The organism is Streptomyces sp. NPDC049627 (genome assembly GCF_044465645.1).
Classification (GTDB): Bacteria; Actinomycetota; Actinomycetes; order Streptomycetales; family Streptomycetaceae; genus Streptomyces.
The window spans coordinates 517,420-573,530 of sequence record NZ_JBITLW010000004.1; the positions used below are offsets into that span (position 1 = coordinate 517,420).

Here is a 56,111-nt window from a genome sequence, read left to right on the forward strand (position 1 = left end):
CGGTCCAACGTCGCCGCCGAACTGGAGATGAACTCCTTGCGCGGCGCCACGTCGTTCCCCATCAGCAGATCGAAGACCCGCTCGGCCGCCTCCAGATCGGTGAGGCTGATCCGGCGCAGCGTGCGGTGGCGCGGGTCCATCGTCGTCTCGGCCAGCTGGTCGGCGTCCATCTCACCGAGGCCCTTGTACCGCTGGATGGAGTCCTTGTACCGGATGCCCTTGCTCTCGAACTCCATGAGCTTGTCGCGCAGCTCACGGTCCGAGTACGTGTACACGTACTTGTCCTGTCCCTTCTTGGGCTGGACGAGTTCGATCCGGTGCAGCGGAGGCACCGCGGCGAACACCCGTCCCGCCTCGATCATCGGCCGCATGTAGCGCTGGAACAGCGTCAGCAGCAGGGTGCGGATGTGGGAGCCGTCCACATCGGCGTCGGTCATCATGATGATCTTGCCGTAGCGGGCCGCGTCGATGTCGAAGGTCCGGCCGGATCCCGCCCCTATGACCTGGATGATCGCGCCGCACTCGGCGTTCTTGAGCATGTCGGTCACGGACGACTTCTGGACGTTGAGGATCTTGCCGCGGATCGGCAGCAGTGCCTGGAACTCGGAGTTCCGGGCGAGCTTGGCGGTGCCGAGCGCGGAGTCTCCCTCGACGATGAACAGCTCGCTGCGGTCGACGTCGTCGCTGCGGCAGTCGGCGAGCTTGGCGGGCAGCGACGAGGACTCCAGAGCCGTCTTCCGACGCTGCGCGTCCTTGTGCTGGCGGGCCGCGATACGCGTACGGGCGGCGGCGACCGCCTTCTCCATGACCACGCGGGCCTGGGCCGCCGCATCCCGCTTGGTGGACGTCAGGAACGCCTTGAGCTCCTTGGAGATCACGGTGTTCACGATGCGACGGGCCGCCGAGGTACCGAGGACCTCCTTGGTCTGGCCCTCGAACTGCGGCTCGGCGAGGCGCACGGTGACGACCGCGGTGAGGCCTTCCAGGGCGTCGTCCTTGACGATGTCGTCCTCGGCGACGCGCAGCAGCTTCTTGGCGCGCAGCACCTCGTTCATCGTGCTGGTCACCGCCGTCTCGAAGCCGGCGACATGGGTGCCGCCCTTGGGGGTGGCGATGATGTTCACGAACGACTTCAGGGTCGTGTCGTATCCCGTCCCCCAGCGCAGCGCCACGTCGACGTCGAGCTCTCGGGTGACCTGGGTGGGGGTCATCTGCCCGTGCTCGTCCAGGACCGGGACGGTCTCCCTGAAGGTGCCCTGTCCGGAGAAACGGAGGACGTCGCAGACCGGCTTGTCGGTGGCCAGGTACTCGCAGAACTCGCTGATGCCGCCGTCGAAGCGGAAGGACTCCTCGCCCTTGCTGCCGCCCTCGCCGAGGCCGAACTCGTCACGCACGACGATGGTCAGGCCGGGCACCAGGAACGCGGTCTGGCGGGCGCGCTGGTGCAGCGTCTCCAGGGAGAGCTTGGCGTCCTTGAGGAAGATCTGGCGGTCGGCCCAGTAGCGCACGCGCGTGCCGGTGCGGGTCTTGGGGATCTTCTTGGCCTTGCGCAGGCCGCTCTTGGCGTCGAACTTGGCGTTCGGACCGTCGGCGGCGAAAGCGCCGGGAACGCCGCGCCGGAAGCTGATGGCGTGCGTGTGGCCGGCCCGGTCCACCTCGACGTCCAGGCGCGCGGACAGGGCGTTCACCACGGAGGCGCCCACGCCGTGCAGACCGCCGGAGGCGGCGTACGAGCCACCGCCGAACTTGCCGCCGGCGTGCAGCTTGGTCATGACGACCTCGACGCCGGACAGGCCGGTCTTGGGCTCGACGTCGACCGGGATGCCCCGGCCGTTGTCCCGGACCTCCACGGAGCCGTCGTCCTGGAGGATCACCTCGATGTGGTCGCAGTAGCCACCGAGGGCTTCGTCGACGGAGTTGTCGATGATCTCCCACAGGCAGTGCATCAGACCGCGGCTGTCGGTCGAGCCGATGTACATGCCCGGGCGCTTGCGCACGGCCTCCAGGCCCTCAAGGACGAGGAGGTGCCGCGCGGTGTAGTTGGAACCGTCCCGGTCTGCTCCTGCCAGCAGCGCTGTGGACGGCACGGACGTCTCGGCGGTCACGCGGTTCGCTCCTCGCTGAATTTCAGGTGGCGCCCTGATGGGTAAGGGCGCGGCTTCGGTCGCCGTCAAGAGGGTACCGAGGCCTGGTAGAGCCGTTGTAACGCCACCCTCGTGCGAAACACAGACTAGTCCAGGCTCGCATGCTTGTTCGATCCCTCGATGGGGTGAAGTACATATCACGTTCCCTTCCAGGCATGAACCATTTAGGCTCCGGGCACGTCCTCATGAACAAACCGGCAATCCAGCCGGGAGGACCTGACCTTGACCGACAGCGCGAAACCGTAAGCAAGCCAGAGACGCACTACGGCACATTCGCCGCCAAGCCGGCAGCAGCCAGCCCCCTCGGAAAAATTTCACTGAGGGTGAAGCCACGAGCGGGAACGTTTTGGGGCTGGTTGGATGTTGACCCTGGTACGACAGCTCGTCGAGCTAGAGAAGAGGCGACGTGACTACTGTTCTGACCCCCGCGAGCCCGCTGACGGCCGCTGACCGCTGCGACCGCTGCGGCGCACAGGCGTACGTGCGCGTCGTCCTGCTCAGCGGCGGAGAACTGCTCTTCTGCGCCCACCACGGTCGCAAGTTCGAGCCGGAACTCAAGAAGATCGCCGCTGAGATACAGGACGAGACGGAGCGGCTGACGGCCGTTCCCGCGACAGCGTCCGAAGAAGAGCGCTGAACCTCGCATCCACGACGAGCCAGCTCCGGCACAGGCCGGTTGACGGGCGGCCGCCCCTGAGAGCAGGGGCGGCCGCCCGCGCTCATACCATGCGAGCCCTCAGGCCCTGTCGGCCGCTCGCGTGCGCGTCGCGCTCCACCGCAAGGCCCGCACGACCTCGGACACCCGTGTGTAGACGCCGGGACTGCCCGCGCGACCGCAGCCGGTGCCCCAGGACACCAGCCCGATCAGCTTCCCCTGAGCGACCAACGGCCCTCCGCTGTCCCCCTGACAAGCGTCCCGGCCTCCCTGCACCTCTCCTGCGCAGACCATGCTGTCGGCCAGGTACCGGCCGTCACCGCCGCCCGGATACGCCTTCCGGCACAGGGCGTCGGGCAGGACATGCACGCGCGCTGCCCGCAGACCGCGCGCATAGTCACCCGCGCCTGTGATGTCTCCCCAGCCGTAGACCAGGGCCGTCGTTCCCGGCACATAGGCGGGATCGCCGGCGCCTGCCATCCCGATCACCGAGCTCGCCGGAAGGGGCTCGGCGAGAGTGAGGACGGCGTAGTCCCCCGCGTTGGTGGCACTGTCGTAGGCCGGGTTCACCCAGGTGCGGCGGACGCGGATCTCCTGGCCCCGGTTCGACAACAAGTCCGTACGGCCGGTGATGACACTGAAATCGTTCAGCTGGTCCGGCGCGACCCCGAGGACCTCCTCGCTCACGCAGTGGGCCGCGGTGAGCACGGTGGACCGGCCGACCGCCACACCGACACAGAACTGACCGGCCCGCGTACCTCCGAACCGGTTACGACTGGACAGCGCCACGGTCCAGGGACTCTCGGACACATCGACCGGAAAGCCGCCGACGACGACACTGTCGGCGGCCGCGGGAGCAGGGGACGCCAACGGTATGGCGACCGCCGCGGCGGCAAGGGCCAGCGGCCCGGCGAGCGCCCGGGGCAAGAGACGACGCATGCACGCTCCTCACACTGGGGTGGTCGTGGAACACCCAGAGTGATTCAGCAGACGGCGCCCCGCACCCGCGCGACAGCGGGAAGGCCCGGTCCCCACTCGGGAGACCGGGCCTTCGGCGTCCTAGGGAGGACGACTAGTCGAGGTAGTCGCGCAGCACCTGGGACCGCGACGGGTGGCGCAGCTTCGACATCGTCTTGGACTCGATCTGGCGGATGCGCTCACGCGTGACGCCGTACACCTTGCCGATCTCGTCGAGGGTCTTCGGCTGACCGTCGGTGAGACCGAAGCGCATCGAGACGACGCCCGCCTCGCGCTCGGACAGGGTGTCGAGGACCGAGTGCAGCTGCTCCTGCAGAAGCGTGAAGCTGACCGCGTCGGCCGGGACGACGGCTTCGGAGTCCTCGATGAGGTCACCGAACTCGCTGTCGCCGTCCTCACCCAGCGGGGTGTGCAGCGAGATGGGTTCGCGGCCGTACTTCTGGACCTCGATGACCTTCTCCGGGGTCATATCGAGTTCCTTGGCCAGCTCCTCCGGGGTGGGCTCGCGGCCCAGGTCCTGGAGCATCTGGCGCTGCACGCGCGCGAGCTTGTTGATGACCTCGACCATGTGCACCGGGATACGGATGGTGCGGGCCTGGTCGGCCATGGCGCGGGTGATCGCCTGACGGATCCACCAGGTGGCGTACGTGGAGAACTTGTAGCCCTTGGTGTAGTCGAACTTCTCGACCGCGCGGATCAGACCGAGGTTGCCCTCCTGGATGAGGTCCAGGAAGAGCATGCCGCGGCCGGTGTAGCGCTTGGCCAGGGAGACCACCAGACGGAGGTTGGCCTCCAGCAGGTGGTTCTTGGCGCGGCGGCCGTCCTCGGCGATGATCTCCAGCTCGCGCTTGAGCTTGGGGGCGAGCTTGTCGGCGTTGGACAGCTTGTCCTCGGCGAACAGACCGGCCTCGATGCGCTTGGCGAGCTCGACCTCCTGCTCGGCGTTGAGCAGGGGGACCTTGCCGATCTGCTTGAGGTAGTCCTTGACCGGGTCGGCGGTGGCACCGGCCGCGGCGACCTGCTGGGCGGGCGCGTCGTCCTCGTCCTCGTCGGAGAGCACGAAGCCGGCGTTCTCGGTGCCCTCGGGCTCCTCGCCGGGCTTGGCGTCCTCGAGAACCTCGTCCTCGAGCAGCTCGGCGTCGTCCTTCTTGGCGGTGGTCTTCTTGGCCGCCGTCTTCTTGGCGACGGTCTTCTTCGCGGCCGCCTTCTTGGCGGTCGTCTTCTTGGCAGCGGCCTTCTTGGCGGGGGCTTCGTCCTCGACGGCCGGGTCGGCGGCGGGTGCCGCCGGGGTGGCGGTGGCGGTGGCCTTCTTGGTGGTCACCGTCTTCGCCGCGACCGTCTTGGTGGCGGTGCGCTTGGCCGGACTCTTCGCTGCGACGCTCTTTCGGGTGCGCTTGGGCTCCGCGGCACTGACCATCAGCGTCACACCCTCTTCCTCGAGGATCTGGTTGAGGCTGCGCAGTACGTTCTTCCACTGAGTGGCCGGAATCTGGTCGGCTTCGAAGGCCCGACGCACATCGTCGCCGGCGATCTGCCCCTCAGCCTTTCCCCGCTCAATCAGAGCCATGACAGAGACGGACTCGGCGATCTCCGGCGGGAGCGTACGGGATGTGCTGGCCGACACGAACAACCTCTCGGAACGTTGGAAAACGGCTTCCGGCCCCGTCCACGGCGGACAGGAGCCGACCACCGGCCTGGGGATGGACCGACGGTGCGGGCGGGGGCCGGGAAGATGCACAGCGCCTTGAACGGCGTCCGTATTCCCTCCTCGGCTGTCACCTCTTAGGTCATCGCGCTGTTCCCCTGAGCGTTACGCCCAATCTGCGTGGTCCGAGTCACATCCCGTAACGAATCAAAAACGAGCAGATCCGGACAGAAGAGGTCGCCAACGACTGGCCCCTGCACTGTACGGCGATTCCGCTGCCTCGTCGCACCGTCGGACCCGCAGGATCGCGGTGGATCCTGCGGGTCCGACGGGAGAGGGTGCACAGGCCGGGCGATGCCCCAGGAGGGGGGAGGCGTCGTCCTCAGCCGCGCGACCCGGGTGCGTGGTCAGTGCTCGCGGGGAGCGGGCACCACGCGCTCGACCTCGGGATGGACGGTGAGCAGCTGACGCATGGCCGCCTCGGCGCCCGCGCCGTCGCCGGTGGCGAGGGCGTCGACGATCCTGCTGTGCTGCGCCAACGACGTCTCGTTCGGCCGGTCACAGCCGGTCACCGGGCCACCGGAGACCTGGAGGGCGGCCGAGACGATCCCCGACAGGTGCTCCAGCATGCGGTTGCCGGCGACCTGGATGAGCAGATTGTGGAACTCGGTGTCGGCGCGCGAGAAGGTGAGGACGTCGCCCTGCCCCATGGCGTGACCCATGATCTCGACCATGTCGGCGAGCCGCTGCTGGACGTCGTCGCGCCCGTGCCCGGCCGCGAGGCGGGCGGCGAGCGGCTCGATCGTCCAGCGCAGCTCGCTCAGCTCCCGGCGCTGGTCGTCGCGCTGCGGCCCGAACGCGCGCCACTCGATGATGTCCGGGTCGAGGAGGTTCCAGTCGCTGACGGGGCGCACGCGCGTGCCGACGTTCGGCCGGGCGCTGACCAGGCCCTTGGCCTCCAGGACGCGGAGCGACTCCCGGACGACGGTGCGGGAGACCTCGAACCGCTGGCCGATCTCCTCGGGCACGAGCGGACGGTCGGCCCCCAGGTCACCGGAGACGATCATCTGGCCGAGCTGCTGGACGAGTTGGCCGTGCAGCCCGCGTCCGCGGCTGCCCGCGGCGCGCCGGCCGACACGGCCCAGGTCCGGGTCCGCGCCCTCCCAGGCGGTGGATCCGACGCGGTCGGCGACGGGGGCCTCGGCGTAGGGGTAGCGGTCGAGATCGCCCGGGCCGGCGAGGCCGGAGTCTGCGGAACGGGCGGCGGTCATCATGGTGTGCGCAAGGGTACTCACGGATCCTTTGTCGGCGCCGTCCCCAACTCCCTTGAGGTCTTTGGTGAAAAGCACACGAAAGGGTGATCGCTCACCCCGTCGCAATTGACGCCTTATCGGAAAGAAATGGCCTTTCCCCGGGGAGTTGTGCGCAGGAGGGTTCCGGGAAGAGCACGGACGGTCGTCATCGGACCCTGCTGCGCACGGTCGTGAGGAGATAGGCGGCGAGCAGCGCGGCCAGCGACAACGTGAGTGCGCCGCCGACGGGTTGGGCGACCACGCGCGCGACGGCTGCCAGATAGCGCTCTCCCCCGAACGGCCACTGCGACAGGAGCACCTCCCGCAGCCGCAGCGGAAACCCGGCCGCGGTCCGCACCGAGGGCCCTTCCACGGCCTTCCGTACGAGCGGTACGAGGACGACGGGCACGGCGACCACCGCCGCGAGTCCGGCCGTGGTCGACCGGAAGAGCCCCGCGGCCAGTACGCCGGCCCAGGCGCAGCCGACCACCAGCCCCGTCCAACTCGCGCTCAGCCAGAGCCAGTCGGCGGGAACCTCCGTGAGCTCCCGTCCGTAGACGAGATAGAGCACTTCGATGTCACAGCCGACGGTGAGGACGGCCAGCGCCAGCGCGGTGGCGGAGGCGACGAGCAGTTTCGCGGCCAGCAGCCCCAGCCGGCGGGGGACGGTGCCGCGATCCGCGGCCAGGGCGGGGTGGCGGAACTCGTCGCCGAAAGCGATCGCACCGAGCAGCCCGGCTCCGAGCGCCGCCGGCGGCAGCGGGAGCTCCCGCGGCCACGCGACCAGCAGACGGTGATGCGGAGTGTGCCCGATCCGGGCGAGCAGTACGGCGGTGAGGGCGGACACCAGGAGCACCGCGGCGGCGGTGAGGAACCCGGTGCCGACACCGGCGGCGCGACGGAGTTCGTAGCGCAGGGGGCGGAGGGGGCTGGGGACGGGGCGGACAGAGATGGGAGGCGGGAGATCGGGGAGGGCGTCGGCAGAGGGGGTCGGCACGCGTGGGCCGTCGGCTTGCGAGGAGGGCCCGTCCTCCTCGGTGGGCGCGTCGGCCGGTCCGGGCTCACTCGTGCGCGCCTGAGGCGTGGACGGCTTGCCGCCCGGCGTCGGCGGCGCATCCGGCAGCGCCCTGAGGCCGTGGGCGGTGTCCACCCCTCTGCCCGGCGCGGGCACGAGCGCCGCCGACTCCGTGGCCCCGCGCCCGTGCTCACGAGCCGTGATCGCTCCACCGACCGGCGCCGGCTGCGCCTCGCCGGCTTGCGGCTGTGCCACGAGGTTCGAGACGTCGGTCGCGGCGCCCGGCCCCATGTCCCCGATCTCGTCGGCGAGTTGGTGTACGAGGATGCCGTGGCGGTAGGCGGTCTCTCCGACGGCGGCGCAGCTACTGCCGTACACGGAGAGGCGGTTGCCGCCCTCGCGCACGACCTCCACGGATCGCTGAGCGGTGCGCGCCTCCTTGGCGAGCAGGGCGGCAAGGCGGGAGGCGTGGGGGCTGCGGACGGCGACGCGGGGGCGCAGCCGGGTGCGGGAGAAGTCGGCGGCCTCCTGGTCGGCGACGATTCTGCCCCGCTCCAGGGTGACGACCCGGTCGGCGGTGCGTGCGGCTTCCTTGGGGTCGGCCGTGGTCAGCAGGACCGTGCCGCCCTGGTCCGCGTGCGCGCGCAGCATGCCGTACAGCCAACGGCTCTCGCGGGTCGAGAGCCCGTCCGCGGGATCGTCGAGGACGAGGGTGTGCGGGTCGGCCAGCAGCGCGCAGGCCAGACCGAGGCGGCGGTCCAGGCCGCGCGAGAGGGTGCCCAGGCGTTCGTCGCGCAGGCTGACCAGGCCGACCACTTCCAGGACTTCGTCGGCGCGCCGTGCCGGGACGCCCGCGGCGGCACAGAGCATGCGCAGATGGCCGCGGACGGTGCGGGCGGGGTGCCCGGGGACCTCGCCCAGGAGCACGCCGACCTCGCGTGACGGATGGGCGATGCGGTGCAGGGGGCGGCCTCTGAAGTAGGTGATGCCACGGCCGCGTTGGAGTTCGAGCATGAGTCTGAGCGCCGTCGTCTTGCCCGCTCCCGACGCCCCGAGCAGCGCGGTGACACGGCCCGCGCACGCCTCGAAGGAGACGTCGTCGACGGCGGGAGGAAGCTGCTTGCGAGGGTCGCTGGTCAGTCCGATGGCCTGGATCACCCACAGCAAGATAGCGCGTTATGTCCGTTTTTCCGGGCAGCGCAAGGCCTTCTGCCCGTGCGGCAGTCGGCCGGACCGGATCGCTGTTCCCCTCCGCTCGCCCTGGGTTCCTGTCGTCACCGAGCCCGGATCGACCGCGCACCGGCCGAGCCAGGCCTCCCGTAACGGCTCTTCCGTCAGACTTCGGGGCGCAGCATCGGAGGGTTGAGCAGCGTGGCTCCACCGGCCCGGAAGAGCTGGGCGGGGCGCCCGCCCTGGCGCGTGGTGGTGCCGCCTGTGGGGACGAGAAAGCCCGGCGTGCCCGTCACCTTGCGGTGGAAGTTGCGGGGGTCCAGCGCCACGCCCCACACCGCCTCGTAGACACGGCGCAGCTCACCGACGGTGAACTCGGTGGGGCAGAACGCCGTGGCCAGCGACGAGTACTCGATCTTGGAACGGGCACGCTCGACGCCGTCGGCCAGGATCTGCGCGTGATCGAAGGCGAGTGGCGCCACCGGCTCTCCGTCACGGCCGTACCCGCCCTGCTGCAGCAGTTCGTCGACCGGTGCCCAGCGAGCGTTACTGGCGTCGCCGCCCGCGCGAGGGGCGGGCAGGTCGGGGGCCAGCGCGAGGTGGGCGACGCTGACGACGCGCATCCGCGGATCCCGCTTGGGGTCGCCGTATGTCGCGAGCTGCTCCAGGTGGGCGCCGTTGTCCTGCGCCGGGGCGGACGGGTCGTGCGCGCGCAGCCCGGTCTCCTCGGCCAACTCGCGCGCCGCGGCCTGCGCCAGGTCCTCGTCAGCCCGTACGAACCCGCCGGGCAGGGCCCAGCGCCCCTGGAACGGCGGTTCGCCCCTGCGCACCGCCAGCGCGCACAGGGCATGGCGGCGCACGGTCAGCACGACCAGGTCCACGGTGACGGCAAAGGGCGGAAAGGCTGACGGGTCGTAGGGCATGCGGCGATCATAGTCGTCTGCCTGACGATAAACACTCCCTTCACCCACCTCGTCGACGGCTGATCCAATTCAGGCCGGAATGAGCCGCACCTTCCTCCCCCGCAGGTCGCGCCGTGTGACGTCGTACGAGGTCAGGCTCGCAGTTGGAGTCCGTCGGCCGCCTCCTCGACCATGGCGAGGCCCAGCCTGCTGACCCGTATGGAGAAGGGGGCACCGGCGACGCGCAGGCCCGTCAGGACGATCTCGCCGAGCGGTGCGCTGCGCATGGGGCGCACCGTGACCGTTCCCCCTGGGGCGTCAGGGCGGATGCCCGCGAGCGCGGTCAGCAGGAGCACCCCGGCTGCCGCCGACGTGGCCGCGGGGCGGCAGGCGGCGGGGTGCGGGAGAGGGGCACTGCCGTCGGTGCGCTGCTCCCCCGCATACATCTCGGGCAGCCGGTGGCCGAACGCCTCTGCGGCGGCCAGTACGCCCCGCAGCAGGGCGCCGGCCTCCTTCTCGTAGCCGGCTGCGGCCAGGCCCGCGACGGCCAGCGCGGTCGCGTGGACCCGCACGGCACCACTGCGGTGACCGAACGGGTTGTGTCCCGCCTCTTTCGCAGCCAGTCCGCGAAGGCCCCAGCCCGAGTCCATGGCCGGAGCACCGAGCAGCCGGGCGAGCTGTTCGGTCCGCACCTTGTCGAGCAGGCCGGGGGCCGGTTCTCCGCCGCCCAGCAGGCCGGTGTCGAGGAGATGGACGACGGCGGCGCCCAGATGGGGCACGAGACGTCCGTCCGGGGTCCGGGCAACGGCGGGCCGGCCGCCGCCCACGTCGTCGATCCAGAGGTCCGCTCGGAAGGCCGTCCGCAGCGCCCCGGCCCACTGCCGAAGCTCCGCCCCGCCGGGTCTGCCACAGGCGTCCAGGAGATCGGCGCCGAGCAGTGCCGCACGATGGGCATGGGCCTGGGTCTCGCAGCGGACGGGACCGCCGGGGTGCGGGTCGCGCAGGTACGTGCCGTCGCCCGCGGTGCTCCGCAGCCAGGTCAGGCAGCGCTCAGCCGCGGGGAGGAGCTCCTCGGTCTCCGGCTCGGGCAGCCCCCAACGCCGGGCCTCCGCGAGGAGTGCGGGGAAGAGCAGCGTGGCCTTGGTGCCGGTGCATCCCGGCGGCAGATGCGTGCCGGCGTCCCGTATCGGCCCGGGGATCATTCCGAACCGCGCTCCCCCGCATCGGAGTTGGGTGCGGGCGAGCGTGCGCAGCGTGCCAGCGGCGAGCCGGGTGCCCAGGGGCAGGGTCATCCGGGCCGCGGCGAGGGCGTCGGCCGGGGCCAGGCCGCAGCGCCAGGGGACACCGGCTGCCAGGTGCATGTCGGACGGGTGGTCGGGGTCGCGCAGCAGGAGGGCCTGGAGGTCCTCGATGCTCGTCCGCAGCAAGGCCTCCGCCCTTGGGTCGTCGCCGGTTGCCCGTGCCGGGGCCAGCGGGCTGGTCGCCGCGCGGCCCACCGCCCGCACCGGCCCAGCTCGGTCCGGACGCACCCGCAGCTCGATGCTCGCACTGCCGCCTGCGGGCAGCGCCAACTCCCAGCGCAGCAGCCCCGCTGAGGCCAGTGCATCAGTGGGTGGCGGGTCGGCCGTCACCGCCGAGTTCGCCCTGCCGGACGACCAGCGCAGGCCGGAGTCGTGGACAGTGGCGGGCAGTTCCGGTCCGGCCCTGCCGGACGCGATCGCACCGAGGTCGGCCAGGTCCGTACCCAGTGCGACCTCGACCGGTACACGCAGTGTGCGGACGGCCGCGCTGTGCAGCGTGATGCGCTCGGTGCCGTCCGCGTGACGGGTCCGCTCGACGACGACGTCCGGGTCGGGGCTCGCCTGCGGGGAGGCGCGCAGCGTCCCCACGAAGCGGGCACGGTCGGCTGCGGTCATCCGGGCCTGGACCGCCAGCGGTTCACGTCCGGCCACCCGGACCTGGCAACGCGACAGCAAGCGCCGGCCCGCGCGGTAGAACCCCTCGAGTCCCCGGCCGTTCAGCTGCCCCTGGTCCGTGGAGATGGCGAGGCCCGGGAGGGCGACGCAGATCATGGCGTCGTGGGTGGGAGGCAGGTCGGCGGACCACCGTGCGGTCGCCGGAGGCGGCGGCGTGGGGGCCGGTGGTGGGGTCGATGGCCGGGTCGGTGGTGGGATCGGTGAGGGGGCGGCTTGAGTAGGGGGGAGGCGCTGGGAGTGGTCGGTACCCGGCGGCGATGGCGGGCCTTCGCTCGCGGGCGGCGAGGGCGCGGAAGTCGGGCTCGCGGATGGCGAGGGCGCGGAAGTCGGGCTCGCGGATGGCGAGGGCGCGGAACTCGGGCTCGCGGATGGCGAGGGCGCGGAACTCGGGCTCGCGCTCTCACTCCGGCCGACCGGCCTCGTCCGCTGTGCCGACCCTGACGGCTGAACGGGGAGTTCGGCCCTTCCTTCCCACAGGCCGGGGCGACCGTCCTGGTCTGCCGTCGGCCACCGCACAGGAGGTGCTATCCGGTCCGGGCCTTGGTCTTTTGAAGCAGCCACGGGGCGGTCCTGGTCCCCCGAGGCCGGCTGGGACCAGCCGTGACTGGTGAGGGGAGAACTGCGAGCCGCATCGCTCGGAGCCCTGGGCTCGCCCGGCCCTGACCCGCCGCTGAGCAGAGGCATCCCGTCCTCCCATTTGATGGACGGCACCGGCCCACCCGCCGTCGTACGGTCGTCGGAGGCCGGAGAGGTCGGCGTCGGCTGTGGCATGGTGCGGCTTCCTCTGCGCTCAGTGGGCCTCGGGCGTGTGCGGTGTGGGCCGGGCGACCCGGGGTGCCGGGGGCGATGCGGCGGCACGGCCGGTCCAGCCGTTCCGCCACTCAGGTGAACGGGGAGGAACTTCTCCTGGTCACGCCTGGGACGGGGTGACGCCGGCGAGGGGTCACCGCGTTCGTCGTGCTCACCGGGTTCACCGGGTTCACCGGGCTCTCCGGGTTCACCGAGCAGGCTGAGGCCCTCCGTGGCGCCGATACGCAGGCATACGGTCGACCTCGGGCGTTCGCGGCGGCTCGTCTCCGGGAGTTGCTCGTGGCGATGCGATTCACGGGACGCCGCTCTCTGGTTGGCGCCCAGGCCTCGACCCGCAGATACCGTCGCGCCCGCGGTGGGGATGGCTGCGCTCCCCGCGACGACTGTCACCCTGCCTGCATGCGCCAGCGCGCTCCCCGCAACGGCCGTCACCGTGCTCGCATGGGTCAGCGCGCTCCGCCCCCAACGGCCGTCGCCGTGCTCGCATCCGCCGCCCCTCACTCCACGACAGCCGTCACTTCGACCGCATCCGACAGAGCTCGGCCCCCGGCGGCCATCACGTCGAGTACCGCGGTCGGAGAGCCACCTGCGAAAGCTCACGTCTCCCCGCCCTCACCGGTGTCCTCGGAACGCACACTGTCCGGTCGGGCCTCGCTCCGACGCGAGGTTCCTTTCTTCGAGGTGCGCGGAGCCGTGTTCTTCTGCGGCCGTGCAGCCGTGCTGCCCGGCCGCGAGGTACCGAGACGCACACCTGCCGACGTACGAGGGCGCGGGACGCGTGCAGCCCGCTCTCGGGCGGTGCCCCTCACAGAGCGAGAGAGGCTGCCGGCCGAACCCGCGGGCCGGCGCGACCGACGACGCTCGCCCTCGTCAGACGTCGGCGCGGGGTGGGCCGTCTCTCCGCTCCGCACCGCCTCGGCGCCCCGCACCACCTCGGTATCCTCCACCGGCACCTCACCGCTCTGCGGCGTGCCGAGCCGCGGGCCGGTGCGTCGCTCGCGGCCCGTACGTTCCGCGCGCAGGCAGCGGCGGATCGACTCGGGGTCCAGACCCTCGTTGCAGGCCTGGTGGAGGAGGCGGGCGAAGAGGTACTCGGAGTCGGCGCCGAGCGCCATGGCAAGGGCTTCTCGGGCCTCGAGTTCGTCGCCGGTGGACCAGGCGACCCAGCCGGCCAGGGTGAGCGGCGCCGCGGCGTGCTCGCAGTACGGTCCGACACAGCGGCGGGCCAGCGCTCGCCAGAGGCGGAGAGCGGGGCCGGCCTCGGGGCCCTCCATCCACTCGGCCGCGCGGTCACGGGTGGCGCGGTCCTGCAGGCCGAGAATGAGCCTCGCGGCTTCGTCATGCTCGAGGAGTGCGTCGTCGCGGAGGTCCGCGGTGAGCGTCCCGGACACGGGCGGGGCCGCGGCGAACCGGCTCCTGAGCCGCTCGGCCAGCTGCAGCGTCTCCTCCGCCACACCGGCCCGTGCCGCATCGTCGAGGATCCTGGGGACCAGCGCCATGCCGACGGTGTCGAGGGCGATCTCCTGCTCGAGCGCAGCGGCCGTCTCCCAGGGCAGCAGCCTGGCCCGCAGCTCGCGCAGGCTGCCGCGCACCTGAACTCCGGCGTACGTGGCCGCGGCGGCCAGCACCGATGTGCCGGGCAGGCCCATCGGCCGGCCCTCGGGCGGACAGCACTCCTCCTTGTCGCAGCAGTACGACCAAAAGCGACCGTCCGAGATGCACAGGGCCTCGATCACGGGGACGTCCAGGCTTCCGCACGCGACACGCATCTTCTGGGCCAGTGGCCGCAGCCGTTCCATGACCTGCCGGCCTGTCTCCCCCGGCAGCGGTTCCTGACAGAGGAATGCGACCATCTGCTCGGGCCGGGCTCCTCTGCGCTCACTGCCCCTCACCAGTCCATGGGCCAACTGCCTGGCGGCGGAGTCCCAGTCGTCCGCGCCGGCGGGAATGCCGAGGCGCGCACGGCCACCGAACCGGCCGCGGCCGTCCCTGTCGTGGAGCGCGACGAGCACGATGCTCTCCTCCGGGCGGTAACCGAGCAGATACGGCAGCGCGTCGGCCAGTTCGGCCGGGGTACGCAAGGTGACCTGGTGCTCGGCCAGGTGCCCGCCGTACGCGGGGCAGTCGGGTTGGTCCGCCGGTTGCGAGCGCCCTCGGTGTTCGCCCTGCACACCCGGCACGTTGCGCACCTCGTGCGCGTCGTTCGGGTCGGTCGGTCCAGGGGCGAGGTGCTGTTCGCTGCCCGTGGTGTCGTCGTTTTCCGGAGATCCAGTCGTTTCGCCGTGGTTCGTCATGTGGAGACGATCTCGCGGATCGCAAGGCTCCGGTTTGCCCTGTGGATAAGTCCGACCAGGGACACGACAACAGTGCGTAGGCGGGAGCAGATTCCCTTTCCAGGCCGACACCGCCGACTGGAGCGGCGCCCCGGGCTTCAGGCCCCAGACCACCGAACCCCCAGGCTCCCAGGCTCCCAAACCCCCAGGCAATCGATGCTGTCGACGCCCAGCGCGGGGCGCACCCGCGTTTTCGCGTGCTGCGCCCCGTCCAAGCCGCCGTTCACACCCCCGAACGGGAAAGATCAGGCAGCAGCAAGGACCAGCGGAAGAACCTGTTCGCTTCCTGCCCGGCGCAGCAGGCGGGCGGCGACTGCGAGTGTCCATCCCGAGTCGGTGTAGTCGTCCACGAGCAGGACGGGGCCGGGAGAGCGCGTCAGGGCGCCGGCCAGTTCCTCGGAAACGGTGAAGGCGTCGAACAGCCCCTTCAGGCGCTGGGCGGAGTTGCTGCGGCGTGCCGGGTGCGCGCCGCTCGGCCCGCCGTATGTCAGCGTGCCCAGGAAGGGGAGGCGGCCGATCGCCGCAATGCCCTCCGCGAGGGACCCGACCAGCTGCGGGCGGGTCGTGGACGGCATGGCCACGACGCCCACCGGTCGTGCAGAGGCATCCGGGACGTTGGGCGCCCAGCCGCCCGGGGAGCGGGCCCAGTCGGCGAGGACGGCCACCGCGGCCCGCAGGACGTCGTCGGGGACCGGCCCGTCGGGCGCGTTCTCCGCCAGCAGCGGGCGCAGCCGGTTGCCCCAGCCGATGTCCGAGAGCCGCCCCAGGGCGCGGCCGGTGGAGCACTGCTCCTTCACCGGGATGCGTCCCTTGAGGTCGACGCCCAGCGCAGGCATCCCCGTCGGCCACATGCGGCGCGGCTCGATCTCTACTCCCGGGCGGTCCAGTTCCTTCGCCGCCCCCGTCAATGCCTCCGTCGACACAGTGGAATCGACCCAGGTTCCCGCGCAGTTGTCGCAACGGCCGCACGGGGCTGCCCCTTCGTCGTCCAGCTGTCGGCGCAGGAACTCCATCCGGCACTGGGACGTACCGACGTAGTCGCGCATGGCCTGCTGCTCGGCGGCCCGCTGGCGAGCGACCCATGTGTACCGGTCGGCGTCGTAGACCCACTGCTCTCCCGTGGAGATCCACCCGCCCTTCACCCGTTTGACGGCTCCGTCCACATCGAGCACCTTGAGCATGGTCTCCAGACGGGTGCGCCGGAGGTCGACCACGGCTTCCAGGGCCGGCACGGACAGCGGCCGTCCGGCTCCGGCCAGGGCCGACAGCGTCTGGCGCACCTGTGGCTCGGGCGGGAAGGCCGTATCGGCGAAGTAGCGCCAGATGGCCTCGTCCTCCTTGCCCGGCAGCAGCAGCACATCGGCGTGCTCCACGCCTCGCCCGGCGCGCCCCACCTGCTGGTAGTAGGCAATCGGTGAGGACGGCGAGCCGAGGTGGACCACGAAGCCCAGGTCCGGCTTGTCGAAGCCCATGCCCAGCGCCGAGGTCGCGACCAGCGCCTTGACGCGGTTCTCCTGCAGGTCGGACTCGGCCTGCAGCCGGTCGGCGTTCTCGGTGCGCCCCGTGTACGAGGCCACCGGGAAGCCGCGCTGCCGCAGAAAGGCGGTGGCTTCCTCGGCCGCGGCCACTGTGAGCGTGTAGATGATCCCCGAACCCGGCAGGTCGTCCAGGTGCTCGGCGAGCCAGGCCAGGCGATGCGCGGCATCCGGCAGCTGGACCACGCCCAGCCGCAGACTCTCCCTGTCCAGCGGACCGCGCAGCACCAGGGCCTCGCCGCCACCGGTACCCAACTGCTCCGCCACGTCCGCGGTGACCCGCGCGTTGGCGGTCGCGGTGGTGGCGAGGACCGGCACACCGGCGGGCAGCTCGGCGAGCATCGCCCGCAGCCGCCGGTAGTCCGGGCGGAAGTCATGGCCCCAGTCGGAGATGCAGTGCGCCTCGTCGACCACCAGCAGACCGGTCGTGGCCGCGAGCTTGGGCAGCAGTTGCTCGCGGAAGTCCACGGAATTGAGACGTTCCGGACTGACGAGGAGAACATCGGTCTCGCCGCGCTCGACCTCCCCGTAAATGAGCTCCCATTCCTCCGGATTGGCCGAGTTGATCGTGCGGGCCCGGATTCCCGCCCGCTCCGCCGCCTCGACCTGGTTGCGCATCAGCGCCAGCAACGGCGAGACGATCACCGTGGGTCCGGAGCCACGCCGGCGCAGCAGAGCGGTGGCCACGAAGTACACCGCCGACTTTCCCCAGCCTGTGCGCTGCACGACCAGGGCGCGCCGACGCTCCTCCACGAGAGCCGCGACCGCCTGCCACTGGTCCTCCCGCAGGCGCGCCGATCCACCGGCGGCACCGACGAGCTCAGCGAGGATGGCATCGGCTTCAGCGCGCAGCTCCAGAACGTCCATGCCCCCATGCAACCCGACGGCACTGACAATCGGCCACTTCGCCCTGTGCACAGGGGGTGGCGCCGTGCGTCCCATATGTGCGAGGTTGAGGGTGCCCGGTGCAGGGCCCAGCCCTCACGTCGCGCCCCGCACCTCACACGCCAGAGGGCGTACGACCTGGTTGTGCAGGGTTGCCTTGCATCGCATGCTGACGCGCCGGGTAGGGATATAACCCACAGACCATCAGATATCGGGCGGCGGCCCCAATTGCTCGTTGCCGCATCCCGGTTCGGCAGGAAGAATTGAGGTCCGCTCCCCGCACGGCTCGCCCGATCCGGTAGGGCTCTGCTGCGGTGCGCGCTCCCCCGATTCCGACCCCGCCCGCAGTGTGGGCGCGTAGCCGAAGGGAGGACCGTGACCTTCGGATTCGCTCCGTCCTCCGCGGCATCCATGTCGACGTCAGCCGACCTGTCCGCCGCATCCGCCAACCCTGTGGCCCGCATGCTCGAACCTGCGGAGTGGGCTGCCGCGGGAATCCCGCTGCTGCGCAACCCTCGGGAGATCGTCAGCGGTCTGCACTCACGGCACCGCCCCGGGCCGGCCACCGCGATCGTGGCCGTCCTCGACCCGGACGAGCGGCTGCGGGCGAGCGCTTCCTTCACCCGCCGCCCAGCCCCGGCCGACGGCTGGATGTTCCGCAACGCGCTGCTCGCCCAGTTGCGCCGCGTCATTCCGCACGACCTGCGCCGCCGCACCCCGGTACGCACGGCGGTGCTGCTCTACTGCCGTGACGGCGACGCCCGTTGGACGGAGGAGGACGGCGCCTGGATGTGGGGCCTACGTGACGCCTGCACCCTGCACGGCCTGCGCTGCGGCGCGTACATCACGCTGACCCGTGACGGCTGGCAGGTCCTCGGCGAAGGCCGCGGCGGCCGGCGTCCCAGCGCCGACTCGGCGCCGGAGCCCTTCGCCACGTCCGAGGCACCGCTTCCGCCGCCGCGCACCGGCGGCGCGGCCTCGGAAGTCCTGCGGCGCGCGGCCGCTCGCTGAGAACACCGACTGCGGTCTCGGCGGACGACGGAAGGGTCGGCGCCGTACTGCGCATGCGATACGTCGCGCTACGACACCCCGACGTACGACCCCCAAGGCGGACGCGTGCCTGAAGGCCCGCGCCGACCCGTCCGTACGGCATGCAGCCGCATCCCGCACCGACGGAGCCCGCGCACGGCGAGCTCACACACGTCCCGCACGTCCACGCACACCGAAAGCGCCGCCTTGCGGACGACGACACCGCGTGCCTTGTCCCCCGGTTGTGCTGCCGAGCGCCCCCGGGCCCTGCCGGAACGGGCTCAGACGCCCGCGCCCAGCACCGAGTTGATCCGCTGCGCGTCACCGCACACGATCAGCAGGGCACTCGCCTGGCCGAGGGCAAGAGGCAGGGCAGTGGCGGCAGCCGTGTCGGGACCGCCGTTGACGGCGACCACGACCACGGGACGCGACGCGGCACGGCCTGCGGCGGAGGCGTCGGCATAGAAGACGTCGTCACCCGCGTCGTGCTGCGCCCAGTAGGAGGCTTCACCGAAGGACAGCTCGTGAGCGGCCCACGGGTGCTGTTCACCTGTGGTGATCACCAGCACGTCGCCGGGGGCGCGACCCGACTCCAGGAGCAGGTCGACGGCCTCCTCGGCAGCGTCGAGCGCACCCTCGGGCGAGGCCGGGATCAGCTGGATCTGCGGGGTCGCCGCGGCCTGGGCGGAGGCGGCAGGGGCAGCCGGGCCCGACGGTCCGGGCTTGGCCACGGCCACGTCACGCGGCGTACGTTGCACCGGCGGCGCGGGCCGTGGGGGCCCGGGCCGACCGGGACGCGACGGAGCCGCGGAGCGGGGGCCGGGTACGGGGCGGGGGGTCGGCGCGGTGCGGCCACTGGCCGTGGTGGCGCGGGGACCCTGGGCACTCTCGTGAATCTGAGGCTCCTCGGGAATGAGAGGCATGAACTGATGTTTATCAAACGCTGGTGCGGCTCGCGCGGGCGGGTGGCACACACGTGCGAGCGGAATCGTCAGAAATCGAAGCCGAGCTGCCCCTCGATCTCCGGAACGCTTCCTTCCACCCAGGTGCGGACCTTCTTGAGGTGCCGCCACTGGGGCAGCGCATCAAGATACGCCCACGACAACCGGTGGTACGGGGTGGGTCCCCGCTCCGCCAGTGCGGCCTTGTGCACGGGCGACGGATACCCGGCGTTGTCCGCAAAACCGAAGTCTGCATGGTCGATACCCAGTTCGGCCATCATTTTGTCGCGCTGAACCTTGGCGATCACCGAGGCCGCCGCGACCGCCACGCACGACTGATCACCCTTGATCACCGTACGGACCCTCCAGGGAGCCCCGAGATAGTCGTGCTTCCCGTCGAGGATCACCGCGTCGGGGCGGACCGGAAGGGCGTCGAGGGCGCGCCCCGCGGCGAGCCGCAGCGAGGCCGTCATCCCCAGGTCGTCGATCTCCTCCGGAGAGGCGTGCCCCAAGGCGTACGACGTGACCCACTTCCGCAGTTCCTCGTCGAGTGCGGTACGACGCTTGACGGTGAGCAGCTTCGAGTCGGTGAGGCCCTGTGGGGGCCGGCGCAGTCCGGTGATCGCCGCGCAGACGGTGACGGGACCTGCCCACGCACCGCGCCCCACCTCGTCGACACCGGCAATGATCTTCGCTCCGGTCGTGGCTCGGAGGGAGCGCTCGACGGTGTGAGTAGGCGGTTCGTACGGCATGGCGCCCTTAGCGTACGCCGCCCGGAACCGGCTTCGACACCCTGGTTCGCCCAAGCAGCCTCCAGCCCGGCGATGCGATCGCTCAACGATCCGCCGGGCGGAGCAGGGGAACCATCAACTGGTCGATCATCTCCTCGATGTCCCGATCACTCCATTCGCTGCCGCACATCTTTGATCGGTACATCATCATCGCCGGAATGGTGTCGAAGACATACCCATTGGACGCATCAGTCCGCACCTCCCCTCGCTCAATTCCCCGAGTAACGACCTCTCGGAGCAACCTGATCGTTGGCTCCACCACACCGTCGAAGATCACCCCATGAAAGCGTTCAGCCTGGAGGCTGTCGCATTCGTGAATCACCGAGCGAAGCGCGAAACCAGGGCGCGAGAACATCGCGTCCCGGGCCTGCCGACACAGCTCGAGCAGGTCCTCGCGCACACTCCCCAGATCGGGAGCCGCCTCGAAGCGCGGCAGTCCGGCCCGCAGCGCATCGGCGACGAGATCCTCCTTGGACGGCCAGCGCCGATAGACGGCGGCCTTGCCGGTCTGGGCGCCGGCGGCGACGCCCTCCATCGTGAGGCCGTTCCAGCCGACCGTACCGAGCTGCTCCAGCGCGGCATCGAGGATCGCGCGTTCGAGCACGGCGCCGCGCCGGCGGGGGGAGGCCGTCTGAGCGGGGGCGGCCGTCCAGCGCGAGGTAACCATCTGAGCGTCTCCAACGAACAGGGAAGCGGAATTCCGGGGACAGGGGATCGTCACGCGGCAACTACGGGGGAAACGCCGCGCGATGACAACTTCAGTGAACGCTTGCGTTCACTACCGAGGACTCACTACGGTTGACGCGACAGTGAACGCGAGCGTTCACTAAGGCACTTGTGGGGGACCCATAGTGACAACCTCTCAGTTGATCAAAAACCAGAAACCAGGTGCGGCCCGCCGGGAGGGGCATCCCGGCATTGCGCTCACCGTCATCGCGGCCTGCCAACTCATGGTGGTACTCGACGCGACGATTGTGAACATCGCACTCCCGCACATTCAAGACGCACTCAAGTTCAGCACCACCGACCTCACCTGGGTCGTCAGCGCCTACACGCTCACCTTCGGCGGCCTGCTGCTGCTCGGCGGCCGTGCCGGTGACATCCTGGGCCGCCGCCGGGTCTTCATGACCGGCATCCTGCTGTTCACCCTGGCCTCCCTGCTGGGCGGACTCGCCCAGGAACCCTGGCAGTTGCTGGCCGCACGCGTGCTCCAGGGCATGGGTGGCGCGATCGCGTCGCCCACCTCGCTGGCGCTCATCACGACCACGTTCCCCGAAGGCCCCGAACGCAACCGGGCGTTCGGCGTCTTCGCCGCCGTCTCCGCAGGCGGTGGCGCCATCGGTCTGCTCGCGGGCGGCATGCTCACCGAGTGGCTCGACTGGCGGTGGGTGCTCTTCGTCAACGTGCCGATCGGCATCCTGATCGCCGTGCTCGCGCCGCTGTACATCAGCGAGTCCGAACGGCACACCGGCCGCTTCGACATAGCGGGCGCACTGACCTCGACCACGGGCATGGCGTCCCTGGTCTACGGCTTCATCCGCGCGGCGGACGAGGGCTGGCGGGACAGTGTGACCATCGGGTCCTTCGGCGCCGCCGTGGTTCTGTTGCTGGCCTTCGCGTTCATCGAATCGCGAGCCAAGGAGCCCATCACCCCGCTCAGGATGTTCGCCGACCGCAACCGCTCGGGCACCTATGTGATCATGCTCAGCCTGGCCGCGGCGATGTTCGGCATGTTCTTCTACATCGTGCTGTTCGTGCAGAACGTGCTGCAGTACAGCCCGATCGAGGCCGGTCTCGCCTTCCTGCCGGTGACGGTCGTGATCGCGCTGGGCGCGGGCCTGTCGCAGCGTTTCCTGCCGGTGCTGGGTCCCAAGCCGTTCATGCTCGTGGGCTCGGCGCTCGTGGCGATCGGGCTCGCCTGGCAAACCCTCATCACCGCCGACAGCTCCTACGTCGGTGGGGTCCTCGGGCCGATGCTCATGTTCGGCTTCGGCATGGGTCTGAACTTCGTGACCCTGACCATCACTGCCGTCTCCGGCGTCTCGCAGCACGAGGCCGGTGCCGCGTCCGGTCTTCTCAACGCGACGCAACAGGTGGGCGGTTCGCTCGGCCTGTCCATCCTGACGACGGTGTTCGGCACGGCCAGCAAGGACGAGGCGGAGAAGCAGCTTCCGAAGTTCATGACGGAGGGATCGGCCGAGCAGAAGGCGGAGTTCGCCAAGACGCACCAGCTTCCCGGATCGTGGGGCCACGAAGTGCTCACACAGGGCATCTCGACGGGCTTCGTGTCGGCCGCCGCGATGGCCGTGCTCGCCCTGGCCACCGCGTGGTTGGTGATCCGGGTCCGCAAGAGCGACCTGGAAGCCCTTGCCGGAACGGCGGGTCCCATGGCCGGCTGACCCGGTCGGGCCCACCAAGGGCCGCGGATGGCCGGCTCGCGTTCGGGGGACCGACGGCGAGGACGACGAGCCGGCCATCCGCACCACCCTCACAGCGACCGACGTCGGACATGCGCCGGTGGCACAGGAAAGCCGAATCCCGCTCCACACGACAGCCGCCACGACGAACGGCGCGACCAGCACCGACATGATCCCCATGACCGCACCCCCTGCACCCCTCGTGTGTCACTGCAGGTGCGGCTCCCATGACCGCACACGCCAACTGTCACGACAACGGGCCGATGGTCACACAGAGTTCCCGATAGGCACGGAAAGTTATCGGCGATCACACCCGGGTGCGCATCCGGCAGCTCAGACGGCAGGCGAGGGGGTGCGGGAAGGTCGCCTACGCCGACGTCGGCACCCATTCAGGGAGTGCCTCGGTCTGCTCCGCCCACTCGGCCGGCGCCGACCCCGCCTTTCCGGAGCCGATCACGCCGCCCACGATGGCACACGTGGTGTCCACGTCTCCGCCGACCTGCGCGGTCGTCCAGAAGGCCCGCTCGTAGTCCCCGAGAGCCCGCGCCGCCGACCAGAGCGCGAAGGGCACGGTGTCGTGAGCCGTCGTACGCCGCCCGCAGCCGAGGACCGCCGCGACGGTGGCCGCGTCGCCGTAGTCGAGCATGTCCCGGGCGCGCCGCAGGCCCGCACCCACCGCGCTCTTCGGAACGAGAGCGATGACCTCGTCGAGGAGCGATTCAGGGCTGGGCGGACCGCCGGGAGCAGCGGCCAGCGCGGCGGCCGCGGCGACGGCCATGGCGCCGACGACTGCCTCACGGTGCTGATGCGTGGGATAGGCCGAGATCTCGGCCTGGTGCGTCGCCTGCTCCGGGTCGCCCGCGTACCAGGCACCGAGGGGCGCGATGCGCATCGCGGCGCCGTTGCCCCAGGACCCCTGTCCGTTGAAGAGCGCGGCCGAGAGCTCGCGCCAGTCACCGCCCTCCCGGATCAGGCGCAGCAGCCGGTTGACCGCAGGGCCGTAGCCCCGGTCGAAGTCGTGGTGCTCGGCAAAGGAGCGGGCCAGAGCATCCTGGTCGATGCGGTGGTGGACGGCCAGGACGGCGACCACGGAGCAGGCCATCTCGGTGTCGTCCGTCCACTGCCAGGGGCCGGGCGGCAGCCCTCGGCTCTTCAGCAGCGGGTAGTTCACCGGCACGAAGAACTGCGAGCCCAGCGCGTCCCCCACCGCGAGTCCGCGCAGGCTGGCGAGGGCGCGGTCCAGGCGCCCTTCAGGAGAGGAGTCAGCGGTCATCGCTCTGCCACTCTATCCGGTGATCCCGTACGGTTCCGGATCCCGCCAGCGTTCGAAAGGCCGGTCAAGCGTGTACTTGCCGTCGTCCCCGAGAACGAGCATCCGCATCTCCGCGTTCCCTGGATTCGACAGCGACTCGAACTCCGCGACCGTCCAGTGGAACCAGCGCATGCAGAACAGCCGCATGGCCAGACCGTGGGTCACGAGCAGTACGTTCGTCGGGTGGTCGGGGGCCTCGAAACTGCGGTAAAGGCTCTCCAGGAAGTTGCCGACCCTGTCGTACACGTCGGCACCGGACTCGCCCTGGGCGAAGCGGTAGAAGAAGTGCCCGTAGGCGTCCCGGTAGGCCTTCTGGAGTCGCACATCGTCGCGGTCCTGCCAGTTTCCCCAGTCCTGCTCGCGCAGCCGGGGCTCCTCGCGCACCCGTATGAGCTCGGGATCCAGGTGGAAGGCGCGGAGGGTCTCGTGCGTACGTCGGTAGGGCGAGACGTACACGCTGACACGCTCACGGCCGAACAGCTCACGCAGCCGTTTGCCCGTCTCCTCGGCCTGCCCCCAGCCGCGCTCGGTCAGCGCCAGCGCGTGATCGGGCTCACGCTCGTACACGGTGTCATCAACATTGCCCGTTGACTCGCCGTGCCGGACAAGGACGATGCGCCGTGGTCGTGCCATGCCAAAACCCTAGATCGAGTGACGGTCGATCGAAGACTCGTAAGGGCCCCGTACGGCGTACATCACACACTTCCTGCACCACAGGTCACATCAATCGACCCGTTTAACAGGTTGGGAATTCAAACGGTCCAGGTCGGTTCGAGCTCGACGATGTCACCCGTGAGGGCCGCGACGTCCGCCTCCGTCTGGGCTCGCAGCGCGAGTCGCTCCACGCGCTCGGTGCGGTATTTGCCATGCTCCGCTGCCGACCGCCACATCGACAGCACGAGGAACTCATGGCCCGGCGCCTCACCGAACAGTCCGCGGATCATGCCGGGTGAGCCGGCCATCGCGGGGTTCCAGACCTTCTCCTGCATGAGCGTGAAGTGCTCGGCGCGGTCCTCGTGGACACGGCAATGGGCCACCCTGACGAGGTCCGCGTCGGTGAAGCGCGGCTCGAAGCCGGTCTTCACATCGAAGCGGTAGTCGAAGAGTTTGACCTGCATGTCCTTGTAGGTGCCCGACTGGGCCGCCGCCAGCCTGTCGTGGGAGCGGGCCATGAAGGAGTCGTAGAAGGAACGGCTCTCCCAGAACGAGAAGAGGTGCACCACCCCCTGCCGCCCCCGACTCCAGCCGCCACCCTGCCCCCGAAATCCCGGCTCCCCCAGAAGCCCCGCCCATTTTCGCTGCCCCCGCTCGAAGCCGCGGCGGTCCACCACGGTGCAGCGAATCCACTTGACCAGCACCGCGCCATGGTAAGGCCACGGAGCGTGGCGCCGGTCACGCTCGACAGGAGAGCTCCCCGGCGCACGAACCGGCGTGCGTGGCAGGATGGACAACCGGCCTTTTCTGCCGGGCAGTTCAGGCTGAGGGCATACGCGGAACGGGGAAGGGGAAGCCTGATGAGCGCCATCAACAAGGGGATCCGGAAGACCGAGATCTCAGTCAAGTGGGACCCCAGTCCGGCTGGTCAACCTCCCACCGACCTGGACATAGTCGCCGCGACCTACCTGGCCGACGACCCGCACGGCGATCCCGCCTACGTGGTGCACTTCGACAGCCGCTCCCCCGACGGCACCATCTATCTCAACCGGGACAGCAAGGACGGCAAGGGCTTCGGCTGGGACGAGATCATGACCGTGGAGCTGGACCGGCTCGACAGCCGGTACGCGCGCGTGATGGTCGGAGTGGTGATCCAGCAACGCCCCGCGAAGCGCACCTTCGTCAGTGTCATCAATCCCGCTCTGCGCATACGCGAGGACTACACCGTCCTGGCCGAGGACGACTTCGGAGGCGTCCTGGGCTCGACGGCGGCGACGGTCGCGGAGTTCGTACGCCAGGAGTCGGGTACGTGGGACCTGCGTCCGGGCGTCCACGGTTTCGAGGACGATCCGGCTACGTTCACGGCGACCATGGGCAGGGCTCGCCAACCCTGAAGGACGCCGGCACGCACGCGTGGGACAGCGCGGGCTCCAGGCGCGCGGAACAACGCGGGCTCTGCGCAGGCGTGGGCAACCGCGAAGAGGGGCGCCGACATGTGATCGGCGCCCCTCCCGAGGGACTTTCCGTCAGGGCCACTCAGGGGCTACCCGACGGTCGGGGCCATGCCCCTGCCCGGCGTCAGCTGCAACCGCTCGTCGAACCGCAGCCCTCGCAGATGTAGCAGGAACCGGCCCGCTGCATCTTCGTACCGCAGGAGAAGCACAGCGGGGCGTCGGCCTGGATGCCCAGCTGCATCTCCACCAGCTCGGCGCTGGTGTGGGCCTGCTGCGGGGCGGGCTTGGCCGCTGAGGCCTCGGCCTTCGGGGTGGCGACGGCCTTCAGCTCCTGGGCGCGCGGCGCCGACTGGGCCAGGCCCTCGACGTCGACCTCGTCCTCGGCCGGCTCGTAGGAACCGGTCTCCAGGTGACGCTGACGCTCCTCGGCCGAGTGGATGCCGAGCGCGGAGCGCGTCTCGAAGGGCAGGAAGTCCAGCGCCAGGCGACGGAAGATGTAGTCGACGATCGACTGCGCCATCCGCACGTCCGGGTCGTCCGTCATACCGGCCGGCTCGAAGCGCATGTTGGTGAACTTCGAGACGTACGTCTCCAGCGGCACGCCGTACTGCAGGCCGACGGAGACGGCGATGGAGAAGGCGTCCATCATGCCCGCGAGAGTCGAGCCCTGCTTGGACATCTTCAGGAAGACCTCGCCGAGACCGTCGTCCGGGTAGGAGTTGGCGGTCATGTAGCCCTCGGCGCCGCCGACGGTGAAGGACGTCGTGATGCCGGGACGGCCCTTGGGGAGGCGCTTGCGGACCGGGCGGTACTCGACGACCTTCTCGACCGTTTCACGGATGGTGGCCTCGGCCTTCTCCGTGATCTCGGCCTTCTCCTTCTCCTTGGTCTTGGCGGAGAGCGGCTGACCGACCTTGCAGTTGTCGCGGTAGATGGCGAGCGCCTTGACGCCCATCTTCCAGGCCTCGAAGTAGATCTCCTCGACCTCCTCGACGGTCGCCGACTCCGGCATGTTGACCGTCTTGGACAGGGCGCCGGAGATCCACGGCTGGATCGCGGCCATCATGCGGACGTGGCCCATCGGGGAGATGGCGCGCTCGCCCATGGCGCAGTCGAACACCTCGTAGTGCTCGTGCTTGAGGCCTGGGGCGTCGATCACATTGCCGTGCTCGGCGATGTGGGCGACGATCGCCTCGATCTGCTCCTCCTGGTAGCCCAGGCGGCGCAGGGCCTGCGGGACGGTGCCGTTGACGATCTGCATCGAGCCGCCGCCGACGAGCTTCTTGAACTTGACCAGGGCGAGGTCGGGCTCCAGGCCGGTGGTGTCACAGGACATCGCCAGACCGATGGTGCCGGTCGGGGCGATGACGGACGCCTGGGAGTTACGGAAACCGTTCTTCTCACCGAGACGCAGCACGTCCTGCCAGGCCTCCGTGGCGGCGGCCCAGACCGGCGTGTCCAGGTCGTCCATGCGAACGGCCTGGGCGTTGGCGTCGGCGTGCTGCTTCATGACGCGCAGGTGCGGCTGCGCGTTGCGGGCGTAGCCGTCGTACGCACCGACGACCGCGGCGAGTTCGGCGGAGCGCTTGTACGACGTGCCGGTCATCAGGGAGGTGATGGCACCGGCGAGGGCACGGCCGCCGTCGGAGTCGTAGGCGTGGCCGGTCGCCATCAGCAGGGCGCCGAGGTTGGCGTAGCCGATGCCGAGCTGGCGGAACGCGCGCGTGTTCTCACCGATCTTCTGCGTCGGGAAGTCCGCGAAGCAGATGGAGATGTCCATCGCGGTGATGACGAGCTCGACGACCTTCGCGAAGCGCTCGACGTCGAAGGACTGGTTGCCCTTGCCGTCGTCCTTCAGGAACTTCATCAGGTTCAGCGAGGCGAGGTTGCAGGACGTGTTGTCCAGGTGCATGTACTCGCTGCAGGGGTTCGAGCCGTTGATACGGCCGGACTCCGGGCAGGTGTGCCAGTGGTTGATGGTGTCGTCGTACTGGATACCGGGGTCGGCACACGCCCAGGCGGCCTCGGCCATCTTGCGGAACAGGGCCTTGGCGTCGACCTCTTCGATGACCTCGCCGGTCATCCGCGCGCGGAGGCCGAACTTGCCGCCCTGCTCGACCGCCTTCATGAACTCGTCGTTCACACGGACCGAGTTGTTGGCGTTCTGGTACTGGACGGAGGTGATGTCCTCGCCACCGAGGTCCATGTCGAAGCCCGCGTCACGCAGCGCGCGGATCTTCTCCTCTTCCTTCACCTTGGTCTCGATGAAGTCCTCGATGTCCGGGTGGTCGACGTCGAGGATGACCATCTTGGCTGCACGGCGCGTGGCACCGCCCGACTTGATCGTTCCTGCGGAGGCGTCGGCGCCACGCATGAAGGAGACGGGACCGGAGGCGTTGCCGCCGGAGGACAGCAGCTCCTTGGAGGAGCGGATGCGGGAGAGGTTCAGGCCGGCGCCGGAGCCTCCCTTGAAGATCATGCCCTCTTCCTTGTACCAGTCGAGGATCGACTCCATGGAGTCGTCGACGGACAGGATGAAGCAGGCGGAGACCTGCTGGGGCTGCGGGGTACCGACGTTGAACCAGACAGGGCTGTTGAAGCTGAAGATCTGGTGCAGGAGGGCGTACGCCAGTTCGTGCTCGAAGATCTCGGCGTCAGCGGGCGAGGCGAAGTACTTGTAGTCCTCGCCGGCCTTCCGGTACGTCTTCACGATGCGGTCGATGAGCTGCTTCAGGCTCACCTCGCGCTGCGGGGTGCCGACGGCACCGCGGAAGTACTTGCTGGTGACGATGTTGACCGCGTTCACCGACCAGAAGTCGGGGAACTCGACGCCGCGCTGCTCGAAGTTGACCGAGCCGTCGCGCCAGTTGGTCATGACGACGTCACGACGCTCCCAGGCCACCTCGTCGTACGGGTGCACGCCAGGGGTGGTGTGGATGCGCTCGATACGCAGTCCCTTGGTCGCCTTGGTGCCCTTGGCGCGGGAACTCCGTGCCGGACCGCTCGCCGTCTCTGTCATGCCGCCTCCCTGTACGGGCTAAAACGCCCTGAAGTGCCCCGATGTTCCCCGTGGCACGTGTTCTGTCTGGTGCTGCGGGCACCCTCTGATCGCCACCCGCAGCAGGTCTTCTGTCGCCGCCTCAAGGCCGGCCCCGGACTCCGAGAACCGGAACCGGCCCGCCCTCAGTCGGCGGCGTTGGCGGGCACGGGGACTTGTACAGCCCCTCCGGACCCGCGATCGTCTTCCCGGCCCCCCGTGACTGCGCCTGCCTCGTCTTCGCGGTCGTCGTCGTCCGCGGCGGGGCGCCCGGTCGCCTCCCTCAGTTCCGCGATCGCGGCCTCGAAGTCCTCGAGCGAGTCGAACGCCCGATAGACGGAGGCGAATCGCAGATAGGCGACGAGGTCGAGCTCCTGCAACGGGCCGAGTATGGCCAGCCCCACGTCGTGGGTGGTCAGCTCGGCGCTTCCGGTGGCCCGCACTGCCTCTTCGACCCGCTGGCCGAGCTGCGCGAGCGCGTCCTCGGTGACAGGTCGTCCCTGGCATGCCTTTCGGACGCCGTTGATGACCTTGGTACGGCTGAACGGCTCGGTGACTCCGGACCGCTTGACCACCATCAGCGAGCACGTCTCCACGGTCGTGAAACGACGGGAGCAGTCAGGACACTGGCGGCGCCTGCGGATCGACGTGCCGTCGTCGGTCGTACGGCTGTCGACGACACGGCTGTCGGGGTGCCTGCAGAAGGGGCAGTGCATAACTCCAACCCTCCTCACAGCAGACTCAATAGCCTCGCTGGGCCTCACGGGCCCCTCGAAGCAGCCCCAAGCATAGGCGATCTCCCACCGTCCGAAGACCGGGGGGACCACAACTTCTGGGCTGCTGCCGCAATCCAACCACTAGATGTGGGGATTGGCTCATACATTCACGCCCTGCACGCGTGTCGCGTCCGCACGTGCGGGCGCCGTATGGCAGTGACGGCTCCCCGGCACATGCACGCACAGCCGTATCGCCGCAGCACATACGGAGATAGCGTGAGCGGCACACGGAGGCGACGTGCGACTCCCGCACAGATGGGGGTCAGTCCGCGGTTGATCCGATGCCGGATGGCAGACTGGGGCGACAACCCACGAGGTCGTATGCCGACGGTGAAGAGTACAACAATGCGCCCTTTTGCCCGCCGGACAGTGCGTTAGCCATACACCCAGACACATGATCGCGTCAGGCGATTCGCGATTTTTCACTCGAACGTGTGTTTGGCGCAACCTTTCGAAAGCAACTACCGTTGTGCAGCAGGGAGACCATCGAGAGGGGCCGACGTGACCACCACCGCAGACAGTGCCACCATCACTGCCCAGGACCGCTCCCAGGGCCGACTCGAGCCGGTGCATGCGATGAACGAAGCCATGAATCCCGAGGGACACAAGCGCTCCCTCCCGGGCCGACCTCCTGGCATCCGGGCGGACAGCTCGGGGCTCACGGACCGGCAGCGCCGCGTGATCGAGGTCATCCGGGACTCCGTGCAGCGACGTGGCTACCCGCCGTCGATGCGGGAGATCGGCCAGGCGGTCGGCCTGTCGAGCACGTCCTCGGTCGCACACCAGCTGATGGCACTGGAGCGCAAGGGCTTCCTGCGCCGCGACCCGCACCGGCCGCGCGCGTACGAGGTGCGCGGCTCCGACCAGGCCGCCTCGGTGCAGCCCACCGACACCGCCGGTAAGCCCGCGGCGTCGTACGTACCGCTGGTCGGCCGTATCGCCGCCGGTGGACCGATCCTCGCGGAGGAGTCGGTCGAGGACGTCTTCCCCCTCCCTCGACAGCTGGTCGGCGACGGCGAGCTGTTCGTACTGAAGGTCGTGGGTGACTCGATGATCGAGGCCGCGATCTGCGACGGCGACTGGGTCACGGTCCGCCGCCAGCCGGTCGCTGAGAACGGCGACATCGTGGCCGCGATGCTCGACGGCGAGGCCACGGTCAAGCGCTTCAAGCGCGAGGACGGGCACGTCTGGCTCCTTCCGCACAACTCGGCGTACGAGCCGATCCCCGGCGACGACGCGACCATCCTGGGCAAGGTGGTGGCAGTGCTGCGCCGCGTGTGACGGCCGCAGCGGGCGAGCTCGAAGGCGTCGCCCCCTGACCGGGCCCCGGGACCCCTGCGCCGGTTCCGGGGCCCTGTGCTGTGTGGACCCCGGTTGTGCTCTGCGGTCCCTGGCTGCCCCGGTGCCGCGCGGAACCCGGTCATCAGCGGATTCGGACGGGGGGCTTGCCGCAGGCGGGCTTATCGCAGGCAGGCCTATCGCAGGCACTTCGACAGGCCAACCCTTGTCACTCCTACGCCCGGTCCGCCTCGGCCTGCTTCGCCGCCGCATCGATCGCCGCGAGCGACTTTCGGACCTGATTACGGTCCGTCGTGTACCAGAAGTCGGGCAGTGAGGCCTTCAGATAGCTCCCGTACCGGGCCGTGGCCAGTCGCTGGTCCAGTACGGCGACCACGCCGCGGTCCCCCGACGCCCGTACGAGGCGGCCCGCGCCCTGGGCCATCAGCAGTGCGGCATGGGTGGCGGCGACCGCCATGAAGCCGTTGCCGCCGGCGTCCTCCACCGCCTTCTGGCGGGCGCTCATCAGCGGGTCGTCCGGGCGCGGGAACGGGATCTTGTCCATGACGACCAGCTGGCAACTGGGGCCGGGGACGTCGACGCCCTGCCAGAGGGACAGCGTGCCGAAGAGACAGGTCTTCGGATCGGCCGCGAAGTTCTTGATCAGCTCGCCGAGTGTCTCCTCACCCTGCAGGAGGATCGGGAACTCGGGGATACGGGAGCGAAGCTCCTCTGCGGCCAGCTGAGCGGCCCGCATCGAGGAGAACAGGCCGAGCGTGCGACCGCCGGCGGCCTGGATCAGTTCGGTCAGCTCATCAAGCATGTCCGCGCGATCGCCGTCCCGTGCTGGGCGGGACAGGTGCTTGGCGACGTACAGGATGCCCTGCTTGCGGTACTCGAAGGGCGAGCCGACGTCCACGCCCTTCCACTGGGGGAGATCGTCGCCCTCCGTGCCCTCGGGGGCGAGGCCCAGGGACGCGCCGACGCCGTTGAAGTCGCCGCCCAGCTTCAAGGTCGCGGAGGTCAGGACGACCGAGCGGTCCGCGAAGAGCTTCTCCCTGAGGAGTCCCGACACGGACATCGGAGCCACGCGCAAGGACGCTCCGAAGCGGTCGTGACGCTCGTACCAGACGACGTCCCACTCGGAGCCGTTGGTGATCCGCTCCGCCACGTCGTGGACGGTCTCGACCGAGGCCAGCGCCTGCTTGCGGACCGCGTCCTCGTCCTGCACGGACTTGTCGCGAGTGGCGCCGATCGCCGAGATGACCGTGCGGCAGGCATCTCGCAGCGCCATGAGCGCGTAGGCGAGATCTTCGGGGATCTCCTCCAAGCGGCCCGGCAGGGCCAGCTCCATCAGCCGTTCGAAGCCCTCGGCGGCGGTCTGGAGCTGGTCGGCGGCCTTCTCGTTGACGAGCTTCGCGGCGCGGCGTACCGCGCGGTTGACCTGTCCGGGAGTGAGTTCGCCGGTGGCGACTCCGGTGACCCGGGAGACCAGTTCGTGCGCCTCGTCGACGATCAGGACCTCGTGCTGCGGGAGGACCGGGGCGCCCTCGATGGCGTCGATGGCGAGCAGCGCATGGTTGGTGACGACGACCTCGGAGAGCTTGGCACGCTCACGGGCCATCTCGGCGAAGCATTCGGCGCCGTAGGCGCACTTCGAGGCGCCGAGGCACTCCCTCGACGACACCGACACCTGGGCCCAGGCCCGGTCGGACACACCGGGCGTCAGGTTGTCGCGGTCGCCGGTCTCCGTCTCGTCCGCCCAGTCCCGCAGCCGCAGCAGGTCCTGCCCCAGCTTGCTGGTGGGTGCGGCCGCCTCGAACTGGTCGAAGAGGCCTTCCTCCTCGTCCTGGGGCACGCCCTCGTGCAGGCGGTGCAGACACAGGTAGTTCGACCGGCCCTTGAGCATCGCGAACTCGGGGCGACGGCGCAGCAGCGGGTGCAATGCCTCGACAGTGCGCGGCAGGTCCCGCTCCACGAGCTGGCGCTGCAGGGCCAGGGTGGCAGTCGCCACGACGACGCGCTCCCCGTGCGCGAGCGCGGGCACCAGATAGCCAAGCGACTTTCCGGTGCCGGTCCCGGCCTGGACCAGCAGATGGGAGCCGCCGTCGATCGCCTCCGCGACGGATTCGGCCATGGTCACCTGGCCGGGGCGCTCCGTACCGCCGACAGCAGTGACGGCAGCATGCAGGAGTTCGGGGAGTGAGGGCTTTGTCATAGCGCGACCACCCTACGGCCCGGCACTGACAAACGGGCGATCACGGTGGAGACGAGGGGCTGGATCAAGACCGGGGGTTCCTCGGGTGGGGATCGGTTCGGTTCGGGTGGGAGTGAGGTCGGTTCGATTGAGGTCAAAGGTGGTTCGAGTGGGATCGCGACCTGTTCGGAGGTATCCGCGACGGTTCGGGTCCGGCCAGGGCCGGGGTACGGATTCCGGGCGGAGCGCTTCGTGAGGTTGATCGGCTTGTCCTGGGCGGTGGCGGCTCGACTGTGAGTGGGGCGGGGTCTGAGCCCGTCGTGGTCAGCGCCCGCCGGTCAGCGACGGTTGCGGTCTGCGACGGTTGCGGTCTGCGTCCGTTGTGGTCTGCGTCCGTTGTGGTCTGCGTCCATTGTGGTGGTCGGTGAGCCCGACGCCGCTCGCCGCGCATCTCAGGGAATCGATCCGGTCATGGTCAAGATCGGCCCGGCCGGAAATCGGGGCGGCAGGAAGTCGAGTCGGCAGGCCCCGAAATCGGTTGGCCGGGAGTGGGAACCGGTTCGGCGCGAGCGGTGTACCAAAAGTGACGACGCTGCGACGTGGCGTCACATCAGATGACGCAGGCTCCGGTCTCTGACCATGAGGGCGGCCCGCTTGGCGGGAAGGTCGATCTCGGCGGAGAACCGGAAGCCTGCGGTCAGGAAAGCAGCGACAGAAGGGGTGTTACAGATGTCGGGTTCGGCGACGACGCGAGCACAGGCGGGCCGCATGGCAAGGATGAGGTCGGCGACGGCTCGGAGAAGGGTCCCACCAAGCCCTCGCCCACGGTCGCCGACGGCACCGATGAGGAGATGGACTCCGGTGTCATGGGGCCGAGCGGGGTAGTGCCGGGCCAGTGGATCGAGGTCGGCTCGGTAGATCTCCCAGTAGCTCATCGGCGTGCCGTCCAGCATGCCCAGGCAAGGAACGCTGCGCCCGTCGGCGGAGAGCTGGGACCACAGATGCTCCTCAACGGTGGTCTGAGATCCGGCGAGTCCCCAGAACGCCGCGACGGCAGGGTCGTTCATCCACCGGCTGATGAGCGGGAGGTCTCGTTCGACGCGTACGGGAACGAGGTGCAGCGCTCCTCCTGGCGTGCTGATGGGCCCCCAGTCGGCGACGTGGTCGAGTAGATCATCGGTGATCGGGAGGACGGAGGCGGGTGCGGCCGTGCCGGCACCGCGCGCGCTCCGCGCGCCGTCCGCACTGCTGCCCTCTGCGAAGAGCGCCACGAATTCGTCGGGCAGGCGCAGGTCCAGCGTGTCCTCACCGTCTGCGCTGTCTGTGCCTTTGCCGACGGCCCTGTGGATCGGGCGCTCACGGCTATCCGGGCTCATGGCGATGCCGATGTCCGTGACGGGGGCGGTAGCGGCATGGGCACTCGCGTCGGTGGGAGGCACAGTGACGCTCCTCTCAGGAGGGGGGGTGGGTCATGTTCCCCAGAGATGAAGGAAGTTGGTGAAAACCAGAGGCATCGGTCGCGGCGCAGGGAATCGGCGGCGTCGGTCGACGGTGGTCGAAGTGCGGCGGAAATCGGCAGGACAGAGGTGGTCAGCAATGCAGGGGGTTGGCGATGGTGACGTAGACGGACTGGGTGTCGACCGGGCCGACGAGTTCATCGAGGCCGTGCAGCCGGGTCAGCAGGTTGGCCTTGCAGCGCAGAACCGGTGAGTCGAGCAGGTGGGCAGGCAGTGATGTGCGCAGGCCGGCGGGACCGGAAGCGATATCGCCCAGGAAGCGGCGGAAAGCAGCGAGCAGCAGCTGTTCGTCGGCGAGACGCTGGGAGCCGAAGGCTCCGATGAGCCCCAGGACGTTGTTGATCGCGAGGTAGTAGGCGAAGCGCTCGTCGGCGACCTCGTCCGAGACGAAGGTGTCGCTGTGCTCACCGATGCCGGGCAGTCGGGCGTCGAGATCCGCGTGCCGGGACTCACGGAAGTAGTAGCCCTGGTTGTCGCGGTAACGGCCGCCGGAAGGCCAGCCGTCGTCGTCCAGGAGGAGCACCGTGTTCTGCTGGTGTGCCTCCAGGGCGATTCCGGCCTCGGAGTCCAGCCACAACACTGGTCGGACGACCTGTTGGAGGTAGCGAAGGAACCACTCGGCGGCCACGGCCCCGCGGGGACGGCCCGTCCTGGCGGCGAGATACATGATGACCTCGGCAAGACGGGACTGGAAGGGCTGCGTGTCCGGCCCTGGGCGACTCGCGGCGGTGTCGGTCTGTGCCAGAGGGCAGGGCGAGACGAGTCCGGCTACACAGGACACATCGTCGGAAGGCGTGAACGGGTTGTGCCGGATCATCACGTCGAGGCCGGCCAAGGGGCCACCGTCCGGCGCGTCGACGGCAAGCCAGGCCGGGTCGCGAACGATGTCGAACCCCGGGTGCACGGCTTGCCACTGTGCGGAGAGGCCGCTGCGCAGGAGCCGATGAACCTCGACGCCGCGGTGCAGTTCCTTGCGGAGGTTCTCACGCCGGGAGTTGGTGATGCGCAAACCGAGCGACAGCTTGAGCATGGCCGTGGCGTCGGATCTGTGGACGGTTCGGACGGAGGAGGTGGGATGCCACGGTGCGCCGTGGACGCCGAGGTCCCGGAGCAGCCCTGCGTCGAGCAGAGCCGCGATCTCGGGACGTTGCTGGGCCTCGCGCCATTGCCAGGGATGGAGAGGCAGGGCCGCGTAGCCGTCGGGCAACGGCAGCCGAGAGTCGGCCAGACGGGCCGTGAGCTGGGTCGCGGGCACGACACGACCGCGCTCGGTCCATGCCGAGTCGGTGACCAGGAGGGAGGGAGCGACCGCCAGCCAGTTCAAGGAGAAAGAACCGCGCAACTCGGGTGAGTACAGCCGTGCTTCGGACTCGGAGAGACCCTCGCGACTCTTCGGCGTCGGGTGGAGCGGGTGTCCGAGCATGAGTGCCTGCTCGGCCGTGAGAAAGAGGTCGGAGCCCTTGGCGGGCTTGCGCCGGCGTTCATTGATGAACGTGACGGTTCGTCGGACGGAATCGGCGACGCGTGCGACGAGGTCGGTGGCAGCGGAACCGGTGTCTGCTGCCCCGGACGTCTCCCTCGCGAGCAGTGCGGCAAGGGTGACGGCGTCGGTCGGTGGGGAGTGGTCCGGTGCGTCGGCCAGACGTGGCGGGCCGAAGCGGTGCCACCCCGTCGCGGACCAGTAGCGGACCGGGATCAGAAGGGCCGTTCCGGTGGCAGGCAAGGGGATGCGGAGGGTCCCGTTGTCGGGGGCTAGGACGTTGGTCTCGCGTACCCAGCAGCGGAGCAGGTTCTCCACGGCGGCGGCCTGGGCCGCAATGTGTGGGTCGGGATGCTCCAGGAGGTCGGCAGAGGCGCTGTGCACCCGCTCGGTGCGCGGAGGGGCTGCCTGCGCCGGCGCCCGTACCGGCACTGGCGCACCGGCACCTCCCCGCGCCGGCACGCGTTCCTGCGGCGCGCCGCGCTCCAGTGCCGGTGGGCTTGGCTGTGCGGGGGCGCCTACCCGTGGGGGCATCCGTGAGGCTGCGGGCGCGCCTGCCTGTGCTGGCGTACTTGCATCTGCGGGCGTACCTGCATGTGCCGGAGTACCTGCCAGTGCGGGCGTATCTACCTGGGCAGATGCCCCTGCCTGTGCGGATGTGGCCATCGGTGCTGGAGCGCACCCCTGCCCGCGAGGGGTCGGCGCGGTCGTTGATGCGGGCGTCTCTTGCTGGGGGCGGTGTGCGGCGTGTGCGGCGGAGGAGCCTCGCGCTGGGCTGTCGGCACGGCCGTCGGATGCAGGGGTGGTGATCAAGGTTGGTCCTCTTGAGGTGGTTCCGGCTCGTGCGGCGACGGGCGCCGCTGCGCGATGAGGGTGGGCGTGGGCTTGAGATGCCGGGTTCCGGGAGTACGGATGAAGGGGTTTGTCAGTTGGAGCGTGGTTCGGAGGAGAAGCGATGGGTCGCTGGGGAGTGAGGCGTGGCTCCGGAGGGGGTGGGTCGCCCGATGCCGACGGGAGCGCACCGAGCCGGGTGCGCGTCGGCACGCCCTCATCGCCTGCCGCGCTACCCCGCCCACTCGGCACGGTCGTCGTGCCGACGGCGCCGTGGGTCCGGCTGGTGCGTACGGTCATGACCGTTGTGGGCGCGGGACACTGCGTCCACGGCGTCGGCCAGCCGGTCCAGTACCGCGGCTGCCTGTTCGTCGCTGATGGTCAGGGGCGGCAGCAGCCGTACGACGCTGGAGTGGCGGCCGCCGATTTCGATGATCAGGCCGCGGCGCAGACACTCCTGCTGGATGGCGGCCGCAAGGTCGGGGGCGGCGGGTCGGGGGCGGCCATCTGGGCCCTGCGCTGCCGCCACCCCGGTGCTCCGGCCGGTGCCGGCGAAGCCCACGGAGGTGCCGCGCGCATGTCCGGCAGGATCGAGCCCCACCGCACCGCCCCTGCCGCCCGCAGCACGACCGCGATCAGCCGCAGCGCCCCCTTCGGCCTGGTGGGGAACGCCTCCGTTCCCATCATGAGCAGCCAAGTGGTCCAGTGCCTGCTCGTCTCCCGCCTGCTCAACGCCCGCCAGGGTCGCAAGGCGGCCTTCTCCCCGCCGGGCGTCGTTTCCCGGCTCCACCACCTCGATCCCGATCATCAGCCCCCTGCCGCGCACATCACCGATGCAGGCGAAGTCCTCTGCGAGTCGGCGCAGTTGGTTCAGCATGCGCGAGCCCAGTTCAGCGGCCCGCTCGGCGAGCCGGTTCTCGCGGACGTAGGCGAGTGTCGCCATACCGGCGGCCATGGCGAGCTGGTTGCCGCGGAATGTGCCGGCGTGAGCGCCGGGCTGCCACGCGTCGAGGTCGTCGCGGTAGACGATGACGGCCAGAGGAAGGCTGCCCCCGATGGCCTTGGACAGGACCATCACATCGGGAGTGACACCGCTGTGCTCCACCGCCCAGAAGGCACCGGTGCGCCCGACTCCGGTCTGAACCTCGTCGGCGATCAGTGGGATGGATCGGTCGGCCGTGATCTGCCGCATGCGCTGCATCCAGACGTCGGGGGCAGGGATCACTCCACCCTCTCCCTGGACGGGTTCGAGGATCATCCCGGCGGGACGCGGCACTCCGGATTTGGGGTCGTCCAGGACGGACTCGGTCCAGCGGGCGGCGAGTTCGGCGCCTCGTTCGCCGCCGACCCCGAAGGGGCAGCGGTAGTCCTGCGGGTAGGGCAGGCGTGCGACCCGTACGTCGTAAGCGCCTCCGGATGCTTCGAGCGCTCCGGCGGTCATCCCGTGGTAGGCGCCGCTGAAGGCGAGAATTCCGGTCCGTCCGGTCGCGGCCCGGACGAGTTTGAAGGCGGCCTCCACCGCGTCGGTGCCGGCCGGTCCGCAGAACTGCACACGCGCGTGGTCGGCGAGACCGGGCGGCAGGGTGTGGAACAGCTCGGTGATGAAGGCGTCCTTGACGGGGGTCGCCAGGTCGAGGACGTGCAGGGGAGCGCCCGAGTCGAGGACCTTGCGGATGGCTTCCAGGACGACGGGGTGATTGTGTCCGAGCGCCAGCGTTCCGGCGCCCGAGAGGCAGTCCAGGTAGCGGCGACCGTCCGCACCCTCGATGGTCAGCCCCCGTGCTCGTACCGGCACGATCGGCAGGGCACGGGCGTAGGTGCGAGCCGCCGACTCGCGCGCCGACTGCCGCCGCAGGATCCCCTCGTGCACGGCGCGCGCCCCCGCCGGCTCGGACGTGTCCCCCCGCAAAGATTCGGTCACGGCCATGGCTCCCTGTCCTCCCGCTGTCCAGGGGCGAGCAGGTCTCTCGCGTCCTCGCCCGACCCGACATACGAAGCCCCGCGAGCGTCCACTCGAAACTCCGGGGAACTGGGCACTGGGGACCACCCACGGGCAGCGGGCCCCCAACCGCTACCAACCCCCGACCGTGCACCGGGTTACGGGTTGCTTCAAGATCCTTGCCGTAGCGAAACCGTTGCCGTTCCGTGGGAACTCCCCCACAGCGACCGCATAGTGTGTGGTGCCGTTCCAACGCGCCGTGGCGACCCCGCGAAACCAGCAGGTGATCAGAGGGAGTTCACGGCCGCTGCGCCTAGTACTGCCACCCCAGGGGGAGTTAGACCATGCGATCGATACGGCCGTCGTTCACCGCTCGCCGAGAGAGGGGCGCGCGCCGCAGAACTTCCCCGCTGCCCGTGGTCGCGCTCGCCGCGGCACTGGCCTTCACCGTCACGGCCTGTGAGTCGGGCGATGCGGAGGCGGGCGGCGAGGCCACCGCGTCCGCGGCGGCCGGAGGTGAAGGCAAGATCACGATCCCGGACGACATCAAGGACAGGCTCAAAGAGCACGGGATCGACCTCGACAAGTGGAAGGACGGCGCCTGGAAGAAGTGGGACAAGGACGACTGGCTGCGTGAGGCCAAGGACTACATCAACCCGATCATCGAGGGGCTGTGGGACCCGGACCGCATGCGGGAAGCGGAGGACCCGGACCGCGGTGTCGACGACAGCGACCTCTCCGGTGACCAGGGTGTGACCGACCCGACGCCGGAGCCGGTGGACGCGCAGGCCGTGCCGCCTGCGTACCACGCCAACGCCCCCGAGGCGGGCAAGGTGTTCTTCGACTCCCCCGAAGGCACGATGGTCTGCTCGGCGACGGTCGTGCAGGACCCGGCCCACCCCGGCAAGTCCAACATGGTGTGGACCGCGGGCCACTGTGTGCACGCCGGCAAGAGCGGCGGCTGGTACCGCAACATCGCCTTCGTGCCCTCGTACAACAACGCGGGCATGGCCACGACGGAGTTGGAGGGCGCCACCCGGGAGAAGGTCGCTCCGTACGGCGTCTGGTGGGCCGACTGGGCGCAGACCTCGGACCAGTGGATCGCGAAGGGCGGCCCGACGGGCGGGGACGGCGCCTCGTACGACTTCGCCGTGCTGCATGTGAAGCCGGAGGCGGGGAGCAACGGCAAGTCCCTTGAGGAGACGGTGGGTTCGGCTCTTCCGGTGGACTTCAACGCCCCGGCCGTGCCCGACGTGGAGAGCATCAAGGCGATCGGTTACCCGGCCGCGGCGCCGTTCGACGGGCAGAAGCTGTACCAGTGCCAGGACAAGCCGGGTCGGCTGTCGCTCAACGCGTCGGACCCGACGATGTACCGCATCGGCTGCACCATGACCGGCGGTTCGTCCGGTGGTGGCTGGGTCGCGGCGGGCTCGGACGGCAAGCCGGCGCTCGTGTCCAACACCTCGATCGGGCCGGTGGAGTCGGGCTGGCTCGCAGGTCCGCGGCTGGGCAAGGAGGCCAAGGGCATCTTCGACTCGGTGAGTGAGAAGTTCGCCGGTCAGTGAAGTTCGCGGGACGCGGTCGGTGACGGCACGGTGGGCACCGGCGGCGGGGCGGTGGAGCGGTAGGAGAAACCTTCACCGCCTCACCGCCGTTCGCCCTCAACTCCACGGGCATAGTGGGGTGTCGCGCACCGGGCAGCAGGCCCGACAGCAGAGCACGTTCCAACGGGGGTTATCGCACGATGCGTTCCACACGTACGCCCGCAGCGCCACGGCGCGGGCGGCGCTCCGTCCTCACCGCCACCGGCCTCGTCGCCGCTCTGGCGCTGGCCGTGACCGCCTGTGGCGGCTCGGCGCAGGACGCGGCGAGCGACAAAGCCGCGGCGGCCGCATCCCGAGCCGCCGACACCGGCGACGGAAAGATCCACATCCCGGCCGACATCGCCGACAAGCTCAAGGAGCACGGCATCGATGTCGACAAGTGGACCGACGGCGGCTGGAAGAACTGGGACAAGGACAAGTGGCTCAGCGAGGCCAAGGACTTCGTCAACCCTGTGATCGAGGGCCTCTGGAAGCCCGAGCGGATGCAGTCCGCGAAGGAGGCCAACAAGACGATCACCACGCAGGACGCCTCGGCCGACCAGGGCGTCAGCGACCCTGAGCCGGCGCCGGTCGAGGCCACGGCCGAGAAGACGCCGTACCACGAGAACGCGGCCCCTGTCGGCAAGGTCTTCTTCGACTCCCCCGACGGCCCGGCCGTCTGCTCCGGCACGGTCGTCAGGGACGTCAACCACCCCGGCAAGTCCAACCTGGTCTGGACGGCCGGCCACTGCGTGCACGCCGGTGGCAAGGGCGGCTGGTACCGCAACATCGTCTTCGTGCCGGCCTACAACGATCTGAGCAAGTCCGAAGCGCAGTTGAGGAACGCCGGATCCGCGGAGATCGCTCCCTACGGCAACTGGTGGGCCGACTGGGTCTCGACGTCGAACGAGTGGATCAAGGGCGGCTCGGAGACGGGCGGCGCGGGTGCCGCGTACGACTACGCCGTCCTGCACGTCAAGCCGGAACAGGGCAGCAAGTCGCTGGAGGAGACGGTCGGCGCCGCACTCGCCGTGGACTTCTCGGCTCCGTCGGCGACCGAGGTCGCCACGATGGGCGCCTGGGGCTACCCGGCGGCACCGCCGTACAACGGCCTGCGGATGTTCAAGTGCCTCGACCGGCCGGGCCGCCTCGCGCTGAGCCCGACGCTGCCGACGATGTACCGCATCGGCTGCACGATGACCGGCGGTTCGTCCGGCGGCGGCTGGTTCCGGGTGGTGGACGGCGAGACGAGGCTGGTGTCGAACACGTCGATCGGCCCGCAGGACCACACCTGGCTCGCGGGCCCGCAGCTGGGGGCGAACGCCGAGGCGCTGTACGAGAACATGAGCCAGAGGTACGGCGGTCGGTGACCCGCGGGGACAGTCACGCCCGGACGCGCCCGTCTGAAGGCCCGCTCCCCTGCGGGCGCCTTCCAGGGGTCGTTGCAACACCGCGGTGAGTTGATCAAACCGCGAGCAGTGCGGACAGACGCTCGGCTGGTGTTCCAGCCGAGCGTCGTGCGGGGGCGGCTGCTGAGTTCGGTGGTGACAGCGTCGAGGTCTTGCAGGTGTGCCGGATCAAGTTGGCGGGGAATGGCGTCGGACAGCGAGGGCGAGCGGCACGACGACGGCGGTTGCACGGAGAGCGGTGGAACCCGGGCCGCCGCTGTTGCGCCGGTTGCGGCGGACGTAGCGCGGGGCGACTACCTCGGGCTGGGCTGGGCCCCGGCCGGCGCTCCTGGATGGACGTGCCCTCGGAGACGACAGCCACCCTGGACCTGCTGCCCCGCCTCCCTCGGCGTCGTAACGGCGAAGGCCGGGAGCTGCGCCGCGAAGTACTGGCCACCGGCGGATGGTGGACCTCTCCCGCAGCCGGTCGGCGTTGTGGATCCGCTCGCCCTCGTGCAGGTACCGGTAGACGCCGGAAGGCGGCACCGCCGGTCGAACCGTTGGTGCCGCCTTCTGTTGCGGTCGGCATTGCGCCTTTCGCGCGGTCGTCGGCCGGTCTTCGGGTTGATGCCGACGACCTGGCCTGCCTAGTCGCTGCTCAGGCCAGTCCATCGCATCCCCTGAACCGGGGTGTTGCGACGACCGCTAGAACGGAAGCGTGAGGGGGCGGGCCTTCCGCGATCTGCTCGGCCGGCCTGCGAGACCGGCTCCACGACACTCAGACCGTCGGCGCCGGAACATACGGCGCGAGATCCGCCGCCAGTTCCTCGTGCACCCGCACCTTGAGCAGCGTGCCCTCCGGGGTGTGCTCCTCGGAGATCACCTCGCCCTCGGTGTGGGCACGGGCGACCAGCTTGCCGTGCGTGTACGGCACGAGTGCCTCGATCTCGACCGACGGGCGCGGCAGCTCGTTGTCGATCAGCGCGAGCAGCTCGTCGATGCCCTGGCCGGTGCGGGCCGAGACCGCGATGGAGCGCTTCTCGATCCGCAGCAGCCGCTGCAGCATCAGCGGGTCGGCCGCGTCGGCCTTGTTGATCACGACGATCTCCGGTACGTCGGTGGCGCCGACGTCCCTGATCACCTCGCGCACGGCGGCCAACTGCTCGTCCGGGTTCGGGTGCGAACCGTCCACCACGTGCAGGATCAGGTCGGAATCACCGACCTCCTCCATCGTGGAGCGGAACGCCTCGACCAGGTGGTGCGGCAGGTGGCGTACGAAGCCGACGGTGTCCGCCAGCGTGTAGTGCCGCCCGCCCGGCGTCTCGGCCCGGCGCACGGTCGGGTCGAGGGTGGCGAACAGGGCGTTCTCGACCAGCACGCCCGCGCCCGTGAGGCGGTTGAGCAGGGAGGACTTGCCGGCGTTCGTGTAGCCGGCGATGGCCACCGACGGCACCTTGTTGCGCCGGCGCACCTGGCGCTGGATGTCGCGGCCGGTCTTCATCTCCGCGATCTCCCGGCGCATCTTCGCCATCTTCTCGCGGATCCGACGCCGGTCCGTCTCGATCTTGGTCTCACCGGGACCACGGGTGGCAAGCCCGCCGCCCTTGCCGCCGCCCATCTGCCGGGACAGCGACTGACCCCAGCCTCGCAGCCTCGGCAGCATGTACTGCATCTGCGCGAGCGCGACCTGCGCCTTGCCCTCTCGGGACTTGGCGTGCTGGGCGAAGATGTCGAGGATCAGGGCCGTACGGTCGATGACCTTGACCTTGACGACGTCTTCGAGGTGGATGAGCTGGCCCGGGCTGAGCTCACCGTCGCAGATGACGGTGTCGGCGCCGGTCTCCAGCACGATGTCCCGCAGCTCCTCGGCCTTGCCGGAGCCGATGTAGGTGGCCGCGTCCGGCTTGTCGCGGCGCTGGATCACGCCGTCGAGCACGAGCGCGCCCGCGGTCTCCGCGAGGGCGGCGAGCTCGGCCAGCGAGTTCTCCGCGTCCTGCACGGTCCCCGAGGTCCAGACACCGACGAGCACGACCCGCTCCAGGCGGAGCTGGCGGTACTCGACCTCGGTGACGTCCTCGAGCTCGGTGGAGAGGCCCGCGACGCGGCGCAGAGCCGCGCGGTCGGAGCGGTCGAACTGGTCGCCGTCCCGCTCTCCGTCGATCTCGTGGCTCCAGGCGACGTCCTCTTCCATCAGGGCATCGGCCCGAAGACCTTCGGGATAGCTGTGCGCCAAGCGCTGAGTGTCCTGGGAAAAGGAAGAAGAGGAGGTCATTGGGTCCTTACGTCGATGGGCAATCCGTTTGTGCCGACGGTGGCAGTGACACCGGCAGCTTCGGAAGGGGTTCGTGGCACCGGGGAACTGATCCGTCACTGCTCACAACGCACGAGTACCCCGGGAGATTCCCGTGTCCCGTGCCGTGCCGACCTGAAGATGGTCGCACGGCACGGGGCGTCTCGTCACCGCCTTATTTCGCGGTCCGCGCGGTCTTCGCGACCTTCCCGGTCTTCCCGGTCTTCCCAGTCTTCCCGGTCTTCCCGGTGGTCCCAACCTTCCCGGCATTGCCGGTCTTCCCAGCCGCCTTCTTCGGGTCCGCAGCCTTCCACTCCGGCTGACCTGGCATCGGCGGGGTCTTCTTGCCGTAGAGCCAGGCGTGCATGAACCCGTGGAGGTGGCGTCCGGAGACCTCCTCCGCGAGCGCGACGAAGTCCGCGGTCGAGGCGGCTCCGTGCTCGTGGCGGCTCACCCAGGCGCGTTCCAGGCGCTCGAAGGCCGGGCGGCCGATCTCCTGCCGGAGGGCGTACAGGACCAGGGCCGCGCCGTCGTAGACGCTGGGCCGGAAGATGCCGGTCTTCTTGCCGGGCTCCGGCGCCTTGGGGGCGGCGGGTGGTCCGCCGGCCGCACGCCAGCGGTCGGAGGCGGCGTACGCGGCCTTCATCCGTGCCTCCAGCGGCCTGCCCGCCTTCTCCGCCGCGTACAGGGCCTCGTACCAGGTGGCGTGCCCCTCGCTGAGCCACAGGTCGGACCAGCTGCGCGGGCTGACGCTGTCGCCGAACCACTGGTGCGCCAGCTCGTGCACCATGATCGACTCGATGTACCACTTGGGGAAGGCCGCCTCGGTGAAGAGTCCCGTCTCGAAGAGAGAGAGGGTCTGGGTCTCCAGCTCGAAGCCGGTCTCGGCGTCGGCCATGAGCAGGCCGTACGTCTCGAAGGGGTACAGGCCGACCTTGCTCTCCATCCAGGAGATCTGGCCGGGGGTCTTCTTCAGCCACGGTTCCAGCCGCTCACGCTGCCCGGTGGGCACGACGTCCCGTACGGGCAGTCCGTGCGGGCCGCTGCGGTGCAGCACGGCGGAGCGGCCGATGGACACCTGGGCGAGCTCGGTGGCCATGGGGTGGCCGGTGCGGTACGTCCATGTCGTCGCCTTGCCCGTACGGTCCACGCCGGTCCGCAGACCGTTGGCGACAGCCGTGTAGCCGTTGGGCGCGGTGACCCGGATGGTGAACAGCGCCTTGTCGGAGGGGTGGTCGTTGCACGGGAAGACGACGTGGGCGGCGTCGGCCTGGTTGGCCATGGCGAGGCCGTCGGTGGTCCGCACCCAGCCGCCCTCCCGGTCGGCTCCGTACTTGGGGTCGCTGGTGTGCCGCACGGTGACCTGCACCCAGCTGCCCTCGGGCAGCGGCTCCTCGGGCGTGATCACGAGGTCCTCGCCGGCACTCCTGAACGACGCCGGCTGCCCGTCGACCTCGACGGACTGGACCTTGCCGTGGGCGAAGTCCAGATTGAGGTGTTCCAGCTCCGCGGTCGTCCAGGCGTCGATCCTGGTGACGGCCTGGAGGGGCTTGCTGTTGGTGCCCGGATAGGTGAAGGAGAGGTCGTACGAGGCCACGTCGTAGCCGGGGTTGCCCAGGTACGGGTACAGGCGGTCGCCGACACCCAGGGGTGTGGCGGGGCCGCTCGCGGCGATGAGGCAGGTGGAGACGGCCAGGGCGAGCAGCGCGGGCGTCTTGAGGCGCCGGGTGGACCGGGGACGAGGACGAGGGGCGCCAGGGACTGGTCGCCGAGGCTCGGTGCGGGGGGTGAGCAGCATGCACCACCGCTATCAGCGCCCGCGTGCCGCGCGTCGACGACTCGCGACCGGCACACTCGAACGGGTGTGTAGCGGCGTTTCAGGGGTCGAGGAGCCAGAGAGTCGGAGGAATCGGAGAGACAGAGGAGCCGGAGGAGGCGAGCGTGGTGCGCGGCCCGCACGGGGCTCGCACCGGGACCCTCACGCCCCCGGCGTGTGCGGCTGCGCCCTCCTCACGTCGTACACGCCCGCCACGTTCCGCATGGCCCGCATCAGCCCCGGGAGCTGCGCCGCGTCCGGGAGCTCGACCGTGTAGGTGTGGCGGACTCGCTGCTGGGTCGGGGGCTCGACCGTCGCCGAGACGATTTCCGCGCCCTCCAGGGCCATCGCTTCGGTGAGGTCCGCCAGCAGGTGCGGGCGAACGAACGATTCGGCGACCAGCGTGACCCGGCACTCGGTGGTGTCCCCCCAGCGCACGCCGACCTCCGCACGCCCCGCGCTCTTCATCCGCGCCACCGCGGCGCACTCCACGCGGTGGACGGTCACCACTCCCCCGCGCACGGAGAACCCGGTGACCTCGTCCGGCGGTACGGGCGTACAGCAGCCGGCGAGGCGTACGGTCGCGCCGGGCGGGTCGACGAGGACGCTTGCGTTCGTGGAGCGACCGGCCGGCGCGGCGGCGGACCGGAATTCCGGCCCCTCGGCAGCCGGACGGACGGCCGGTTCCGCCGAGCCGGCCTCCAGGCTCGCCGATCCGTCCGCTGCGGCCGGGACAGGCGCCGGCCCGGGCTTCTCGCCCCCCTGGGTGTCGCCCTGCGGCGGATGGGCGGCCAGCCACCGCTGGATGGCGATCCGGGCGGCCGGCGTGTGGGCGTGCTCCAGCCACTCCCTGGACGGCTCCGAGGCCGGGTCCTGGCCCATGAGGAGCTGGACGGTGTCACCGTCCCGCAGGACGGTGCTGAGCGTCGCCAGGCGACCATTGACGCGGGCGCCGATGCACGCGTGCGCGTCCTCGCCGTACTGCGCGTACGCGGCGTCCACACAGGTCGCGCCCTCGGGCAGGCCCAGGGTGCCGCCGTCGGGCCGGAAGACGGTGATCTCGCGGTCCTGGGCGAGGTCCTCGCGCAGGGTGGACCAGAAGGTGTCCGGGTCGGGTGCGCCCTCCTGCCAGTCGAGGAGGCGGGACAGCCAGCCGGGACGTGTGGGGTCCGCGCGCTCGCCGTCGCTCGAAGCGGCCTGCTCCTCCGACGGAGGAGCGTAGGGATTGCCGAGCGCGACGACGCCGGCCTCGGCGACCTTGTGCATCTGGTGGGTGCGGATGAGTACTTCGGCGACCTGACCGTCCGCGCGGGCGACGGCGGTGTGCAGCGACTGGTAGAGGTTGAACTTGGGGACGGCGATGAAGTCCTTGAACTCCGAGACGACGGGCGTCATACAGGTGTGCAGTTCACCCAGGACGCCGTAACAGTCCGCGTCCTCGTTCACCAGCACCAGCAGCCGCCCGAAGTCGGCGCCGCGCAGCCGGCCGCGCTTGCGGGACACCCGGTGTACGGATACGAAGTGCCGCGGCCGGATGAGGACTTCGGCCTGGATGTCCGCCTCGCGCAGGACCTTGCGCATCTCGTCGGCCATCTCGGCGAGCGGGTCGTCCGTGCGGGAGGCATTGTCGACGATCAACTCGCGTGTGTGCTCGTACTCCTCGGGGTGCAGGATCGCAAAGACCAGGTCTTCCAGTTCGGTCTTGAGCGCCTGGACGCCGAGCCGTTCGGCGAGCGGGATGAGGACGTCGCGGGTCACCTTGGCGATGCGGGCCTGTTTCTCGGGGCGCATCACCCCGAGGGTGCGCATGTTGTGCAGGCGGTCGGCGAGTTTGATCGACATCACGCGGACGTCGTTGCCGGTGGCGACGAGCATCTTGCGGAACGTCTCGGGCTCGGCGGCTGCGCCGTAGTCGACCTTCTCCAGCTTCGTCACGCCGTCGACGAGGAAGCGGACCTCCTCGCCGAACTGGTCACGGACCTGATCGAGCGTCACCTCGGTGTCCTCGACGGTGTCGTGCAGCAGGGAGGCCGTCAAGGTGGTGGTCTCGGCGCCGAGTTCGGCGAGGATGAGCGTCACGGCGAGCGGGTGCGTGATGTACGGCTCGCCGCTCTTGCGCATCTGGCCGCGGTGCGAGGACTCGGCCAGCACATAGGCGCGGCGCAGCGGTTCGAGGTCCGCGTCGGGGTGGTGGGCGCGGTGGGCGTCGACGACATGGCTGATCGCGTCGGGCAGCCGGTCGCGGGCTGCCGGGCCGAGCAGCGCGGCCCGGCCGAGGCGGCGCAGATCGAGCCGGGCGCGGGCCTTCCTGCGGGGCACGGCAGGCGTCGCAGGGCCTGCTACCGGGCCTGGCGTCGCGGGGTTCGTGGCCTCCGCACTCATGGGCACCTCCGGCTGCGTGGACCGGCGGACGGGGTGCCCCATGGCGGACACGGCTCAGGGGATGGCGACTTCTCCCCCGTCCGGGCCGGTGCTTGATGCTATCGAGCCCATCACGTGCGGCTGACCGCCTCTCGCCGAGCGTGAAACGGATCACCCATTCGAGCGAGGGTTCAGAGGTTTACGGTTTCGCGCCATACAGCGAACCGGAGTTCGCGATTCCGAAGCGTGTCCGCGGAGCTCACGACCGACTCTCAGGCCATGAGCTCCGCAAAGCTCTGATGCCAAGTCACGGAACCGCTCAGCGACCGAGCGTTTCCAGCCACTCCGCGTCGATCTCACCCTCGGCCACGATCACCGCGGGGCCGGTCATCTCGATCTCGCCGTCGGGCCGCTCGGTGATCGCCAGGGTGCCGCCGGGCACGTCGACGGTGTACGTCGCGGGGGCACCGGTGACCGCCGGGTCGGCCCCGTCGCGCCGCGCGGCGGCCACGGCGACGGCACACGCGCCCGTGCCGCACGACCGGGTCTCGCCTGCCCCGCGCTCGTGCACGCGCAGCGCGACATGCCCAGGTCCCCGGTCGACCACGAACTCCACGTTGACCCCGTCCGGGTAGGCCGAGGCCGGGCTGAACGGCGGTGGGGAGCACAGGTCGCCGGCGTGCGCGAGATCGTCCACGAAGGCGACGGCATGGGGGTTGCCCATGTTGACGTTGCGCGCGGGCCAGCTGCGCTCGCCGACACTGACCGTGACGTCTCCCTCGGGGAGCCGCGCCCTGCCCATGCCGACCGTGACGTCGCCGTCCTTGGCGATGTGCACGGTCTTCACGCCCCCGCGCGTGGCGACGGTGAGGTCGCCCTCGGCGACGTGTCCGGCGCGCTGGAGGTAGCGCGCGAACACACGCACGCCGTTGCCGCACATCTCCGCGACGGAGCCGTCGCCGTTGCGGTAGTCCATGAACCACTCGGCCTCGGCCGCCATGTCCTGGGCCTCGGGGTGCGCCGCGGATCGCACCACATGGAGCAGTCCGTCACCGCCGATGCCCGCGCGACGGTCGCACAGGGCGGCGACGGCGGCGGGGGGCAGGTCGATGGCGTTCTCGGGGTCCGGCACGATCACGAAGTCGTTCTCCGTGCCGTGACCCTTGAGGAAGGCGATCCGCGTGCTCATTCCTCGATCGTACGGGGTCGCCAGGACAACCCCTGCGTGCGCGGTGCCGTACGGCGACCCACGCAGCACCAGGGCCACCGCGCGCGTGTGAGGTCAGCGCAGCCTTGCCACACGCCACACGGCGAGAACGACCACCACGGCCACCACGAGCACGTATCCGATCAGGACCCGCCAGTCCGGCCGCCGGCCGGAGCCCCGCTGCGGCAGTCCGGGCCAGGTGTAGCCCACCCGGCGGGCGGCCATCATGCCCCAGCCGGCCGCGCAGGAGCAGATCAGCAGGCCCAGCATGGCGATCACGGCCCCGCTGTCGCCGAAGTCGAAGGCCAGCGGGAACGCGAACATCAGGGAGCCGACCGCGGCCAGGGACACGATGGGTGCGAGCTGCCAGATGCGCAGGCGGCGCTGCGGGCGCAGCTCGACCTCGACCTCCGGGCCGCTCGCGTACATCTCCTCGGGCTCGGGACCGTCGTCGGTGACGCCGCCCTCGGCCTCGTCGAGCCCGCCGGGGATCGGACGGTCGCCGTCCTGCTCCCGTTCACCGCCGTCGGCGGTGACGTTCTCGGTGCCTTGTGCGGTGTCGCGAGGGCCGGCCTCCATCGCCACGCGCCCTCCCAACTCGGACTCCACTTGGTCGATCGAAGCTCGATGATGGCATGGCGCCGGAGGCCGGAACGGCGGCCGGAGCGTCCCGATGCCATCACGTGATCAGGCTGTAACCGGTCGTTCGACCAACGCCAATGCGAGCTGCGGAAGTTCTGTGAGATCCGCCGCAGCCCCACTGAGCCAGTGCACCCGTGGATCGCGCCTGAACCATGAATCCTGGCGGCGCGCGAAGCGCTTGGTGGCACGTACGGTCTCGGCCCGCGCCTCTTCGAGGGTGCACTCCCCGGCGAGCGCCGCGAGCACCTGCTGGTAGCCGAGCGCGCGTGAGGCCGTACGCCCCTCGCGCAATCCCTGCGCCTCCAGCGCGCGCACCTCGTCGACGAGTCCGGCGTCCCACATCCGGTCGACCCGGCGGGCGATGCGCTCGTCGAGCTCGGGGCGCGCCACGTCGACACCGATCTGCATCGTGTCGTAGACCGAGTCATGCCCGGGGAGGTTGGCGGTGAAGGGCTGCCCGGTGATCTCGATCACTTCGAGAGCCCGGACGATACGGCGCCCGTTGCTGGGCAGGATCGCCTGTGCGGCCTCGGGGTCGGCGGCGGCCAGGCGGGCGTGCAGCGCACCGGAGCCGCGCAGCGCGAGCTCCTCCTCCAGCCGGGCCCTGACCTCGGGGTCGGTGCCGGGGAACTCCAGGTTGTCCACGGCGCCACGGACGTACAGGCCGGAGCCGCCGACCAGGATCGGCCAGCGCCCCTCGGCGAGCAGTGCGTCGATCCGCTCCCGCGCGAGCCGCTGGTACTCGGCGACCGACGCCGTGACCGTCACGTCCCAGATGTCCAGCAGGTGGTGCGGGACGCCGGCGCGCTCCTCGGGCGTCAGCTTGGCGGTGCCGATGTCCATCCCTCGGTAGAGCTGCATGGAGTCGGCGTTGACGACCTCGCCGCCGAGCTGCCGGGCCAGGAAAACGCCCAGATCGGACTTTCCGGCCGCGGTGGGTCCGACGACGGCGATGACGCGGGGGGCGGGGGGTGCGCTGCTCACCGCCCCAGTCTCGCAAACCTCATGGGGTGGACTCGAACGAGTTACGTGACGGCACGCACGCGGGGTCGTTGCCAGTTGCGAGGTTCTCGCCGCCGGTTTCGCGGAGGCGGCGACCGGGCGGCGCAAACGGACGCACCGGACGACGCGGGATTTCGCCCGCACGAGTAACGTATGGAGTGGATATGGGCGTTTTTGCACGGCTTCTCCGGAGGTCGAAGGCTACGGAGGAGACGTCAACCGCCGCGGCGCAGGCCGACACACCAACGGCCGAACCCGCGGCGGACGAGGCTGTGGAGGCTAGGGAGCCGGCCGAGGCGAAGGCCGAGGAGACGGACGGGTCGGCGGCACAGCCGACGGCAGTGGAGTCCGCCGAGGCCGACGCCGACGACGGCGTCGAGATCCCAAAGCAGCAGTCCGCCGACGAGGTGGCCGACAGTGAGGCCGGCGAGGGCGCCCGCACGTAACTGCCCCGCGCGGGAAGGTGAACCATGCGTCTGATGGACAATTTGAAAGCCAAACTCGCCCCGGCAAAGGACAAGGTCTCCGACTTCGCGCATCGGCACAAGGTCTCCGACTTCGCGCAGCGGCACGAGGACAAGGTCCATCACGGCATCGACCGTGCCGCGAAGGTCGTCGACAAGGGGACCAAGGGCAAGTACAGCGACAAGATCCAGACGGGCACGGGCAAGGCCAAGGGGGCCATGGACCGACTCGCGCACAAGGGCGACGACACGGCGACCGGCAGGAGCACGCCACCGCCGGACGCGCCCCCGCCGACCGCCTGAACGGCATACTCGACGGACGGCCGCGGAGCCTGACGGCTCCCGGCCGTCCGTCGTTTCCGGCCGGGGTCGGCCGCCCTACGACCAGGTCGCGACCAGGTACCCCACGCCGTACGGCGCCGCGTCGTACAGCAAGCCGCCCGCCAGGCCCGCCGCATCGGCGGCGCCGGCGAGGACCTGCCAGGGCGCTCGGCCCGAGGCCTTCAGCTCGTGGGCGAGCTCGATGTCCAGCGTGCTGAGCGCCGCCACGTCCGCCTCGCCCAGCGCGCGCGCGACGGACGCGTCGAAGGGCGCCGCCCGCTCGTCGAGGTAGCCGGGGGCCTTGAGCGTGCGGCAGGCGCTGGCGTCGCCCATCACCAGCAGCGCCACCCGCTCGGCCCGGGCGGCGATGTCCCTTCCGATATCGGTACACCGCTCGGCCGGCAGCGGTTCCCCCACGGCGAGTCCCTCGATCGGGGCATCCGACCAGCCGGTCCGCTCCAGCAGCCACGCGGCCACGGCCAGCGAGGTCGGAAGGCGGCGTTCCGTCAGCACCGGGGCGTCCGTGCCGCCCTCGGCCCGGCCCAGTCGTACGTCGATGTCCACGCCGAAGCCGCGGAACGTGCCCCGCGCTCCTTGCGGATACGCCGCGTACCCGTCCTCCTCGCCGGGCCCCACCACCACGAGCAGGTCCGGCCGGGCGGCCGCGAGCACGCCGAGCGCGTCCGTGCAGGCGGCACGGGCGGCGTCCAGCTCGGGTGCGGCGCCCGCGGCGAGCTCGGGCACGAGGAGCGGCGGGCAGGGGCAGACTGCGGCGGCGACAAGCATGATCGGCAGCCTACTGCGACGCTCCCAGGTCACCCGGGATGCGTCTCCTGCCCGACAGGGCGGGCCGTCGTCGTGGTCCGGGCGGCCCGGTCAGTCGACGGCGCAGCCGCCGGTGACCACCGGCAGGGGCTCCGGCACCCCGATCTTCGGCAGGCCCAGCATCACGCCCGCGGGCTTCGCCGCCTTCTCGGCGTTGCGCTTCTCCCAGGCGTCGCCCGCGCGCGTGCGGCGCACGTCCAGCACCGGGCCCTCGGCGAGGAGGTGGTGCGGGGCGGCGTACGTGATCTCGACGGTCACCACGTCGCCGGGGCGGACCGCCTGCTCCGGCTTGGTGAAGTGGACCAGGCGGTTGTCGGGAGCCCGGCCGGACAGGCGGTGCGTGGTGCCGTCCTTGCGGCCCTCGCCCTCGGCCACCATCAGCTCCAGATTGCGGCCGACCTGCTTCTTGTTCTCCTCCCAGGAGATCTCCTCCTGGAGGGCGACGAGCCGCTCGTAGCGCGCCTGGACGACCTGCTTGGGGATCTGGTTGTCCATGGTGGCCGCCGGGGTGCCGGGGCGCTTGGAGTACTGGAAGGTGAACGCCTGCGCGAACCGGGCCTCGCGCACGACGTGCAGCGTCTGCTCGAAGTCCTCCTCGGTCTCGCCGGGGAAGCCCACGATGATGTCGGTGGTGATCGCGGCGTGCGGGATGGCGGCGCGGACCTTCTCGATGATCCCCAGGTAGCGGTCCTGGCGGTACGAACGGCGCATCGCCTTCAGGACCGTGTCCGAGCCGGACTGCAGCGGCATGTGCAGCTGCGGCATCACGTTCGGTGTCTCGGCCATGGCGGCGATGACGTCGTCGGTGAAGTCACGCGGGTGCGGGGAGGTGAAGCGGACGCGCTCGAGGCCCTCGATGGCGCCGCAGGCCCGCAGCAGCTTGCTGAACGCCTCACGGTCGCCGATGTCTGAGCCGTACGCGTTGACGTTCTGGCCGAGCAGCGTGATCTCGGAGACGCCCTCGGCCACCAGGGCCTCGACCTCGGCGAGGATGTCGCCGGGGCGGCGGTCCTTCTCCTTGCCGCGCAGGGCCGGGACGATGCAGAAGGTGCAGGTGTTGTTGCAGCCGACGGAGATCGACACCCAGGCCGCGTACGCGCTCTCGCGCCGCGTCGGCAGCGTGGAGGGGAACGCCTCCAGCGACTCGGCGATCTCGACCTGCGCCTCCTCCTGCACGCGCGCGCGTTCCAGCAGGACGGGCAGCTTGCCGATGTTGTGCGTGCCGAAGACGACGTCCACCCAGGGCGCCCTCTTCACGATCGTGTCGCGGTCCTTCTGCGCGAGGCAGCCGCCGACCGCGATCTGCATGCCGGGCCGCTTGGCCTTCATCGGGGCGAGGTGGCCCAGGTTGCCGTACAGCTTGTTGTCGGCGTTCTCACGGACCGCGCAGGTGTTGAAGACGACGACGTCCGCGTCGCCGTCCGAGCCCTCGGGCGCGCGCACGTAACCCGCCTCTTCGAGCAGCCCCGACAACCGCTCGGAGTCGTGGACGTTCATCTGGCACCCGTAGGTGCGCACTTCATACGTCTTCGAAGGGGGAACGTCCACTGCCGGGCTCCGGTCGCTGCTGCTGGTCATGGCTCAAGGGTAGGCGCTGACGGGAGAAGGCCGGCACGCGTCCCTTTTCTGCCTCCAGGCCGCAGCACTGTCAGGAATGTGAGGGATTCCACCCTTGTTTCTGCAATGAGAGTTACCTGAGCTTGGTCTTGTGACGGAATGCGTCAGGGCGTGTGAGGTGGTCAGCGATGGCCTGGATGTCAGCGCTCGTTTCAGCAGCCGGGCGGAGCGGGGGTCACGTCGGCCGGGCCGCCGCGTGCCTGTGGGGTCTCCTGCCGGGTGGACCGCCCCTGTTGCGGCGGCCGGCGGCGGGAACCGACGGGGCCTGCGGACGCGTGGTCGTCGGGCCGCGGGCGGCTTGGTTCGTGCAGGGGCAGGCCGCGGACCTCGGTCCCGTCACGGTGGCGTACGAGCGGCAGGGCGTCGGCGAACCCGTCGTCCTGCTGCACGGGCTCGGCTCTCACCGGCTGGTCTGGGATCCGGTCATGCCGCTGCTGACCGAGGAGCGCGAGATCATCGCGATGGACCTGCCGGGGTTCGGCCAGTCCCCGGACCTGGATCCCGGCGTCCCCCGTGACCTGGACACGGCCGTGCTGTGGCTGGGTTCGGTGTTCGCGGAGCTCGGCGCGGAGCGGCCGCACGTGGTGGGCCACTCGCTGGGCGGGCTGATCGCGCTGCGCCTGGGGCAGGCCGGGCTCGCACGGAGCGTGACCGCGCTGGCCCCGGCCGGTTTCTGGACCGGCATGGAGCGGCGCTACACCTACGCCGTGGTGAACGCGGCCAGACAAGGTGTACGGCTGCTGCCGTACCCGGCGTTGGAGGCGCTGGTGCGCACCGCGCCCGCCCGCGCCGTGCTGACCGGCACCCTGTACGGCCGGCCGGAGCTGTGCCCGCCGACGGCCGTGGCTGCGGCGCTGCGGACGCTACGGGACTCGGCGGGGTTCGAGGCCACCCTGGAAGCCGGGCGCGCACCAGGTCTGTTCACCGGCGACATCCCCGATGTGCCGGTGACGATCGCCTGGGGAACCCGCGACCGGCTTCTGCCGCCTCGCCAGGCGGACCGGGCCCTGGCAGCGATCCCGAACGCCCGCCTGGTGCAGCTGCCCGACTGCGGCCACATCCCGATGCTGGACGCACCCGAGCTGGTCGCCCACACGATCCTGCACGCCACCGGATCCGGTGAGCGGCGACAGGAAGGGCGCGGACGCGCCGACGCGCGATGAGGTCCGGGCGACAGCGCCCGCACGCACCAGACACGCGGAGGTCCGCGCGCTGTCCCACCATCGCCCTCCCCGCCCATGAAGCCGCCGGGGCCGCGTGTCCGGGGAGATCAACGCGTAGGCGCCTGCACGAGGGCGGGAGTGAGCGACGGGGTACTGACTGGCGGGGGCCGGCAAAGCCTAGATGCGGGGCCCGCATCTCCTGATGGACCGACGCCAAGGCTGTCCGCCCGAGGCCGACCGACGGAGTGCCAACGGCAGGGGCCGGCAAAGCCGAGACCCGGCACCCGCATGTTTCCGCTGGACCGACGCCAAGGCTGTCCGCCCAAGGCCGACCGACGGAGCGCCAACGGCAGGGGCCGGCAAAGCCGAGACCCGGCACCCGCATGTTTCCGCTGGACCGACGCCAAGGCTGTCCGCCCAAGGCCGACCGACGGAGCGC

39 protein-coding genes (1 of these 39 running past the window's edge) are annotated in these 56,111 nt (G+C 70.3%); 10 read left to right on the forward strand and 29 right to left on the reverse strand.

Translation table 11 applies throughout. From position 1 onward, the window contains the following. On the reverse strand, positions 1-2,105 hold the 5' portion of the coding sequence (locus ACIBU0_RS14075) for a type IIA DNA topoisomerase subunit B (protein WP_398816675.1). 19 nt of this gene lie to the left of the window's left edge; the window shows 2,105 of its 2,124 coding nt (coding positions 1-2,105); it begins with the start codon at positions 2,103-2,105; the stop codon falls past the left edge of the window. Between the two features lie 445 nt (positions 2,106-2,550). Here ACIBU0_RS14075 and ACIBU0_RS14080 point away from each other — a divergent pair, with 445 nt between their 5' ends. Then, on the forward strand, positions 2,551-2,781 hold the full coding sequence (locus ACIBU0_RS14080) for a hypothetical protein (protein ID WP_385064691.1): 231 nt from the start codon (positions 2,551-2,553) through the stop codon (positions 2,779-2,781). A gap of 99 nt (positions 2,782-2,880) precedes the next feature. On the opposite strand, the gene ACIBU0_RS14085 is transcribed toward ACIBU0_RS14080, so the two are convergent. From ACIBU0_RS14085 to ACIBU0_RS14120, 8 genes are all read right to left on the reverse strand, one after another. After that, the gene (locus ACIBU0_RS14085; RefSeq protein WP_398816678.1) at positions 2,881-3,738 is read right to left on the reverse strand and encodes a serine protease; all 858 of its coding nucleotides are present in this window, start codon (positions 3,736-3,738) and stop codon (positions 2,881-2,883) included. 133 nt (positions 3,739-3,871) lie between these two features. After that, a complete protein-coding gene (locus tag ACIBU0_RS14090; RefSeq protein ID WP_398816681.1) occupies positions 3,872-5,401 on the reverse strand; it encodes an RNA polymerase sigma factor in 1,530 nt (509 codons plus the stop codon). Positions 5,402-5,829: 428 nt separating this feature from the next. After that, positions 5,830-6,717 (reverse strand): FadR/GntR family transcriptional regulator, encoded by an 888-nt coding sequence (locus tag ACIBU0_RS14095; protein WP_398816684.1) that lies wholly within the window; start codon positions 6,715-6,717, stop codon positions 5,830-5,832. A gap of 163 nt (positions 6,718-6,880) precedes the next feature. Beyond that, complete coding sequence (locus ACIBU0_RS14100; RefSeq protein ID WP_398816687.1) at positions 6,881-8,887, reverse strand: ATP-binding cassette domain-containing protein; 2,007 nt, start codon at positions 8,885-8,887, stop codon at positions 6,881-6,883. 176 nt (positions 8,888-9,063) lie between these two features. Beyond that, a complete protein-coding gene (locus ACIBU0_RS14105) occupies positions 9,064-9,822 on the reverse strand; it encodes an NUDIX domain-containing protein (protein WP_398816690.1) in 759 nt (252 codons plus the stop codon). Between the two features lie 131 nt (positions 9,823-9,953). After that, positions 9,954-11,873 (reverse strand): glycogen debranching N-terminal domain-containing protein, encoded by a 1,920-nt coding sequence (locus ACIBU0_RS14110; protein WP_398816693.1) that lies wholly within the window; start codon positions 11,871-11,873, stop codon positions 9,954-9,956. A 1,310-nt stretch (positions 11,874-13,183) separates the two neighbouring features. Continuing rightward, positions 13,184-14,881, reverse strand: a complete 1,698-nt coding sequence (locus tag ACIBU0_RS14115) for a DUF4192 domain-containing protein (protein WP_398816696.1) — start codon at positions 14,879-14,881, stop codon at positions 13,184-13,186. Positions 14,882-15,165: 284 nt separating this feature from the next. Further along, positions 15,166-17,322, reverse strand: a complete 2,157-nt coding sequence (locus tag ACIBU0_RS14120; protein ID WP_398816699.1) for a RecQ family ATP-dependent DNA helicase — start codon at positions 17,320-17,322, stop codon at positions 15,166-15,168. A 393-nt stretch (positions 17,323-17,715) separates the two neighbouring features. Here ACIBU0_RS14120 and ACIBU0_RS14125 point away from each other — a divergent pair, with 393 nt between their 5' ends. After that, positions 17,716-18,351, forward strand: coding sequence for a hypothetical protein (locus ACIBU0_RS14125; protein WP_398816702.1), 636 nt, complete (start codon positions 17,716-17,718; stop codon positions 18,349-18,351). Between the two features lie 299 nt (positions 18,352-18,650). Here ACIBU0_RS14125 and ACIBU0_RS14130 read toward each other — a convergent pair whose 3' ends face one another. The 3 genes from ACIBU0_RS14130 to ACIBU0_RS14140 all read right to left on the reverse strand — a co-directional run bounded on the left by ACIBU0_RS14130 (position 18,651) and on the right by ACIBU0_RS14140 (position 20,768). Next, entirely contained in the window at positions 18,651-19,292 is a 642-nt protein-coding gene (locus ACIBU0_RS14130; protein ID WP_398816705.1) for a hypothetical protein, read from the reverse strand. Positions 19,293-19,360: 68 nt separating this feature from the next. Next, positions 19,361-20,062 (reverse strand): ribonuclease HII, encoded by a 702-nt coding sequence (locus ACIBU0_RS14135; RefSeq protein ID WP_398816708.1) that lies wholly within the window; start codon positions 20,060-20,062, stop codon positions 19,361-19,363. An 82-nt stretch (positions 20,063-20,144) separates the two neighbouring features. Continuing rightward, positions 20,145-20,768 carry a TetR/AcrR family transcriptional regulator gene (locus ACIBU0_RS14140; RefSeq protein WP_398816711.1) on the reverse strand — a complete coding sequence of 208 codons (624 nt, stop codon included), beginning with the start codon at positions 20,766-20,768 and terminating at the stop codon, positions 20,145-20,147. Positions 20,769-20,952: 184 nt separating this feature from the next. Between ACIBU0_RS14140 and ACIBU0_RS14145 the strand changes: the two genes are divergently transcribed. Then, positions 20,953-22,500 carry an MFS transporter gene (locus tag ACIBU0_RS14145; protein ID WP_398816714.1) on the forward strand — a complete coding sequence of 516 codons (1,548 nt, stop codon included), beginning with the start codon at positions 20,953-20,955 and terminating at the stop codon, positions 22,498-22,500. A 385-nt stretch (positions 22,501-22,885) separates the two neighbouring features. Here ACIBU0_RS14145 and ACIBU0_RS14150 read toward each other — a convergent pair whose 3' ends face one another. From ACIBU0_RS14150 to ACIBU0_RS14160, 3 genes are all read right to left on the reverse strand, one after another. Beyond that, the gene (locus ACIBU0_RS14150; protein ID WP_398816717.1) at positions 22,886-23,791 is read right to left on the reverse strand and encodes an ADP-ribosylglycohydrolase family protein; all 906 of its coding nucleotides are present in this window, start codon (positions 23,789-23,791) and stop codon (positions 22,886-22,888) included. A gap of 12 nt (positions 23,792-23,803) precedes the next feature. Then, positions 23,804-24,463 (reverse strand): histidine phosphatase family protein, encoded by a 660-nt coding sequence (locus tag ACIBU0_RS14155; RefSeq protein ID WP_398816720.1) that lies wholly within the window; start codon positions 24,461-24,463, stop codon positions 23,804-23,806. Between the two features lie 119 nt (positions 24,464-24,582). Further along, a complete protein-coding gene (locus ACIBU0_RS14160; protein ID WP_398816723.1) occupies positions 24,583-25,188 on the reverse strand; it encodes a YdbC family protein in 606 nt (201 codons plus the stop codon). Between the two features lie 156 nt (positions 25,189-25,344). On the opposite strand from ACIBU0_RS14160, the gene ACIBU0_RS14165 reads away from it, so the two are divergent. After that, entirely contained in the window at positions 25,345-25,878 is a 534-nt protein-coding gene (locus ACIBU0_RS14165) for a TerD family protein (protein WP_398816726.1), read from the forward strand. Between the two features lie 184 nt (positions 25,879-26,062). On the opposite strand, the gene ACIBU0_RS14170 is transcribed toward ACIBU0_RS14165, so the two are convergent. Continuing rightward, complete coding sequence (locus ACIBU0_RS14170) at positions 26,063-28,957, reverse strand: vitamin B12-dependent ribonucleotide reductase (protein WP_398816729.1); 2,895 nt, start codon at positions 28,955-28,957, stop codon at positions 26,063-26,065. Positions 28,958-29,121: 164 nt separating this feature from the next. After that, entirely contained in the window at positions 29,122-29,691 is a 570-nt protein-coding gene (gene nrdR / locus ACIBU0_RS14175) for a transcriptional regulator NrdR (protein WP_398816732.1), read from the reverse strand. Positions 29,692-30,252: 561 nt separating this feature from the next. Here nrdR and lexA point away from each other — a divergent pair. Then, entirely contained in the window at positions 30,253-31,032 is a 780-nt protein-coding gene (gene lexA, locus ACIBU0_RS14180; RefSeq protein ID WP_093911680.1) for a transcriptional repressor LexA, read from the forward strand. 232 nt (positions 31,033-31,264) lie between these two features. Here lexA and ACIBU0_RS14185 read toward each other — a convergent pair whose 3' ends face one another. From ACIBU0_RS14185 to ACIBU0_RS14200, 4 genes are all read right to left on the reverse strand, one after another. Further along, positions 31,265-33,247 (reverse strand): ATP-dependent DNA helicase, encoded by a 1,983-nt coding sequence (locus tag ACIBU0_RS14185; protein ID WP_398816737.1) that lies wholly within the window; start codon positions 33,245-33,247, stop codon positions 31,265-31,267. 584 nt (positions 33,248-33,831) lie between these two features. Then, positions 33,832-34,665, reverse strand: a complete 834-nt coding sequence (locus ACIBU0_RS14190; RefSeq protein WP_398816740.1) for a GNAT family N-acetyltransferase — start codon at positions 34,663-34,665, stop codon at positions 33,832-33,834. Positions 34,666-34,816: 151 nt separating this feature from the next. Next, the gene (locus ACIBU0_RS14195; RefSeq protein ID WP_398816743.1) at positions 34,817-36,757 is read right to left on the reverse strand and encodes an IucA/IucC family protein; all 1,941 of its coding nucleotides are present in this window, start codon (positions 36,755-36,757) and stop codon (positions 34,817-34,819) included. A 529-nt stretch (positions 36,758-37,286) separates the two neighbouring features. Beyond that, positions 37,287-38,981 (reverse strand): diaminobutyrate--2-oxoglutarate transaminase family protein, encoded by a 1,695-nt coding sequence (locus tag ACIBU0_RS14200; protein ID WP_398816746.1) that lies wholly within the window; start codon positions 38,979-38,981, stop codon positions 37,287-37,289. Positions 38,982-39,337: 356 nt separating this feature from the next. On the opposite strand from ACIBU0_RS14200, the gene ACIBU0_RS14205 reads away from it, so the two are divergent. Beyond that, a complete protein-coding gene (locus tag ACIBU0_RS14205) occupies positions 39,338-40,558 on the forward strand; it encodes a trypsin-like serine peptidase (protein ID WP_398816749.1) in 1,221 nt (406 codons plus the stop codon). Between the two features lie 179 nt (positions 40,559-40,737). Further along, entirely contained in the window at positions 40,738-41,946 is a 1,209-nt protein-coding gene (locus tag ACIBU0_RS14210) for a trypsin-like serine peptidase (protein WP_398816752.1), read from the forward strand. Positions 41,947-42,742: 796 nt separating this feature from the next. On the opposite strand, the gene hflX is transcribed toward ACIBU0_RS14210, so the two are convergent. The 6 genes from hflX to miaA form a co-directional block, all read right to left on the reverse strand. Next, entirely contained in the window at positions 42,743-44,236 is a 1,494-nt protein-coding gene (gene hflX, locus ACIBU0_RS14215; protein ID WP_398816755.1) for a GTPase HflX, read from the reverse strand. 193 nt (positions 44,237-44,429) lie between these two features. Next, positions 44,430-46,052, reverse strand: a complete 1,623-nt coding sequence (locus ACIBU0_RS14220) for a M1 family metallopeptidase (RefSeq protein WP_398816757.1) — start codon at positions 46,050-46,052, stop codon at positions 44,430-44,432. Between the two features lie 180 nt (positions 46,053-46,232). Next, positions 46,233-48,452: a RelA/SpoT family protein gene (locus ACIBU0_RS14225; RefSeq protein WP_398816760.1), complete on the reverse strand. Its 2,220-nt coding sequence runs from the start codon at positions 48,450-48,452 to the stop codon at positions 46,233-46,235. A 298-nt stretch (positions 48,453-48,750) separates the two neighbouring features. Then, positions 48,751-49,620, reverse strand: a complete 870-nt coding sequence (gene dapF, locus ACIBU0_RS14230) for a diaminopimelate epimerase (RefSeq protein ID WP_398816763.1) — start codon at positions 49,618-49,620, stop codon at positions 48,751-48,753. Between the two features lie 93 nt (positions 49,621-49,713). Continuing rightward, positions 49,714-50,217: a hypothetical protein gene (locus tag ACIBU0_RS14235; protein WP_398816929.1), complete on the reverse strand. Its 504-nt coding sequence runs from the start codon at positions 50,215-50,217 to the stop codon at positions 49,714-49,716. 108 nt (positions 50,218-50,325) lie between these two features. Beyond that, entirely contained in the window at positions 50,326-51,264 is a 939-nt protein-coding gene (miaA, locus tag ACIBU0_RS14240) for a tRNA (adenosine(37)-N6)-dimethylallyltransferase MiaA (RefSeq protein WP_398816766.1), read from the reverse strand. Positions 51,265-51,554: 290 nt separating this feature from the next. Here miaA and ACIBU0_RS14245 point away from each other — a divergent pair, with 290 nt between their 5' ends. Both ACIBU0_RS14245 and ACIBU0_RS14250 read left to right on the forward strand, forming a co-directional pair. Continuing rightward, entirely contained in the window at positions 51,555-51,728 is a 174-nt protein-coding gene (locus ACIBU0_RS14245) for a gliding motility protein (protein ID WP_398816769.1), read from the forward strand. A 24-nt stretch (positions 51,729-51,752) separates the two neighbouring features. Next, positions 51,753-52,049, forward strand: a complete 297-nt coding sequence (locus ACIBU0_RS14250; protein WP_398816772.1) for an antitoxin — start codon at positions 51,753-51,755, stop codon at positions 52,047-52,049. Between the two features lie 75 nt (positions 52,050-52,124). On the opposite strand, the gene ACIBU0_RS14255 is transcribed toward ACIBU0_RS14250, so the two are convergent. Both ACIBU0_RS14255 and miaB read right to left on the reverse strand, forming a co-directional pair. Further along, positions 52,125-52,853 (reverse strand): class III extradiol dioxygenase subunit B-like domain-containing protein, encoded by a 729-nt coding sequence (locus ACIBU0_RS14255; protein ID WP_398816775.1) that lies wholly within the window; start codon positions 52,851-52,853, stop codon positions 52,125-52,127. A gap of 90 nt (positions 52,854-52,943) precedes the next feature. Further along, positions 52,944-54,470 carry a tRNA (N6-isopentenyl adenosine(37)-C2)-methylthiotransferase MiaB gene (miaB, locus tag ACIBU0_RS14260; protein WP_398816777.1) on the reverse strand — a complete coding sequence of 509 codons (1,527 nt, stop codon included), beginning with the start codon at positions 54,468-54,470 and terminating at the stop codon, positions 52,944-52,946. A 344-nt stretch (positions 54,471-54,814) separates the two neighbouring features. Here miaB and ACIBU0_RS14265 point away from each other — a divergent pair, with 344 nt between their 5' ends. Next, positions 54,815-55,672, forward strand: a complete 858-nt coding sequence (locus ACIBU0_RS14265) for an alpha/beta fold hydrolase (protein ID WP_398816780.1) — start codon at positions 54,815-54,817, stop codon at positions 55,670-55,672. Positions 55,673-56,111 lie beyond the last annotated feature (439 nt).

Coding starts and splice junctions, on each gene's coding strand:
- ACIBU0_RS14185 (WP_398816737.1), bottom strand. CDS start 33,247: ATGACAAAGCCCTCACTCCCCGAACTCCTGCATGCTGCCGTCACTGCT.
- ACIBU0_RS14115 (WP_398816696.1), bottom strand. CDS start 14,881: ATGACGAACCACGGCGAAACGACTGGATCTCCGGAAAACGACGACACC.
- ACIBU0_RS14140 (WP_398816711.1), bottom strand. CDS start 20,768: ATGGTTACCTCGCGCTGGACGGCCGCCCCCGCTCAGACGGCCTCCCCC.
- ACIBU0_RS14255 (WP_398816775.1), bottom strand. CDS start 52,853: ATGCTTGTCGCCGCCGCAGTCTGCCCCTGCCCGCCGCTCCTCGTGCCC.
- ACIBU0_RS14085 (WP_398816678.1), bottom strand. CDS start 3,738: ATGCGTCGTCTCTTGCCCCGGGCGCTCGCCGGGCCGCTGGCCCTTGCC.
- ACIBU0_RS14155 (WP_398816720.1), bottom strand. CDS start 24,463: ATGGCACGACCACGGCGCATCGTCCTTGTCCGGCACGGCGAGTCAACG.
- ACIBU0_RS14210 (WP_398816752.1), top strand. CDS start 40,738: ATGCGTTCCACACGTACGCCCGCAGCGCCACGGCGCGGGCGGCGCTCC.
- nrdR (WP_398816732.1), bottom strand. CDS start 29,691: ATGCACTGCCCCTTCTGCAGGCACCCCGACAGCCGTGTCGTCGACAGC.
- ACIBU0_RS14120 (WP_398816699.1), bottom strand. CDS start 17,322: ATGGACGTTCTGGAGCTGCGCGCTGAAGCCGATGCCATCCTCGCTGAG.
- ACIBU0_RS14220 (WP_398816757.1), bottom strand. CDS start 46,052: ATGCTGCTCACCCCCCGCACCGAGCCTCGGCGACCAGTCCCTGGCGCC.
- dapF (WP_398816763.1), bottom strand. CDS start 49,620: ATGAGCACGCGGATCGCCTTCCTCAAGGGTCACGGCACGGAGAACGAC.
- ACIBU0_RS14195 (WP_398816743.1), bottom strand. CDS start 36,757: ATGCCCCCACGGGTAGGCGCCCCCGCACAGCCAAGCCCACCGGCACTG.
- ACIBU0_RS14250 (WP_398816772.1), top strand. CDS start 51,753: ATGCGTCTGATGGACAATTTGAAAGCCAAACTCGCCCCGGCAAAGGAC.
- ACIBU0_RS14235 (WP_398816929.1), bottom strand. CDS start 50,217: ATGGAGGCCGGCCCTCGCGACACCGCACAAGGCACCGAGAACGTCACC.
- ACIBU0_RS14205 (WP_398816749.1), top strand. CDS start 39,338: ATGCGATCGATACGGCCGTCGTTCACCGCTCGCCGAGAGAGGGGCGCG.
- ACIBU0_RS14165 (WP_398816726.1), top strand. CDS start 25,345: ATGAGCGCCATCAACAAGGGGATCCGGAAGACCGAGATCTCAGTCAAG.
- ACIBU0_RS14150 (WP_398816717.1), bottom strand. CDS start 23,791: ATGACCGCTGACTCCTCTCCTGAAGGGCGCCTGGACCGCGCCCTCGCC.
- ACIBU0_RS14200 (WP_398816746.1), bottom strand. CDS start 38,981: ATGGCCGTGACCGAATCTTTGCGGGGGGACACGTCCGAGCCGGCGGGG.
- ACIBU0_RS14110 (WP_398816693.1), bottom strand. CDS start 11,873: ATGATCTGCGTCGCCCTCCCGGGCCTCGCCATCTCCACGGACCAGGGG.
- ACIBU0_RS14225 (WP_398816760.1), bottom strand. CDS start 48,452: ATGAGTGCGGAGGCCACGAACCCCGCGACGCCAGGCCCGGTAGCAGGC.
- hflX (WP_398816755.1), bottom strand. CDS start 44,236: ATGACCTCCTCTTCTTCCTTTTCCCAGGACACTCAGCGCTTGGCGCAC.
- ACIBU0_RS14170 (WP_398816729.1), bottom strand. CDS start 28,957: ATGACAGAGACGGCGAGCGGTCCGGCACGGAGTTCCCGCGCCAAGGGC.
- ACIBU0_RS14135 (WP_398816708.1), bottom strand. CDS start 20,062: ATGCCGTACGAACCGCCTACTCACACCGTCGAGCGCTCCCTCCGAGCC.
- ACIBU0_RS14105 (WP_398816690.1), bottom strand. CDS start 9,822: ATGCCCTACGACCCGTCAGCCTTTCCGCCCTTTGCCGTCACCGTGGAC.
- miaB (WP_398816777.1), bottom strand. CDS start 54,470: ATGACCAGCAGCAGCGACCGGAGCCCGGCAGTGGACGTTCCCCCTTCG.
- ACIBU0_RS14130 (WP_398816705.1), bottom strand. CDS start 19,292: ATGCCTCTCATTCCCGAGGAGCCTCAGATTCACGAGAGTGCCCAGGGT.